The organism is Deltaproteobacteria bacterium (assembly GCA_012522415.1).
In the GTDB taxonomy this organism is placed as follows: Bacteria; Desulfobacterota; Syntrophia; order Syntrophales; family JAAYKM01; genus JAAYKM01.
Genome location: JAAYKM010000025.1, coordinates 1 through 51,034, shown reverse-complemented (window position 1 = coordinate 51,034; position 51,034 = coordinate 1). Strand labels below are relative to the sequence as shown.

General features: G+C 54.9%; 38 protein-coding genes and 1 pseudogene. 27 read left to right on the top strand and 12 right to left on the bottom strand.

The features are described 5' to 3' along the window. The 7 genes from GX147_01960 to GX147_01930 form a co-directional block, all read left to right on the top strand. Window positions 1-2,753 (top strand): ATP-dependent helicase (locus tag GX147_01960; protein ID NLN59473.1); only part of this gene is annotated, 2,753 nt, incomplete at its 5' end. Then, window positions 2,753-3,190: a very short patch repair endonuclease gene (locus tag GX147_01955; protein ID NLN59472.1), complete on the top strand. Its 438-nt coding sequence runs from the start codon at window positions 2,753-2,755 to the stop codon at window positions 3,188-3,190. The genes GX147_01960 and GX147_01955, both read left to right, overlap by 1 nt. A 26-nt stretch (window positions 3,191-3,216) precedes the next feature. Next, complete coding sequence (locus GX147_01950; GenBank protein NLN59471.1) at window positions 3,217-3,426, top strand: DUF2188 domain-containing protein; 210 nt, start codon at window positions 3,217-3,219, stop codon at window positions 3,424-3,426. Between the two features lie 33 nt (window positions 3,427-3,459). Then, window positions 3,460-5,166 (top strand): DUF262 domain-containing protein, encoded by a 1,707-nt coding sequence (locus GX147_01945; protein ID NLN59470.1) that lies wholly within the window; start codon window positions 3,460-3,462, stop codon window positions 5,164-5,166. After that, window positions 5,166-5,870 carry a hypothetical protein gene (locus tag GX147_01940; GenBank protein ID NLN59469.1) on the top strand — a complete coding sequence of 235 codons (705 nt, stop codon included), beginning with the start codon at window positions 5,166-5,168 and terminating at the stop codon, window positions 5,868-5,870. Before GX147_01945 ends, GX147_01940 begins: the two co-directional genes overlap by 1 nt. Then, the gene (locus tag GX147_01935) at window positions 5,858-6,880 is read left to right on the top strand and encodes an ADP-ribosylglycohydrolase family protein (protein ID NLN59468.1); all 1,023 of its coding nucleotides are present in this window, start codon (window positions 5,858-5,860) and stop codon (window positions 6,878-6,880) included. Before GX147_01940 ends, GX147_01935 begins: the two co-directional genes overlap by 13 nt. 27 nt (window positions 6,881-6,907) lie before the next feature. Continuing rightward, a complete protein-coding gene (locus GX147_01930; protein NLN59467.1) occupies window positions 6,908-7,912 on the top strand; it encodes a DUF932 domain-containing protein in 1,005 nt (334 codons plus the stop codon). Between the two features lie 331 nt (window positions 7,913-8,243). Here GX147_01930 and GX147_01925 read toward each other — a convergent pair. Further along, window positions 8,244-8,441, bottom strand: a pseudogene (locus GX147_01925) (nucleotidyl transferase AbiEii/AbiGii toxin family protein). A gap of 403 nt (window positions 8,442-8,844) precedes the next feature. Between GX147_01925 and GX147_01920 the strand changes: the two are divergent. The 13 genes from GX147_01920 (at window position 8,845) to recD (ending at window position 35,870) form a co-directional block, all read left to right on the top strand. Further along, window positions 8,845-9,060 (top strand): helix-turn-helix domain-containing protein, encoded by a 216-nt coding sequence (locus tag GX147_01920; protein ID NLN59466.1) that lies wholly within the window; start codon window positions 8,845-8,847, stop codon window positions 9,058-9,060. Further along, the gene (locus GX147_01915; protein ID NLN59465.1) at window positions 9,057-12,518 is read left to right on the top strand and encodes a DUF3883 domain-containing protein; all 3,462 of its coding nucleotides are present in this window, start codon (window positions 9,057-9,059) and stop codon (window positions 12,516-12,518) included. The genes GX147_01920 and GX147_01915 overlap by 4 nt, the downstream gene beginning before the upstream one ends. Further along, window positions 12,515-13,564 carry a Fic family protein gene (locus tag GX147_01910; protein ID NLN59464.1) on the top strand — a complete coding sequence of 350 codons (1,050 nt, stop codon included), beginning with the start codon at window positions 12,515-12,517 and terminating at the stop codon, window positions 13,562-13,564. The genes GX147_01915 and GX147_01910 overlap by 4 nt, the downstream gene beginning before the upstream one ends. 80 nt (window positions 13,565-13,644) lie before the next feature. After that, window positions 13,645-14,784, top strand: coding sequence for an AAA family ATPase (locus tag GX147_01905; GenBank protein ID NLN59463.1), 1,140 nt, complete (start codon window positions 13,645-13,647; stop codon window positions 14,782-14,784). A gap of 1 nt (window position 14,785) precedes the next feature. After that, window positions 14,786-15,394, top strand: a complete 609-nt coding sequence (locus GX147_01900; protein NLN59462.1) for a hypothetical protein — start codon at window positions 14,786-14,788, stop codon at window positions 15,392-15,394. After that, window positions 15,391-18,423 carry a DUF1156 domain-containing protein gene (locus GX147_01895; GenBank protein ID NLN59461.1) on the top strand — a complete coding sequence of 1,011 codons (3,033 nt, stop codon included), beginning with the start codon at window positions 15,391-15,393 and terminating at the stop codon, window positions 18,421-18,423. The genes GX147_01900 and GX147_01895 overlap by 4 nt, the downstream gene beginning before the upstream one ends. Before the next feature lie 15 nt (window positions 18,424-18,438). Beyond that, the gene (locus GX147_01890; protein ID NLN59460.1) at window positions 18,439-21,201 is read left to right on the top strand and encodes an ATP-binding protein; all 2,763 of its coding nucleotides are present in this window, start codon (window positions 18,439-18,441) and stop codon (window positions 21,199-21,201) included. 32 nt (window positions 21,202-21,233) lie between these two features. Further along, window positions 21,234-21,881, top strand: coding sequence for a hypothetical protein (locus GX147_01885; protein NLN59459.1), 648 nt, complete (start codon window positions 21,234-21,236; stop codon window positions 21,879-21,881). Beyond that, on the top strand, window positions 21,874-22,854 hold the full coding sequence (locus GX147_01880) for an ADP-ribosylglycohydrolase family protein (protein NLN59458.1): 981 nt from the start codon (window positions 21,874-21,876) through the stop codon (window positions 22,852-22,854). Before GX147_01885 ends, GX147_01880 begins: the two co-directional genes overlap by 8 nt. 1 nt (window position 22,855) lies before the next feature. After that, window positions 22,856-23,620, top strand: coding sequence for a class I SAM-dependent methyltransferase (locus tag GX147_01875; GenBank protein NLN59457.1), 765 nt, complete (start codon window positions 22,856-22,858; stop codon window positions 23,618-23,620). Window positions 23,621-23,869: 249 nt separating this feature from the next. Beyond that, window positions 23,870-24,952 carry an IS630 family transposase gene (locus GX147_01870; protein NLN59456.1) on the top strand — a complete coding sequence of 361 codons (1,083 nt, stop codon included), beginning with the start codon at window positions 23,870-23,872 and terminating at the stop codon, window positions 24,950-24,952. A gap of 4 nt (window positions 24,953-24,956) precedes the next feature. Beyond that, a complete protein-coding gene (locus GX147_01865; GenBank protein ID NLN59455.1) occupies window positions 24,957-33,764 on the top strand; it encodes a cyclic beta 1-2 glucan synthetase in 8,808 nt (2,935 codons plus the stop codon). Between the two features lie 231 nt (window positions 33,765-33,995). After that, on the top strand, window positions 33,996-35,870 hold the full coding sequence (gene recD, locus GX147_01860; GenBank protein NLN59454.1) for an exodeoxyribonuclease V subunit alpha: 1,875 nt from the start codon (window positions 33,996-33,998) through the stop codon (window positions 35,868-35,870). A 160-nt stretch (window positions 35,871-36,030) separates the two neighbouring features. Here recD and GX147_01855 read toward each other — a convergent pair whose 3' ends face one another. Further along, a complete protein-coding gene (locus tag GX147_01855; protein NLN59453.1) occupies window positions 36,031-36,435 on the bottom strand; it encodes an NUDIX hydrolase in 405 nt (134 codons plus the stop codon). A 240-nt stretch (window positions 36,436-36,675) separates the two neighbouring features. Here GX147_01855 and GX147_01850 point away from each other — a divergent pair, with 240 nt between their 5' ends. From GX147_01850 to GX147_01820, 7 genes are all read left to right on the top strand, one after another. Further along, window positions 36,676-37,086, top strand: a complete 411-nt coding sequence (locus GX147_01850; GenBank protein NLN59452.1) for a PTS sugar transporter subunit IIA — start codon at window positions 36,676-36,678, stop codon at window positions 37,084-37,086. An 8-nt stretch (window positions 37,087-37,094) separates the two neighbouring features. Further along, window positions 37,095-37,592, top strand: a complete 498-nt coding sequence (locus GX147_01845; GenBank protein ID NLN59451.1) for a PTS sugar transporter subunit IIB — start codon at window positions 37,095-37,097, stop codon at window positions 37,590-37,592. 372 nt (window positions 37,593-37,964) lie between these two features. Further along, window positions 37,965-38,996 carry a hypothetical protein gene (locus tag GX147_01840; GenBank protein ID NLN59450.1) on the top strand — a complete coding sequence of 344 codons (1,032 nt, stop codon included), beginning with the start codon at window positions 37,965-37,967 and terminating at the stop codon, window positions 38,994-38,996. Window positions 38,997-39,040: 44 nt separating this feature from the next. After that, window positions 39,041-39,763: a PTS sugar transporter subunit IIC gene (locus tag GX147_01835; GenBank protein NLN59449.1), complete on the top strand. Its 723-nt coding sequence runs from the start codon at window positions 39,041-39,043 to the stop codon at window positions 39,761-39,763. Beyond that, window positions 39,760-40,221 (top strand): ribosomal protein S18-alanine N-acetyltransferase, encoded by a 462-nt coding sequence (gene rimI / locus GX147_01830; protein ID NLN59448.1) that lies wholly within the window; start codon window positions 39,760-39,762, stop codon window positions 40,219-40,221. Before GX147_01835 ends, rimI begins: the two co-directional genes overlap by 4 nt. A gap of 3 nt (window positions 40,222-40,224) precedes the next feature. Continuing rightward, entirely contained in the window at window positions 40,225-41,076 is an 852-nt protein-coding gene (locus GX147_01825; protein ID NLN59447.1) for a dihydroorotate dehydrogenase electron transfer subunit, read from the top strand. A gap of 17 nt (window positions 41,077-41,093) precedes the next feature. Next, window positions 41,094-42,014: a dihydroorotate dehydrogenase gene (locus GX147_01820; GenBank protein ID NLN59446.1), complete on the top strand. Its 921-nt coding sequence runs from the start codon at window positions 41,094-41,096 to the stop codon at window positions 42,012-42,014. A gap of 12 nt (window positions 42,015-42,026) precedes the next feature. Here the strand turns inward: GX147_01820 and GX147_01815 are convergent, their stop codons facing one another. The 10 genes from GX147_01815 to rseP form a co-directional block, all read right to left on the bottom strand. After that, complete coding sequence (locus GX147_01815; GenBank protein NLN59445.1) at window positions 42,027-42,770, bottom strand: glycine zipper family protein; 744 nt, start codon at window positions 42,768-42,770, stop codon at window positions 42,027-42,029. Window positions 42,771-42,866: 96 nt separating this feature from the next. Beyond that, window positions 42,867-44,282: an amidophosphoribosyltransferase gene (locus GX147_01810; GenBank protein NLN59444.1), complete on the bottom strand. Its 1,416-nt coding sequence runs from the start codon at window positions 44,280-44,282 to the stop codon at window positions 42,867-42,869. A 21-nt stretch (window positions 44,283-44,303) separates the two neighbouring features. Next, a complete protein-coding gene (locus tag GX147_01805) occupies window positions 44,304-45,500 on the bottom strand; it encodes a pyridoxal phosphate-dependent aminotransferase (protein NLN59443.1) in 1,197 nt (398 codons plus the stop codon). A gap of 5 nt (window positions 45,501-45,505) precedes the next feature. After that, a complete protein-coding gene (gene coaD / locus GX147_01800) occupies window positions 45,506-45,997 on the bottom strand; it encodes a pantetheine-phosphate adenylyltransferase (protein NLN59442.1) in 492 nt (163 codons plus the stop codon). A gap of 13 nt (window positions 45,998-46,010) precedes the next feature. Then, window positions 46,011-46,562, bottom strand: coding sequence for a 16S rRNA (guanine(966)-N(2))-methyltransferase RsmD (gene rsmD, locus GX147_01795; protein NLN59441.1), 552 nt, complete (start codon window positions 46,560-46,562; stop codon window positions 46,011-46,013). Next, on the bottom strand, window positions 46,559-47,575 hold the full coding sequence (locus GX147_01790; protein ID NLN59440.1) for an aspartate-semialdehyde dehydrogenase: 1,017 nt from the start codon (window positions 47,573-47,575) through the stop codon (window positions 46,559-46,561). Before GX147_01790 ends, rsmD begins: the two co-directional genes overlap by 4 nt. 84 nt (window positions 47,576-47,659) lie before the next feature. Continuing rightward, window positions 47,660-48,442, bottom strand: coding sequence for a CDP-diacylglycerol--serine O-phosphatidyltransferase (gene pssA, locus GX147_01785; GenBank protein NLN59439.1), 783 nt, complete (start codon window positions 48,440-48,442; stop codon window positions 47,660-47,662). Beyond that, complete coding sequence (locus tag GX147_01780; protein ID NLN59438.1) at window positions 48,439-49,098, bottom strand: phosphatidylserine decarboxylase family protein; 660 nt, start codon at window positions 49,096-49,098, stop codon at window positions 48,439-48,441. Before GX147_01780 ends, pssA begins: the two co-directional genes overlap by 4 nt. Before the next feature lie 102 nt (window positions 49,099-49,200). Beyond that, complete coding sequence (tsaB, locus tag GX147_01775) at window positions 49,201-49,890, bottom strand: tRNA (adenosine(37)-N6)-threonylcarbamoyltransferase complex dimerization subunit type 1 TsaB (protein ID NLN59437.1); 690 nt, start codon at window positions 49,888-49,890, stop codon at window positions 49,201-49,203. 10 nt (window positions 49,891-49,900) lie between these two features. Continuing rightward, window positions 49,901-50,959 (bottom strand): RIP metalloprotease RseP, encoded by a 1,059-nt coding sequence (gene rseP / locus GX147_01770; protein NLN59436.1) that lies wholly within the window; start codon window positions 50,957-50,959, stop codon window positions 49,901-49,903. Between the last annotated feature and the right edge of the window lie 75 nt (window positions 50,960-51,034).

The window sequence follows — 51,034 nt, the reverse complement described above, 5'->3', positions numbered from 1 at the left end:
TCACCGAAAAGGCGGCCGAGTCCATCAAACGCCGGGTTTCTCAAGCCCTGACCACCGCAGGACTCGATCCCACCGTGATGGGGGCGATGTATATCGGGACCATCCACTCCTACTGCCAGCACGTGCTGGGTGATATGGACGCCACATATCGACAGTACGACGTTCTTGATGAGAACCGGCTGAAGCTGTATCTGATTTCAAGATTTGGTAATTTAGGTCTTAGGCCTTTCCGCAGACGAGCCAAAGGCGCGACTGCGACAAAAGAAGGCAGCTACTTCGATACGATCAAGCAGACGTCGGACGCGTGGAAGACCGCAAATGATGAGCTGTTGAACTTCAATACGGTCGCCGCTGAAGATCAAGCCATCGGTGACTTGCTCACCCGCATTCGGGACGGTCTCAGGACGGATCAATACATCGATTTCTCTTTGATGATCCGGGATGTGGTCGAGGCGATCCGTTCCAATGCAGCCGGCGTGGAAAACGGTATTGGGGATTTGCGCCACCTCATGGTGGATGAGTATCAGGACGTCAACCCCTGCCAGGAGGAGCTGATCCGACTGCTGCATCAGCGCTCGCAGACGCTTTTCGTGGTTGGAGACGACGACCAGTCGATCTATGCATGGCGGGGGGCCGATGTCAGCAACATCTTAGGTTTTCAACGACGTTATGCCGGCTGCAGCGTGCATACCCTGTCGCAAAATTTCCGAAGCACGGAGCCCATCGTCCAGGCTTCGGACGCCTTCGCAGCCGCCATGCTGGGGCCGAGCCGGATTCCGAAAAATCCGGCGGCCTTTGCGAATCGTACGCCCCAGGATTTCAGGGTGCTGTGGTTTCCGGACCGCGACGCCGAGGCGGGATGGGTTGCGGATAGAATCCAGGGGCTGTTGGGCACCGCCTATGATGACAACGGCGTCGTCCGTGGTTTGACGCCTGCTGATTTCGCGATTCTGATGCGCTCGACACGTCAGGCGGAACAGGATGACACGCCGAGACATGCGGCGTTTACGGCCGCCCTGGAGGCCCTCGGCATTCCTTTCAGTTTGGAAGCCGGCGGGGGGCCCTTCGACCGCCCTCAGACATCTGTTCTTCGCAGCACCTTTGAACTCCTCCGCAATACTCCGCTTGACCGGAATACGGTGCAGCAGCACTTCAACAGCCAAGTACTGCCTGCGTATCCTGATGCGGACTTCAACGCACTTGTGCGCGTTCTCACTGACTGGAGCCGGCGGATTCACCGCCCTCAGGGCTCGACAAGAATCCGGCTTTACCCGCAGCAGCTTGTTTACGATCTGCTGGAAGCTTTCAACATCGCCCGCACGAACTTCAGCGACGACGTCATGCGGGACATCGGGCTTTTCAGCCGCATGATCCTGGACGTCGAAACGGTCTATATGAGCGTGGATTCGAGGCAACGCTTTTCAGATGTCCTCAACTTCCTTCAGAACGCCGCCGAAACGGGATACGACATGTCAACCGACGACGTGCTTCAAAGACCGGACGCCGTCACGATTTCGACCGTTCACAAGATGAAGGGACTCGAGTTCCCTTGCGTTTTCGTTGTAGACGTCGAAGCACACAGGTTCCCGAAAAAGAGAAGCAGATACTCGGGTTGGCTGCCGCCCGGCGTCATGGCCACGGCGATCAACCGCGGCGCATATCAAAGCACCCCGGATGAAGAAATCAGGCTTTTTTACACTGCTGCGACACGCGCTGAGCGTTATCTCCACGTGAGTGGAGCGGAGAATCTGCCACAGGCGAAACGAGCAGCCCGCCAATCTCCATATGCATTACAGCTTGTCACTCATCCAGCGGTGGTTCAGAACGGTGCCGGTCTGCCGGCGGGACTTGTTCCGGCTGCGCCGCGCCGGCGGGTGGAAGACGCCGACTACCCGACCAGTTTCACCGAGATCAGGTATTACCTGCAATGTCCGAGGAGCTACCAGTTCAGGGAACGCTACGGACTCAATCCCATCGTCCCTGAAATGTTCGGTTACGGACGGACCGTTCATACGTCCATCCAGAAGCTGCACGAGCTTCACCCGGATTCGCCTCCGGCGGAGAACCAGGTGGAGCAGGTTGTGCTGAACACATTCCATTTGAAGCACGTGCCCCAGAGCGGCGATCCGGGTAACCGGCCGGGCGCTTACGAAAACTCAAAAAACCGGGCTGTGGAAAGCTCTAAGGCTTACGTGGCGTCTTTCGGCGAGGATTTCGAGCGGGAGAGACAAGTTGAGGCGGTTTTCGAGATTCCGGCCTCCAACTGCGTCATCACCGGCTCGATTGATCTCCTGCTCCACGAAGATGACGACGGAAACATCCTCCAGGCCGAGATCATTGACTTCAAAACGATGGAGGGCGGAGAGACGCCGGGTGAGAACGACGACCTCGACTGGACCGAGCTTGCCTTACAGGTTCAACTGTATGCAAGAGCCGCAGACCAGGTTCTCGGGCAGAATGCGAGAACAGGCAATGTTCATCTTTTGAAGGACAACCAGAGAGTTGAAGTGCCGATTACCCAGGAGGCGGTGGATTCAGCACTCGCAAACATCGAATGGGCGGTCTCGGGCATTCTCGCGTCGGACTTTCCGATGCGACCGTATCCCGACAAGTGTTCCAAGTGCGACTTCCAGAAAATCTGCCCCGGAACGCCGCAGGGCTTTCAGGTCCTCACGACCGCTCCCCCCGAACTCCACCTGCCGGGGCGCAGGGAGATGGCCAGGGCTTTCAGTTTGTATCAGGGACAGGACTGATGCCGGACAACCTGACACCCGAACAGCGCAGCTTCTGTATGTCCCGCATCAAGGGCAAGGATACCGGCCTTGAAATGCGGGTACGCTCCGCTCTTCACAGAAGAGGATTGAGGTTCCGCAAGCACGTCAAAGATCTGCCCGGCAAGCCGGACGTTGTTTTCAGAAAGGCCCGGGTCGCCGTGTTCGTGGACGGCGATTTTTGGCACGGATACCGATTCCCTTCCTGGGAGGACAAGGTCTCTGATTTTTGGAAAAAGAAGATAAACAGGAACCGGGAAAGGGACGCCGCAAACCATCGGAAACTCAGGCAGATGGAATGGACGGTGATCCGCCTGTGGCAGCATGAAGTCGAAGCGGATTTCGATGCATGCATTGATCGGATACTCGCAGCGGTCCGCGGGCACGAAGAGAAAACCAACTCAAATCAGGAGGCATGAAGATGTCGAAGCGCAAGACTTACCATGTGACACCCAATACCGACGGCGGCTGGAAGGTCAAGGAAGAGAATGCGTCCAGGGCACTGAGCAAACACGACACGAAAGCAGATGCAATCAACCGCGCCAAGGAAGCTGCAAAGAACCAGGAGCTCGGGCAGGTCGTCATCCACAAGAAGGATATGACGATTCAAACGGAGCACACCTACGGCAAGGACCCATATCCACCCAAGGGATAAGAATAAGCAAAGCGACGGAGGCGGCGCTGAATAATGAAGACTCCGAAACATTCTCTGCGGAAGATCGTCAGCTTCTTAAACAATCATGACGAGGACGGCGGTTTCTGGCTGCCCAATATCCAGCGGCCGTTCGTCTGGAGCGAAGACCAGATCTGCCGTCTCTTCGATTCGATTCTGAGGGAATACCCCATCAGCACTCTGCTGATATGGAAGACCAGGGCTGAGGTCCGCCACAGAAAGTTCATCGACAACTACCGCAGCAAGCTCCGGTTGAGCGATTTTTACGTCCCCGAAAACGGCAAGAAGAAATGTCTGGTTCTGGACGGTCAGCAGAGACTTCAAAGCCTGTTCATCGGTCTGTGCGGGAGCTATGAAGGGCGGGAGCTTTTCCTCGACATTTTGAGCGGAGAAGTGTCCGCCCCGGACGACGTCAAGTTCAGGTTTGCGTTTCTCGATGCAGGCAAAACGGGCTTTCCGTGGATCAGATTCAAAGACTTGGTCTTCAATACCGCAGATCCGCTTACCGCCGCGGAGGACCTGATCGTCAAAGCGGGCCGCGAACTCTCCCCTGATGAACGCCGCAAAATAAGCCGCCACGTCGGCATCGTATTCAAGACTTTTCATTCCGACGATGGGATTTCATACCAGGAACTCGACAGCACCGAAAACGCCGAACTCTACACCGAAGACGACGTTGTGGAAGTCTTTATACGGGCGAATTCCGGCGGCACTCGGTTGGGTAAATCCGATCTGCTTTTTTCCTTGCTGAGCTCAAGCTGGGATCGCGCCGACGAACAAATGGAGGACCTCCTGTCGGACCTCAACCGCCACGGATTCGCTTTCACACGTGATTTCGTTTTGAAATCATGCCTTACGCTGTTGAACCAAGGCGCACGCTATGAGGTCTCGAAGTTCCGCAAACCGGGTGTGCGGGAGGAAATCGAAACCAGGTGGCAGGACATCACGAAAGCGCTGAAAGACGTTCTGGACTTCGTCCGCGGGAAAACCTTCATCCGATGTGACAAAGCCTTGCCGTCCTATCTCGTCCTGATTCCGTTGGTCTATTCCCGCTATCATTTTCCAGATAACTGGAAGGCTGCGCAGGGGATAGACAACTACCTACTGCGCGCCTTGATCAGCGGTGCTTTCAGCGGGACTCCGGACCAACTCATCGACGACTGCGTCGGAAAGATCAAGGAGCGGAACGGCTTCGACTTGAACCATCTTTTCGACGCCGTCCGTTCAAAAGGACGAAGTCTCGAGCTTACCGAAGATCGTTTCTGGCAGATGGGTTACGGTTCCGATTCGATCCATCTGCTTTTCAATCTGTGGTACCGGGAGTTCAATTACACGCCTGCTTACGATAACAACCTCCCGCAGGTCGACCACATCTTTCCGCAGAGCGCCTTGAGAAAGATCAAGACCGCCAGCCCCGAAACCGGTCGGCTCAGCATCGTGAAATACAAACAGGATGCGCGCGACCAGTTGGCCAATTGCATGTTGCTGACCCAGGCTGAGAACGGTGCCGGCGGTAAATCGGACACCTTGCCCGAAGCCTGGTTCTCCGGCAAGCCGGAAAGCTACCTCGACATGCACTTGGTACCGAAGGATAAGGACCTCTGGAAGATCGACCGCTTCGAAGACTTCATTGAAGAGCGCAAGAAGTTGATTAGAGATAAATTCTCGTACCTGCTTGCGCAGAAGACTCAGGATAATCAGGTTGCACAAACAGGGCAATGATGGACCCACGGCATCTGTTTATCGATGAACGTCAAACGGGCATGTGCGTTTATTGCGGCACCCATCCGGATACGCGCGACCACGTTCCCTCGAGGGTCCTGTTGGATGAACCCTATCCACCGGAGTTGCCGGTCGTCGGTGCCTGCCAAGGGTGCAACGCCTCGTTCTCGCTGGACGAGCAATATCTGGCTTGCTTTTTAGACTGTGTTATCTGCGGTGGAACAGAAACTTCCGGTATGCATCGTTCTAATGTAAAGCGGATTCTGGGAGAAAATCCGACGCTGAGATACAGGATAGAAAGTGCTCGAAAAGGAGATGCAGCGGACAACTTGTTTTGGGAGCCGGAAGCTGATCGGGTTCGAAACGTGATCCTGAAACTCGCAAGAGGGCACGCTGCATATGAGTTATACCCGAAACTGGAGAAACCGAGCATAGTCGGTTTTGCGCCCCTACAGATATTGAGCGATGACCAAAGATCGGCGTTCGAGAAGGTCGCCGGCGACAAGGTCGACTTGTGGCCGGAAATCGGGAGCCGGGCGTTCCTGAGAGCGTTCGGGAAATCTCCGGACCGACTCCCGCTCTCAGGTGGTTGGGTTGTGGTTCAACCTGATCGTTATCGATATGCGGTGGTCGAAACGGGTGGCGTGTTTGTTCGGATGGTGCTGAGCGAATACCTGGCCTGTGAGGTCGTATGGGAATATTGAACGGAGGCGACGGCTCAACGCGCCGGGACTTCCTCGACATCGATATACTCTCCCGCGCCCAGGGCTCCCTACTTGGCCAGCTCGCAGGAGACTCCCTTGGCAGCCTGGTCGAGTTTCGGGCTCCAGATGACATCCGGCGGGAATACCCGAACGGCGTCCAGAAACTTGCTGACGGAGGCACTTGGAACACGATTGCTGGCCAACCGACCGACGATTCCGAGATGGCGCTTTCGCTGGCCCGCATGCTGGCGGACCAGGGAAGGTACGATCCCGATGAAGCCAGAAAAGCGTACATCTTTTGGCTGGACTCCGGTCCCTTCGATTGCGGTATGACCGTCGCCGGAGGTCTGCGGGGTCGTCCCAATCCGGACAGCCAGGCCAACGGCGCGATGATGAGGATCAGCCCGCTGGGCATCTTCGGAGCCAACCATGACGCTGAGTTGGTTGCCGAGTGGGCACGGCAGGACGCGGCGATCACCCATCCCCATCCGATTTGTCAGCAAGCCAATGCATTATTCACGATGGCGATTGCCCATGCCATCCGCCAGGGGTGCGATGGTCGAGATCTGTACGAGCAGATCGTGACCTGGGCGGAAGACATGAAGGTGGATGGGAGCCTTCTGGAAGCGGTCCGAGGTGCCGCCGAATCACCGCCAGCGGATTATGTCCACCAGCAGGGGTGGGTGCTGACGGCATTCCGCAACGCCCTGTGGCAGCTTTTGCATACCACGAATCTGGAGGAAGCCGTTATGGACACCGTCATGCGCGGCGGAGACACCGACACCAACGCCGCCATCTGTGGCGCGATCCTGGGCGCTGTGCACGGCCGGGACGCCGTCCCCGGCCAATGGGTCGACTCCCTGCTCAATTGCCGCCCCGCAGCGGGACAGCCTAATGTGCGCCATCCCCGGCCCGAGTGTTTCTGGCCTGTGGATGCGTTGGAGCTTGCGGAGCGGTTACTCGTGTTCGATCAGCGGGATATGCCGACGAACCAGGAGAAAGAATATTGATACTGATTGGGAGGGAGGGATGAAGCTATGCCCCGATTAACACAAATTGACGAAGTTCTGTTTCCAGTCGAAGAGCACCCGGTTTTTGTGAGTGTTCCTACGGAATCTGGAGAGCGGCGGCTCTCGGTGCCTGATAAGAAAGCGATTGTGAACAAAAAGACCAATCGGGTGTTGGGGGTGGTCAGCAGGGGCTACAGGTTGGTGACAAATCGCGAGGCGTTGGACTGGGCATATCAGTGCTGCCAAACCGCCTTCCCCGAAACCAAACCCGGCGAGTGGGAGGTGAAAGCAACTGACGCCCCGGGGACCGGTGGGCATTGCTTCGTTGACCTCGTTCACAACTCAGCGGCCTTGGACTTCCAATTCGTTCCAGCCAAGGACCGGCCGGACGCATTCGGGCCGTTCATCCGTGTAACGAACAGCTATAACGGTTTGAGGGCGCTCGCCTTCGACATTGGTTTTCTTCGAAAGGTCTGCAAGAATGGATTGATCCTCCCCAAATCGATCATCCGCTTTAAATTCACTCATCTGCAGAGGGATATCGGAAAAGAGATCAATTTTGAGGTCGCACATGAGCGCCTCTCCAAACTCAGAGCCAGCTTCAGTGAATATCTGGGCGTCCTTCGAGATTGCAAGGTCACCCATCAGGAATTTGAACCGCTGTTCCGTGGGGTTCTTCTGATCCGAAAGCCAAAGGATATGAAACCAGATGGTCCAATAGCCAGCGATTGGGGTGTTCTGTCTCAACACATGGGTGCTCTCTGCAGTCGATACAGAGATGATCTTGGTGAAAACGCCTATGCGGTATTCAACGCAATCACCGAGTTCGCTTCGCACCCGCCCGAGAACCGATGCGTCCACAGGGATCGCCATAGTTTTCAGAGGTTGGCCGGCGATTGGATGAGCCGGTTCAGCCAGGAGTGCCGCCAGCCCGGGTTTGCCATTTCCGACTACCTGGCAAATTTGGCCAAGGGCAACGGTAACGGCAAGGTGGCGACCGATGGGGCAGGTGGCACAAGGGCATGGCAATAGTGGAGCGCTACCCAGGCTTAGTGCATACCAGGCCCTTGTGTCGACCGATTGCCAGGGAAATGTATCTTGACGCCGCTTCCGCCTCATCGGGAACGGCCTGATCTTTGATAACCAGTTGATATTGAAGGTTTTCGGTTAACTGCGGGAGAAAGAGAACGGTTATGAAGAGGGTTGCACACGGGGAGCCAGAATTCAATTCGCTGAACTTCAGCGGTTCTTGCTTAACGCGAGACCCCGCAGGGTGATCCCTTCGGGGCCTCGTCGTTTCTGGCGCGCCCACGCCGACTTACGCGCACCCGCACATTTACCCTGGTTCTCCACAAGGCATTGTATCGATGTCTACGGAGAGCCGAGGAACATCGAAGATGAAAAGATTCAAGGCCGTTCCGCCCTTGAGGACCAACTTCCCTTTGAGGAAAGGGTGGCTTTGTATGGCATCGAGCAGCCCAAGCAGGTGGGCAACCTTTTTGAGCACATCCAGCCTGAAACCCGTCGCTTCATCTTCAGTGGTGTCGACTCCCGACGGGATGACGGCATACAGCCCGCGACGCACCCGAACAACCCGCCCGGCCTTCTGGTGGTACGCCAGTCCTGTGCGCGCCAAGGGTCGAACAACCCGCCAGAGACGTTCCTTTGCCGCCTACGACCATATTCAGACGTTCGTCAAGCAGAAGTGACATCAGCGGCTATCTCACGGGCTCTACGATGCCCAGACTTACACCCCTTTGAGGCCCTCGTGGCCCAGACAACCATGGCTCCGTCAAACCCGGAGAAACCCTTTGAAGGTTCGTCGGATTTCGTATAATATGTACCAGTTTGGTCTGATCGGACCGGGTGGAAACCAATGGGGCTGTCCAGGACGGATTCGATTCTCTAAACCGAAGGATTGAGGCCGTTCAGGAATGGAACGGGGCCCTGTGCGACTGGAGTGAATGATGGAAGACCGATGGCTCTCCGTGGATGAGATCGCGGCCTATCTCGGCATCAAGCGGGATACGGTCTATAAATGGATTTCCGAAAAGCAGATGCCCTCGTACCGGATGGGGCGCCTGTGGAAATTCCGCAAGGAAGAAGTGAACGAATGGGTGAAAACAGGCGGAGCGGATGATAGTCGTATTGACGATAGCGGGAAGGCTGAGAAGCGATGACAACTTCAAGAGATTCAATACATGAAGGGTGTACTTTAACCGGCTCGCTCTTTAACGAACCGATGCGTGTGGAAACGGTGCGCACCGGCAATGACGGAACCTGGACGGTCGGTCTTGTCGGTACACACACCGAACGTTTCCGAAAAGTTACGCTGACAAAACAGGACATTAAAGGGCTGACCATCCATGACTCCGGTTTTACTTTCGCCGGCGACGGCCATCTCCTTCGTTTGGGTCTTCAGGCATATTCACTCGGCATCGCCTGGGAATTCGACCCCTATTTCGGCCTTTCGATTTCAAGGGTCGATCCGCTGCCCCATCAACTCGAGGCCATCTACGACTATCTTCTGAAACTGGCGCGTGTCCGTTTCCTGCTCGCCGACGACGCCGGCGCCGGAAAAACCATCATGGCCGGCCTCCTCATCCGTGAACTCCAACTGCGCGGACTTGCCGAACGGATTCTGATCGTCTGTCCTGCCAACCTGTCGTTCCAGTGGCAGCGGGAGCTGAAAGAAAAGTTCGATGAGAAATTCCTTGTCCTGAAAGGCGGGGACATTCGTGACCAGTTCGGAGTCAACCAATGGCTGGAACAGAAAAAGGTCATCACGTCGCTTGACCTTGCCAAACGGACAGAAATTCTGCCGGGATTGAGACAGGTCCACTGGGATCTCATTATCGTGGACGAAGCCCATCGCATGTCCTGGACTCCCCCTGCCCGCAAGACGGCGCGCTACGCCCTCGGGGAACTCCTGCGGGATACATCGGACAATATTCTTCTGCTGACGGCAACGCCGCACAAGGGTGACCCGGTCAATTTTTCGCTGTTCCTGCAATTGCTTGATGCGGATGCCTATGCCGATGTCCGCTCCATCCACGAGGCCATGGAACGTCGTCGTGCTCCGTTTTATCTTCGCCGCACGAAGGAGGCGATGGTCTATTTTCCTGAACGGCGGGCGGATGGAACCTGGGTGGCAGAGAAGATTTTCACCAAGCGCATTCCGCACACGGTCGATTTTCAGATCGATGGTCCGGAGTTTGACCTTTACAGGGAGATTACCCGTTTCGTCAAACGCCAGAGTGCAAAAGCCGCCGCCCAGGGTGACGATCCCCGCGCCCGCGCGGTAGGTTTTTTGATGTCCCTCTATCAGCGCAGGCTGGCCTCCAGCACTTACGCCATGCGACGTAGCCTGGAAAACCGGGCGCGCCGATTGGAAGAAAGTATCAAGAAAGCTCAAGCACTGGCCCGACTGGCTCCACCCGACCTTCCCGATCCGGAGGAGATCGAGGAAATGGAGGAAAATGAGCGCGAGCGGCTGGAAGAGATGCTTGAAGCCATCACGCTCGCAGGCAACGCCGAGCAAATCCGCGAGGAGATCGCGGAACTTCGCGGGCTTGCCGAACAGGCCCGGGCCGTTGAAGATTCGGAAGCGGAAGCAAAACTGTCCAAGCTCAAAGACCTGCTTCACCAGGAAGGCTTCTTTGATCATCCTGAACAGCGGTTGCTGATCTTTACTGAGTTCAAGGACACCCTTGACTATCTCAGCCAAAATCTGAAGACCTGGGGCTTCAAGGTAGGCTGCATCCATGGCGGTATGAGACCGGGCTCCCGCAATGAGCCGGGTACGCGTCTTTTCTCGGAGCAGCAATTTCGTGAAGGTGAAATCCAGGTGCTCGTGGCCACCGAGGCGGCAGGAGAAGGCATCAACCTGCAGGTATGCAATATTCTTTTCAACTACGACATCCCCTGGAACCCGAATCGCCTTGAGCAGCGCATGGGACGCATCCATCGTTACGGTCAGCGGAAGGACTGTCTCATCTTCAATTTCGTGGCTACCAACACCATTGAGGGACGGGTTCTTCAGCGACTACTGGAGAAGCTCCAGGAAATTCGTGATGCCCTGGACGACGACGCAGTCTTCAACGTTCTCGGGGAAGTACTCCCGACCGCACATGTGGAGCGCGTACTGCGGGACTACTACTCAGGCAAACTTGGCGATGCCGACCTTGAAGAGCGTCTCCTTGAAAACGTTGACGAAGGGCGTTTCCGGGCAATATGCCAAAACGCGCTCGAAGGCCTGGCTGCGAAGAAGCTGAACCTGGAAATGCTGATCGAGCGTCGGGCCCGCGCCCAGGAACGCCGCGTCGTGCCGGAAACCATCGCTCGTTTTATTCGCGAGGCATCCGAATACGTTCCGCTCAAGTTGAAAATCATAGAGGGCATGGATCACACCTTCGAGCCGGCCCGGACGCCGCCGGCGCTTCAACGGCACGAACGTGAGCCGGACTGGAAACTTCCCGCCCTGGCGTCGAAGTATCCACGTTGCTCCACCGACCGTGAAGCCGCTGAAACCCACAACCTTGAATGGGTCACCCCCGGTCATCCGCTTTTCGAGGCCCTCCGCAGGCATGCCTGTAGCAAAGCGGCCGAAGTGTTCGGAAAGGGAGCATGCTTTTATTCCCTGCAACACGAGAAACCTTCACGCGTCGACTTCTATCGTGCCCGTGTAGTGGACGGCCTCGGCCATATCGTTCACGAGCGTCTTTTTGCGCTGGAACTTATCGGCGACAGTGAGCCAAGGCTTCGCGAACCTAACATGCTGGGGAACTTTTCTCCCGCGGCGCCTCCAGAGCAGCTACCCGCTATTGCTGCGGCGCCCGAGCCGTCCGAGTGGTTGCATAAGAGCGCGCTCCAGCCCTTTCTCGAGGAAACACGTGAAGAGCGTCTGGCAGAGGTGCAACGCATTGTCGAGCATGTCGAGCTCTCCTTGACCGAGTTGCTGCAGCGTGCGGATGAAGAGATCGGAAAAGCCAATGAAGACAAGGAAAAAGGCATTGCCGGCGCAGATGGCCGTTTGGCTCAGGCCGAAAACCGCCACGCTGAACTCCTGGCCCGACGGGAACGGCGCCGGCAGGAACTGGAACGTCAGCGGTCGTTGTCCCTGCAGGCTGTGGAACGGATAGCGAGCGTCCTTGTCCTGCCTCATCCCGAGCGAGAGGCGCCGGATGTGCGCCACATGCGACCGAACCTGGAGACCGAGGCCATTGCCATGCAGGTGGTAATGGAACATGAGCAAGCCCAGGGCCGCCAGGTTTACGACGTTCATGAAAAGAACCTGGGTTACGACATTACCAGTCTGGATTTGAATTCCGGGGAGCTGCGCCTGATTGAAGTCAAGGGTCTGGCCGCAGCCACAGGCACAATTCTGCTCACGCCAAATGAAAGGCGCGTAGCCGAGGACCGCCGGGACTGCTATTGGCTTTACGTGGTCACGAACTGCCTGCCTGATCCGCAGACAGGCGCCACCCATCCGATCATGCAGGAGCCGATCAAAGACCCGGCCAGGTTCCCCTGGCGGGAAGTGACCAAGGTCGCCCACTACTGGCTCAAAGTGAACGCCATGACGAAACCGATGACTGTCAGGGAGGATAGTAAGCCATATGGAAGGGAAACGCCATGATCACTCTTCGGCTTTTTTCCCACGAGTTCGAGTCGGTTCCTGCCGCCACTTCCTGGTACCTCGCCGATCTCGGCGAGGCGCGTGGAAAACAGGAATTGTTCACCCGCCAGTCGCCGCAACGTCTCAAGGTTCTTCGGGAGCACGCGCTCATTGAAAGCGCTGTTTCGTCAAACCGGATCGAGGGCGTGGAAGTCGATCAATCCAGAATCGCCACCATCGTTTTCGGCCGACCTCTGCTGCGGGACCGTGACGAGGAGGAAGTGCGGGGGTACCGGCAGGCCCTGACATGGATTCATGGGCAGGGCGAAAGAATTCCGATATCGGAAGAAACCATTTTAAAACTTCACCGCATGACACGCGGGGAGATCCGGGATGCCGGAAAATACAAGGAAAAAGACGGCGACATCATAGAAAAGTTTCCGGATGGCAGGTCTCGAGTCCGCTTCAAAACGGTTCCGGCTAAGGACACGCCCATCTGCCTGCGGGATCTTGTCGAATTGTACAATGATGCCGTCAAGGATCGAAAAGTCCCACCTCTTGTACTTTTAGCCGCCTTCAACCTGGATTTTCTGTGCATCCATCCGTTTCGAGACGCCAACGGTCGGGTATCCCGGCTTCTGATGCTCCTGCAATGTTACCATCTCGGGATCGAGGTCGGACGATATGTCAGCCTGGAGCGCCTTATTGAACAGGACAAGGAACGATACTACGAAACCCTTCAGCAAAGCTCCCAGGGCTGGCATGAGGGCAAGCACAACCCGTGGCCATATATCAATTATCTCTTGTCGATTTTGAAAACGGCCTACAGAGAATTTGAGGATCGTTTGGGCCGGACCAAAGCTCCACGAGGCGCTAAAACGGAATTGATCGAAAAGGCCGTGAGGGATTTTTCTGCTGAGTTTTCGGTTAATGATTTGGAGAGAGCCTGTCCGGGTGTAAGCCGGGATATGATCCGCAGAGTCCTTCGGAATCTCCAGGCCAAGGGTGACGTCGAATGTATCGGGCGAGGCCCCGGTGCTCTATGGCGTAAAAGGGAAAAGAGGTAATACCCTTAAAAAGGGGCAATAAAGAGGGTAATGTTAGGCATTTATGAAATGTATATGAAAGGAAAGCCATGAGTAAGAACCTGATATTTTGTCGCGTAGGTCTCAAGAACTGGAAAAATTTCGCCAATGCGGAGGTGGCTATCCAGGATCGCACTTTTTTGGTGGGACCGAATGCTTCCGGGAAATCGAATTTTTTGGACGCGTTCCGGTTTCTAAGAGATCTCGCTTCACCCGGCGGAGGATTTCAAGAATCCATCGAACGCCGCGGGGGCGTCACGGCTCTTCGTTGCCTAGCTGCCCGGCGCGACTCATATGTCGGGTTGTCTGTTGAACTCAGAGACCCAAGTAATACTTCAAAATGGGAATACGAGATCACATTCAACCAAACTAAACAGCGACGTCCGATCCTTCGAAAAGAACGAGTGGCCTTCAACGGAGAGGTTCTTCTGGACCGCCCCAATGATGAAGACCGTTACGACGAAGCCAGATTATCACAGACCTACCTTGAGCAGGTAAACGTGAATCGACCCTTCCGCGATCTGACAACATTTTTTTCATCCATCCGTTACCTCCATATCGTCCCTCAGCTTGTGAGAGAGCCCGATCGCTCCGTCGGCCGTTCTGATGATCCGTTTGGAGGAGATTTCCTAGAGCAGATTGCAAAGACACCTGAAAAGACCCGCAATGCGCGAATGCGCCGAATAAAAAACGCTCTTCACGTTGCCGTCCCTCAGCTTCAGGAAATCGAACTCGAACGCGATACCCGTGGGACGCCCCACTTGCGGGGAAAATTTCAGCACTGGCGGCCACGAGGCGCATGGCAGACCGAGGAACAACTCTCGGACGGCACCTTGCGTCTTATGGGTCTTTTATGGGCGGTAATGGAGGGAAGCGGTCCGCTGCTTCTCGAAGAACCCGAACTTTCCCTTCATCCCGAAATCATACGGTTGTTGCCACAAATGTTCGCCCGCATTCAGCGGCGCACAGCCAGACAAATCCTCATCAGCACCCATTCACCCGATCTGCTCCGTGATGATGGGATCGGTTTAGATGAGGTGCTGCTTTTCATCCCGGAAAAGGAAGGTACTGTTGTATCCACGGCCGCGGCGCATCAGGACATCCCATCGCTCCTCCAAGGTGGGCTCTCCCTTGCCGATGTCGTAATTCCCAAGACACGGCCGGAGGAATCACAACAATTGGCGCTGTTCGGGGATATCTGACATGGACGGAGTCTTGATCATTGACGCGGCGGTGGAGGGAATTATTGATAAAGCAGTGGCGCAGAAGCTGATCATCGGGGCGGGCGGCTTTCCGGGAACGATTTACGGGGAAAACGGCAAGGCCTTTCTTCATCAAAAAATTCAAGGATTCAACAATGCGGCTAAAGTGTGGCCCTGGCTGGTGGTGGTCGATCTTGACAATGATAAGGAATGCGCGCCTCTGTTCTGTAAGCGGTGGGTGCCCGATCCCTCTCCATATCTCTGTTTTCGTGTGGCCGTGCGGGAGGTGGAATCATGGCTGATGGCGGACTCGGAAACACTGGCCTCTTTTCTTGGTATAAGCCGCGCTATCATCCCCAAAGATCCCGAGGGGCTTGTCGACCCTAAAAGGGAAATGGTCAATCTTGCGCGCCGTTCCCGAAAAGAGGCGATCCGAAAGGACATGGCGCCGCGGCAAGGCAGCGGGAGGCCGGTAGGGCCTGCCTACGCTTCAAGAATGATCGAATATGTCCAGAACTATTGGCGGCCGGAGATCGCCGCCAGACGGGCAGATAGCCTTGGGCGGGCAATTGCCTGCCTTCGGCGGGTCATAAAAGAGGTTGTCGCATGATCCCCAAAGAATGTAAACGCCTGGCTGAAGTGGATTTCCCCATTGCCGTGGTTTCGAAGCACTCGGCACGGGAAAAGTCCATCCGCCATGGTCATCCTTCGACGCTTCACCTCTGGTGGGCGCGCCGGCCGCTTGCGGCTTGCCGGGCGATGCTCATGGCGCTTTTGCTGCCCGATCCCTGCGACCCGCTTTGCCCCGGGGGGTTCAAAGCGAGTGCGAAGGAATCCCTGCTCCACATGCCGGGCTGGAACACCCCTCGCTTGAACGAACAGGTGAAGTCCGACGAGGGTCTGCGCAAAGCGCTTCTCGCGTTCATCGGAGATTTTGCCGATTGGACAAACTCGGCGAACAATCATTTTCTGACCACGGCCCGCGCGCTGGTCAAGGCGGCCCACCCCGAGGATACACCGCTGGTGGTGGACCCGTTCGCCGGGGGCGGGTCGATTCCCCTGGAGGCTTTGCGGCTTGGGTGCGAAGCCTTTGCCAGCGACCTCAATCCAGTGGCCTGTCTCATTCTCAAGGTCATGCTGGAGGATATCCCGCGCCATGGCCCGGAGCTTGCCGAGGAACTGCGACGGGTCGGAGGAGAAATCAAGAAACAGGCCGAGAAGGAATTGGCCGAGTTCTACCCCCGCGATCCTGATGATGCTGATCCGATCGCTTATCTTTGGGCGAGAACGGTCAAATGCGAGTCCCCAAACTGCGGAGCTGAGATTCCGCTCATGCGGTCGTTCTGGCTTTGCAAGAAAGCGAGCCGGAAACGAGCACTTAAGTTGAAGGTTGTGCGGCCGGAAGCCGGGCCTCCACACGTTGAGTTCGATATCTTCGATCCGAAAACAGATAAGGATGTACGTGGAGGAACGGTTACCCGAGCCAAGGCCACATGCCCTTGCTGCAATATGGTGTTGCCGCCGGAAAGAGTCCGCGCCCAGCTTTCCGAACAGCGGGGCGGGGCTGACGTGGTATTTGACACCAACGGTAAGCGTATCGGTGGCGCTCGGATGCTTGCCGTTGTCACGCTGTATCCGGGTATTCAGGGGCGGAACTATCGGCTTCCCACAGCGCGTGATTACGAGGCCGTCGGGAAGGCAGAGAAACGACTCACGTCGATTCTGGACGAATGGGAAAATGGGGGGAAAAAAGGGCTTTGCCCCGTGCCGGATGAGCCGACCCCTGCCGGTGGCGGCTCTGGTGCGGGTCGTGCATTCAGCGTTCAGCGCTATGGCATGCTCCAGTGGGGCAACCTCTTCACTGCAAGACAGAAGATGGCGCTGAGGACCGTTGCGCGTGCAGCATACGACCGACCCCAAACAAGAGACGATGCAATCCGCTCGACGATGGCTATGGTCGTCGGCCGATGCGCAGACTACGGAAGCTCAGGTGTCATCTGGGCTGAGGCCGGAGAATTTGTGGCTCATACCTTCGGACGCCAGGCACTGCCTATTGTTTGGGACTTTGCGGAAGCTGTGCCGTGGTCTGACTCATCTGGTAATCTTGATGGTGCAATCGATTGGACCGCGCGCGTTATTGAGGCATGGCCGGGCTCGAATGCTGGCCAACTGCAATCCGCAGATGCAACACAGCATCCCTTACCTGACGAGGCAGCGCAGGTATGGTTCACCGATCCACCTTACTATGATGCAGTCCCCTATGCCGACCTCTCAGATTATTTCCTTGTCTGGTTGAAGCGCGCGCTATCGGGCCACCCACTCCTCCGTGATCCCTTCGATCCGGCCAATCCGCTCGCTTCCAAAATACGTGAAGCCGTCCAAGACGAGACGAAGCGGGTGAACGGCCAGCCCAAAGACCGCGCATGGTTCGAGGAAACGATGGCCAAGGCATTTTCCGAAGGTCGCCGAGTGCTACATGGGGATGGTGTGGGCTCCGTGGTCTTCGCCCACAAGACAACCGAGGGCTGGGAGGCGCTACTCACCGGCATGATACGTGGCGGGTGGACAATCACAGGTTCATGGCCCATTGCCACAGAGCGCCCTGGCAGACTTCGATCCCAGAACTCCGCCGCTCTCGCGACCAGTGTTCACCTTGTTTGCCGCCCGCGTCCCGACGACGCACCAGTGGGCGATTGGGGCGACGTGCTCCGTGAGCTTCCCAAACGCGTAGGCGACTGGATGGAACGGCTCCAGGGGGAGAACATTCGCGGAGCGGATCTCGTCTTCGCCTGCATAGGTCCTGCATTGGAGATATTCAGCCGGTACCGGAAGGTTGAGACTGCCGACGGCAGTGAAGTCAAGCTCGCCGAATACCTGGAAAAGGTCTGGGAGGTTGTAGGGCGAACGGCCCTCGAACAAATTCTCGGCACAGCAGAAGCTCGGGCTCGAAACGGTATGGCCGGTGTTCTGGAAGAGGATGCGCGCTTGACGGCGCTTTTCCTCTGGACGCTGCAATCGACAAATGGGAATGGGGAAGTAAAAAAGGTAAAAGGCAAAAGTGCGGATGAAGAAGACGAGGCTGGTGATATAGGTGACGATGAAGAAGAAACCACGAAGGGTAAGACTAAAGGCTACAGCCTGGTCTTCGACGTGGTCCGTCGTTTTGCGCAGCCTTTGGGCATCGATCTTCCCAAGTGGGAAGGCCGTGTCATCGAGACGAAAAAAGGCGTGGTCCGGCTCATGGCGGTTTCAGAACGGGCAAAGCAGCTTTTTGGCTCAGCAGGCATGGAATCTGTCGTGGAAGATCTGTTTGCCCCCAACCACAGCACTCAGATGATACTTCCCGGACTGGAGGAGATGGCAGCCCAAAGGCAGCAAAAACCAAAAGGCCGGGGCAGGAAAATAATCATTGACGACCCAGGGCGGATCGATGCTTCGGCCACAACCCTCGACCGGGTTCATGCCGCAATGCTGCTCCAGGCCGGTGGGCAGGCCAATGCTTTGCGGATGCTCATTAAATCCGAGCAGGATCGCGGTCCGGACTTCCTGCGCCTCGCCAACGCCCTGTCCGCGCTCTACCCGTCGGGGAGTGAGGAGAAACGATTACTGGACGCCATGCTCCTGGCGGCACCGAGATGAGAAGGAGGTTTTCTGATGGAACCTTGGTATAAAATCGCAACACCGCGCAAGGAAGTCCGACAGGGCCGCTCGTTCAACCCGGATGAATTCGCCATCCACCTCGAGCAGGTCATCGCCGGGACGGCTCCGGAAGATTACCGGGAACCGGATAAATTCTTTGCGCGCACCTGCTTCACAAGGGCGTTGCGTGAACACGCCGGCATGGTGCTGCGTCGGCTCTCCGGCGAGACGGTGAACACCGCACCGGTCATGACCTTGATCACCCAATTCGGCGGCGGTAAAACCCACACACTCGCGGCGCTTTATCACCTGGCAACCCATGGGGAGCAAGCGGCGGAATACCCAGGCGTCGGAGAACTGCTTGCGGGAGCCGGCATCAAAACCGTGCCGGCGACGCGTGTCGCCGCGTTTGTAGGCAATGCCTGGGACCCCCGGGAGGGACGGGAAACGCCCTGGATCGATGTGGCATCGCAGCTTGCCGGGAATGAAGGTGTCAAGGAACTTGGTGACGCGGCCAAAACGACACCGCCGGGGACTGAGGCACTTGCCCGTGTTTTTAAGGCGGCGGGCGGACCGGTGCTTCTTCTTTTCGACGAGGTTCTGAACTTTCTAAACCGCCATCGCGGAATGGCGGATCAGTTCCATGCCTTCATTCAGAACCTGACTGTGGCCACCACCGGCGTCACACAGGGCGCGGCGGTGATCAGCCTGCCGCGCAGCCAAGTCGAGATGACCGACTGGGATATGCAGTGGCAGGAAAAGATCACGAAGGTCGTTCGCCGGGTGGCGAAAGACCTCATCGCGAATGATGAAGCCGAGATCAGCGAAGTGGTGCGCCGGAGGCTTTTTGAGGACATCGGCAGCGAACGGGTTCGTAAAGCTATTTGCAAAAGATATGCAGACTGGTGCTTCGAGCGTCGCGCCCAGCTTCCGCCGGAATGGACGGCAGTGGACAGCGCCACCACAGAAACCAAGGCCCGGGAATACCTGCGCGGTCGTTTTGAAGTCTGCTATCCGTTCCATCCGGCGACCCTTTCTGTCTTTCAGCGCAAGTGGCTGGCCCTTTCGCAGTATCAGCAGACCCGCGGGACCCTCGCCATGCTTGCACAATGGATATCCTGGGCATATCGCACAGGGTTCACTGAAGCCCGGCGAGAGCCGCTGATTACCCTTGGGTCAGCGCCTTTGGAAGTCCCGGAGTTTCGGAGCGTTGTGCTCGGACAGCTTGGCGAATCCCGGCTTGTGGCTGCTATCGATTCTGACATTTCCGGAGCACAGTCTCACGCCAGATCGCTGGATGTGGATACAAAGGGCGCATTACGGAACATTCACCGACGCGTAGCAACAACTATACTGTTTGAGTCCTCAGGCGGACAGATTGACAAGGTGGCACACCTGCCGGAGCTGAGGTTCGCCCTTGGGGAGCCGGAAGTCGATACGACATCTGTGGACACGGCCGCCTTTTCTCTCGAAGACAAGTCATACTTTATCCGGCGTGTCGGTTCGGACGGTTTTAAAATCAGCCACCAGGCGACCATGAAGAAGGTGGTGAGCGACCGCCGGGCTTCACTGGACGAAGAAACAGAAATCAGGCCGACGATGAGGGGTCTGGTTCAGAAAGAGTTTGAGCGAGGGATCAGCCTTCCCATTGCGTTCTTTCCGGTAGATGGGACTTCCGTACAGGACACGCCGAAGCTCACACTCGTTGTGGTCGAGCCGGAGTCCGAATGGACGGGCAACGGCCCGCTGCGATTGCAGATATCGGAATGGACCAGGCAGCGAGGAAAGTCACCGAGGCTCTACCCGGGATCGCTTGTGTGGTGCATAAGAAAGCCCGGGCGCGATTTCAGGGAAAAGGTGGAGTTGTGGCTCGCCTGGAAGCGCGTGGCCAGGGAGGTCGCAGAAGGAACGCTCGGCGGGGACTTTGACCGCGATGATCGGGCCGAACTTCGCGGCAAGTTATCTGATGCTGAAGAGGCCGCCAAGGACGAGGTCTGGGGCGGATATCGATTTGTCGTCATCGCTGACCAGCGGGAGCCTGATGGTCTTAAGACCATCGACCTGGGGGCCGGGCATTCAAGCGGCAGTGAAACGCTTTGCGGGCGTATCATCACGGCGCTGAAATCTCAGGCGCTGCTTAATGAATCCGTAGGGGCCGGCTACATTGAACGGAACTGGCCCCCGGCACTGAGGGAATCGGGCGCTTGGCCGCTTTCAAGCCTCAGGCAAAGCTTTCTGAATGGATCATTGACACGTCTTCTTGATCCGGACACACTCCTCAGAAGCAAAATCGTCGAGTTCGTTTCAAGGGGTGATTTTGGCTTAGCCTCGGGCCTGAGACCTGACGGCAGCTATGAACGCGTGCTCTTCAGCGAGTTTACCGATCCAGCGGACGTCACCTTTGAATCCGGTGTCTTCCTTCTTCTGAAGGCCAAGGCGATTGAATTGAAGGCCCCACCAGAACCTGTTCCACCTAGCAGTCCAGAACTGGTGTCGACACCGGCGCCGGTGCCGCCGCCCGGGCCCGGACCTGGATCGGAGCCGGAACCTGCACCAAACCTTGGCACAAAGGTATTTCGGATTCATGGAGATGTCCCGCCCGAAATCTGGAACCGCCTTGGGACCAGGATTCTGCCCAAGCTGCGGAGTGGCACGGACCTGAAAATCGGTATTGATTTTTCAGTAACCATCGACCGGCAGCTCGAAAGAACCTTCGAAGCCGATCTCAAGCAGATACTCGAAGACCTCGGCTTATCAGGGCTGGTTCAGTTCGAATAGCGGTGCAAACTCGATGGATGGGGAGAAGACTGATGCCCAACGCAAAGAAAAGCTCGGAGAAAATATCCTGGTCGGGCCGTGTCGTGGCCGTCCAGCCCCGCATCAGGCTTTTGCGGTCTTTCGATGAGCGGTCCCACAGCTACCTGGGGTATGTGCTTTGCATCGACGGGACCTGCGGCGGCGAGGCCGGGAAATTCTTGATTGCGGTCGGTAAGGCTGCGTACGAAAAGCACCGGTTCCATACAGGCATGGAACTGAGCGGCTGCTCCGTGCCGGTCGAAGACCCGCGCAAGGAGACGGCGGCGCTCTACAAGACCAGCGGGATCAAGGTCGTCAGGAATGCCGAGGGTGAAACTCCTGCCGGTCCACCATTTCATGGCGTGCCGCCTGACCTGGAAACCTACCGCAGCCGGGGACATCGCCGTCTGGACGCCAGGACCTACGACGCCAAATGTACGAGCTGTATCTGGGGCTGCCGGATGCCGGTGGAAATGATCATCGATCACTGGAATCCGTCAAAGAAACAGTACCGGTTTGAAACCTTTTGCTACGGCCCGAAAAGCTGCCCCTTTTACCGCCCCGGGCCTGCGCGCAAGGTTCCGGGTCGAAAGGGCATGTCCTACACTGAGGAGGATTGGGTCGATGATGACGCCACCACCCACCGGGGGCCGGATGACTAGTTCGTTGCGCCAAGCAGAGATGTTGGATCGTACCCAAGGCTGTCTCCTCGGACAGCTCGCCGGTGATGCGTTGGGAAGCCTGGTCGAATTTCAGACCCCAGAACAGATTCGACGGGAATATCCCCAGGGCGTCCGCAAACTTGCCGACGGGGGCACCTGGAACACGATTGCCGGGCAACCGACCGACGATTCCGAGATGGCGCTTGCGCTGGCCCGCATGCTGGCGGATCAGGGAAGGTACGATCCCGAGGAAGCCAGAAAAAACTACATCTTTTGGCTGGACTCCGGTCCCGTCGATTGCGGTGTGACCGTCGCCGGCGGCCTGCGGGGTCGTCCCAATCCGGACAGCCAGGCCAACGGCGCGATGATGCGTATCAGCCCGCTGGGCATCTTCGGAGCCAACCATGATTTGGCGTATGTAGCCGAGTGGGCGCGGCAGGACGCGGCGATCACCCATCCCCATCCGGTCTGCCGGGAAGCCAACGCATTGTTCACGATGGCCATTGCCCATGCCATCCGCCAGGGGTGCGATGGCCGAGATCTGTACGGGCAGATCGTGACCTGGACGGAAGACATGAAGGTGGATGGAACCCTCCGGGAAGCGGTCCGAGGGGCCGCCGAATCTCCTCCCGCCGACTATGTCCACCAGCAGGGGTGGGTGCTGACGGCATTCCGCAACGCCCTGTGGCAGCTCCTGCATGCTCCGAATCTGGAGGAAGCCGTGGTGGACACCGTCATGCGCGGCGGAGACACGGACACCAACGCCGCCATCTGTGGCGCCCTGCTGGGTGCCGTGCACGGCCGGAAGGCCGTTCCCGGCCAATGGGTCGACTCCCTGCTCAATTGTCGCCCGGAAGCTGGACGACCAAATGTGCTCCGTCCCCGGCCCGAGTGTTTCTGGCCCGTGGACGCGTTGGAACTTGCAAAGCGATTGCTCGTGTTCGATCAGCAGGATACGGGTAATGGGGCATGAGATGAACGAGCCCTCGCGGCGCTTCTGGCCGATCTTTTTCGAGCTCTACGAGTCGCTCCCCAGGCAGGGACCAGGCAACCGCGCCTGCGTCGCAAGGGCCCTTGCCTTCTGTCGCGATCTGCCGCCCGCTCCGGTGGTGCTCGATCTGGGCTGCGGCGTCGGTGGACAGACCATCCAGCTCGCCGAGCTTACATCAGGGTCCATCGTGGCCCTGGACAGTCATGCTGCGAGCATCGAGCGACTGCGCGCGACGGTTGCTGTGCGAGGGTTCGCCGAGCGGATTCAGCCTACGGTGGGTGACATGGCCAACCCCGGGCTGCGGCCCGCGAGCTTGGACCTCGTCTGGTCCGAGGGAGCGCTCTACAATATCGGTATTGAGAACGCCCTGCGTGTCTGCCGCATGCTGCTGCGGCCCGGCGGCTACCTCGCCTTCACCGACGCCGTCTGGCGTAAGGAGAACCCGCCCCCAGAGGTCAAAGCGGGCTTTGACCTGGACTACCCGGCTATGGGCCGGGTTCCGGATGTCCTGGCGGCAATCGAAAATAGCGGCTTTTCCCTCATCAGCCACTTCACCCTGCCGGACGAGGCCTGGTGGGATGATTTCTATACACCGATGGAGACTCGCATCGAGGCGCTGCGCGGCAAATACAAGCACGACGACGAAGCGCTGGCCGTGCTTGACCAGCTTGCGCAAGAACCTGAAATGCACCGAACGTATTCGGACTACTACGCCTACGAGTTTTTTGTGGCGCGTTGGCCGGAATAAACGAGACCCGAAAAAACAGGAGAGAGATCATTCGATCAAGGTTCCGCCTCATCTGGAACACCCTGCCCTCTTCGCCCATCTGTGCATTGCCGACAATGCCCTTGTTCGATTTGAGAAGGAACGACAGAAAACCTGACAAGCAACGACGGGCGCCTTTCCCATGAATCCTGCTTGACGCAAACCTGTGAATTGCCGTCCCAATGTGTCATAAATAAGTTGACTTATAACGGGAGGCACGGTATACAATCGTTGATGAAAAGGGCAACCCCGATTATATTGTCCCCTGCCGAGCGCACCCTGCTGAACTCGTGGACGGAGGAGAAGAATTACCCGTTGCGTCTTGTTCAACGCGCACGGATTATTTGTATGGCTGCAGACGGAATCCAGAATCGGGAAATAGCCCAAGAGTTGGGCGTATCGAGACCTACCGTCCAACTTTGGAGGGAACGCTTTCTTGCCTTGCGCCTGGCGGGACTGGAAAAGGATGCACCCCGTCCAGGCCGTATCCCCAGCATTCCTCTTGAAAAAGTCCAGGCGGTTGTTGATGCCACCCTGCATGCAACGCCCCCCAATGCAAGCCGCTGGAGCGCGCGCAGCATGGCCGAAGCCCAGGGGATAAGTCAGGCCACGGTACGGCGTATCTGGAAGCGGCACGACTTGAAACCCGGCTTGATCCATGCCTGCGAGGAAAACCGGGACAAACGGTTCCCGGAAGAACCGTACGACGTCGTTGGGCTCTATCTCAACCCCCCGGATAAATCGCTTGTTTTCTGCGTTGACGAGAAGACGCACATCCACGCCCTCGACAGAACAGGGTCCGCTTTACCCATGGAAACGGGGCCTTGCGGCACCCTCAGACAGGACGGAAAACGTAATGGTACAACAGGCCTTTTTTCGTCCCTCAGCAGCCTCGAAAGAACGGTCATCGGGGACTGTCTCCTCCGCCACCGGCACAAGGAATTCATACGTTTCCTCAAAAAAATAGACGACGAGATTCCTGCGGCCCTCGATCTTCAGATGATTGTCGATAATGAGGGTACTCACAGACATTCCGGAGTCACGGCCTGGCTTAAACGACATCCACGGTTCCGTCTGTTTGTCATCCCGCCGTCCGGCGTCTGGCTGAACATGGTTGAGCAATGTTTTCGTGAACTAACCCGGAAACGCATCCATGGAGGGATCTTTCACAACGTGCCGGACTTGATTGGGTGTATAAAAAAGTATGTCAGGAATCACGGGCAGAGCCCGCGGGTGTTTGTCTGGACGGCCCCGTCGGCACAGATGCCGCCTGAAGTGACCATAGATGAGGAGATCCCCGATACATCAGGTTAGACATATGATATTGAAGTTCAAAAAGAAAACCGTCGCGACGAAAAAATCGTCCCGCAAACGGCGGGAAGTATCCCCTCCCCGGACGTCGTGGTGGACCCGTATGTGGAAGAGGCGGGACGAGGCGGTCTTCGCGGAACCACCGGGACAGGAGGAATTGACGCGGCGCTCCGAATTGTTCGGTGTCAGCCAGTTGGAGAATCATGCCCGGTTCCTGGCATCCAAGCATGAACACGAATCCGGCCGGGGCGGAGAACTGCTGTTGCAGAAACTGGTGAAAAAGGAGACGGGTATCCGCCTCTGTCATCAGATCATCGCCGAGAGCGTTCGCCAGGGACATCGTATCGGGCCCGCGGCGGAATGGCTGCTGGATAACTTCTACCTGATCCAGGAACAGATCGAATTGGCACAGGCACATCTGTCCTCAGGTTACAGCCGGGGACTGCCCCGCCTGAGCGCTGGCCCACGACGTGGATGCCCCCGCGTCTACGATATCGTTATGGAACTGGTTCGGCACACAGACGGCCAGGTGGGACACGAAAACCTGAGTCGCTTCATCAACGCCTACCAGGAAAGACACCCCCTGACACTGGGTGAACTGTGGGCGGTACCGATCATCTTGCGCCTGTCCCTGATCGAAAAACTGCACCTCGTAGCCCAGCGGATCGTGTGGCGGCAAAGCCAGCGTGATGCGGCGCTGCATTGGGCCAATCGCTTTCTGAAAGTGGTTGAAACGAATCCCCGAATGTTTGTCACGGCATTGGGCGACTTCGTGCGTGCGTCCCCTCCCCTGACCCAGCCCTTTATTTCCGAGCTGGTAACGAACATCGATGGCGTAAACCCCGCCCTCGGACTGGCGCTCAACTGGCTGGAACAGGAACTCTTTGAGGGCGGACAGAGCATCGAGCGTGTCCAGCAGAGCGAAAACCAGGCGCAGGCGGCCGATCTGGTTACCACCAGCAACTGCATCACGAGCATGCGCACGATAGGCGCCATCAACTGGGAGGGTTTCGTCGAGGCGGCCAGCGCGATCGAGGCAATCCTTCTGCGTGATCCAGCGGGTGTCTATCCTCAAATGGACTTCCGTTCACGGAACCGTTATAGGACGAGGGTTGAAAAACTCGCGCGCGACAGTCGCAAGTCCGAGCCCGACGTGGCCGAAACGGCGGTGATTCTGGCGGCGGAGCGCCGCCAGGCCAACGCGGACCGTCGCGAAAGCCATGTAGGCTACTTTCTATTGGATGCCGGCCTCTATGAATTGGAAACCCGCATCGGTCGCCAACTTTCGCCGTACCGTCGGTTCATCCGCTGGTTGGGAGAGCATAGCCTGGTTTTTTACCTGACTTCGGCGGTCATGATGACACTGGCAATGACGGCCGTTCCGGTGGCCGGTCTTCGCGGGGCCGGACCCGGCTGGATCGTCACTCTCTGGGTGATCGCTGCGCTCCTGGTTACTTCCCGGCCTGCCCTCGGTTTGATCAACTGGATCACCACGCTTTTCGTTCCGTCCCGTTTCCTGCCGGGCCTCGATTTTTCCAAGGGTATTCCCTCCGAACATCGAACCATCGTGGTGGTACCGACCATGCTAGCTCCGCCGGCAGAGACTGCCCGATTGCTGGAAGATCTCGAGATCCGCTATCTGGGCAACAAATCCCCGAACCTGTTGTTCGGCCTGCTGACGGATTTCCCCGACTCCGACAGCGAAAACCTTCCCATGGACCCCGAATGGGTCGAAGCGGCCGTCCATGGCATCAGGAAACTGAATGCACGCCATGCGCAAAAAGGAGAGGAGATATTCTTCCTCCTGAATCGTCCACGCCGATGGAACCCGGGAGAAGGGAAATGGATGGGCCACGAGCGCAAACGCGGGAAGCTCGAGGATTTCAACCGTCTGGTGGTCGAGGGGCGCACAGAAGCTTTTTCCACCGTCGAGGGTGATCCCGAAGTGCTTCGTTCCGTGCGCTACGCCATTACACTGGACACGGATACCGAACTGCCTCCGGGCTCGGCCCGTCGGTTGGCGGGTACGATGGCGCATCTGCTGAATCGTCCCCACCTCGATCCGGTCCGCCGCCTGGTGACCCGCGGTTACGCGATCCTCCAGCCCCGTATTTCTGTCAGCCTGACTTCAGCGCACCGATCGATCTTTGCCCGGATCCGCTCCGGTGAAACGGGCATCAATCCCTACACGCAGGAAATCGCCAGCGTCTACCCGGATCTTTTTGGATTGGGTCAGTTTGTCGGTAAAGGCATTTATGACATACGCACCTTCCACGCGGCCACGGGTGGACGTTTCCCCGATAACCTCATCCTGAGTCATGACCTGATCGAGGGATGCCACGCCCGTTGCGGGTTTATCAGCAACGTGGAGTTGATCGAAAGCGAACCCTCGAGGGTTACTGTGGATGGCCACCGACGTCATCGCTGGGTTCGGGGGGACTGGCAGATCGCGGGGTGGCTGTTTTCTCGAATTCCGGGACCTCACGGTCGCCGGGCGCGCAATCCCCTGAACGGACTGGCCAGGTGGATGATTTTCGATAACCTGCGGCGCAGCCTGGTTCCGGCCGCCCTTCTTCTGGCACTCCTTTCGACAGGTCATGCCTGGACAACGGGCGCGACACAACGTATTGCCATCCTCCTGGGAATCTACTTCTTTCCGCAGGGTCTGCAAACGCTGCGGGGGTTTCTGTTAAAGGGAAAAGAGGTCCCCCTTTTCGTTCACCTGCGGGCCCTTGCGACGCGAGAAGGGCGTCAATGGGGCGTTGAACTTCTGGAGCTGGCCCTCGTTCCCTATCAGGCCTGGGTGAACCTGGACGCCATTGCCCGGGTGTTCTGGCGCCTGCGGGTACGGCGGCGACTCCTTGAATGGAAGACGGTCAGTCACAGTGAACGAACGGCGCGGACTTCCTTCGGGGGTATCGTCCGTGAAATGTGGGCGGCCCCGGTCCTTGCGGTGGCTGGTGCAACGCCCATGTTGACAGGGGTCATGCCAGCCAACGCCCTGCTCCTCGCGCTGACGGGATTGTGGTTCATGTCCCCTGCCATAGCATGGTTCGTCAGCCGCGCCCCTGCAAAGCCCCATCCACCGTTGAATGCCGCTCAGATCACATTCATTCGCCGACTGGCCCGACATACCTGGGCTTACTTCGATCACTTTGTGGAAGAGGGCACCCACTGGCTCCCACCCGACAATTTCCAGGAAAGCCCGTTGCCGGCGCTCGCGCAGCGGACTTCGCCAACCAACATCGGAATGGGCATGGCCAGCGACCTGGCCGCCTGTGATTTCGGCTATCTCTCGCCGGGACGCTTCCTGTTTCGCATGACCCGCACCCTGGACACGCTTGAACGGATGGAACGGTATCGAGGGCATTTCTACAACTGGTACGACACCAGCAATCTGAAACCGCTGCATCCGCTTTACATTTCCTCGGTGGACAGCGGAAATTTCGCGGCAATGCTGATTGTGGTCAACCAGGGTTTGCAGGAAATGGCACACAGCCCTCTCCTGCCTGCACGGTGGCAGGAGGGACTTGAGGACACGGCCGGCATCCTGATGCAGACAATCGAATCGGCCCGGCGGCGTCCGGAATGCCTGATTCCTTCAGATAAGTTGAAGGCGGCGTCCGCCCGGATCACGAAACGAACCAAGTCGCTCCGCGCCGTCTCATCATCGATGCACGGTATTCTGCGGGAACTGGAGACCTTCGCGGGTCAGGCCAAAAATTTGGCCGACGCCCTGGAGGCGGATGAATCGCTTGCCTTCTGGTGCGAAGCGCTCCAGAGGCAGTGCGCCGACTTTGCCGGGGAGATCCGCTACTTCAACCCATGGACCGGCACGACGCCTCCCCACTTCCTGGCGAAGGAGCACGCCGGTCTCGATGCCTCGCTTTGGGAGGAATTGCTGCGGGAAACCGGATATGGCGCTACCATGGACTCTCTGGCCACCCTGGTTCAGCGCTGGGAACCGCGCCTGTTACAAGAATCGGACGAGGATTTATCCCGCCGCTGGATCGAGTGGCTGACCCTCGTCAGTGCACGGGCCTCACAGCGTATTTCAGACCTCAATGCCGCCGCGGCACGGTGCACCGAGTTCAGCGAGCATGATCTGGATTTCCTTTACGATGCCGACCGTCATCAGCTCTCCATCGGTTACAACCTCGAAGCCCACACCCTGGATCCAGGCTTCTATGACCTGATGGCATCGGAAAGCCGTCTCGGAAGCTATGTCGGCGTGGCCCGAGGGCAATTGTCCCTGGAGCATTGGTTTCATCTCGGAAGGCGCCTTGCCCCTGGGGAGGACCCTCCCGTACTGGCTTCCTGGAGCGGCTCCATGTTTGAGTACCTGATGCCGATGCTCGTAATGCCGGTTTACGAGGACACCCTCCTGGATGCGACCTGCAAAGGTGCGGTAAAGCGTCAGATTCGCTACGGCCGACAGACAGGCACCCCCTGGGGCATTTCCGAATCGGGGTACAACCAGTTGGACTCCAGCCAAGTTTACCAGTACCGGGCTTTCGGTGTCCCCATGCTCGGCATGAAACGCGGCCTGGCCGATGACTTGGTCATCGCGCCTTATGCCAGCGCCATGGCCTTGATGGTCCAACCGGTAGAGGCAGTGCGTAACCTCCAGCGTCTAGTCGGTGACGGGATGCACGGTCGTTTCGGTCTGTACGAGGCCGTGGACTACACACCCGCCCGCGTACGCGCCGATGAGCCCTTCTCCGTCGTGTACTCCTGGATGGCGCATCACAACGGGATGAGCCTGTTGGCGTTCGACCACTTTCTCCACGACCAACCGATGCAGCGCCGCTTCATGGCCGATCCGCAGCTGAAATCCGCCACCCTGCTCCTGCAGGAACGCATCCCTCTTGCGCGTCCACGAATGCATCCAATGACTGCTGTAGCGGAGACCGTTGATTTCCACGCTCCTGAAGTCCTTGAATCGATCTCTCGCTCATTTGACACCCCGGAGACTCCCGTTCCGGAAGTGCATCTCCTGTCTAACGGTCGCTACCATGTCATGATTACCAACGGGGGAAGTGGAGTCAGCCGATGGCAGGGGCTTGACCTGACCCGTTGGCGCGAGGACTCCGCCCAGAACATCCACGGTTTCTACTTCTATCTGCAAGAAGTAAGCACCGGGAAGGTCTGGTCGCCCACAGCCCGGCCCCTGGACCACGATTTTGATCGCTATGAATCCGTGTTTTCCCAAGGGGGCGCGCAGTTCCAATCCGTGGCCCACCAGTTCCAGAGCCATCTCCAGGTAGCGGTCTGCCCTGAAGATGACGTGGAACTGCGACAGCTCACCCTGACCAATCTCTCCCGCCGTCCGCGGACGATCGAAATCACCAGTTACAGTGAACCCGTGCTGCTTGCCGGACGTGCCGAAGCGGCGCACCCCGCGTTCCACAAGCTCTTTGTCACCGCGATGCCCCTTCCCGGCAAGGGCGCCCTCCTGTTCACCCGTCGTCCCTCGTCAGCGGATGAACAGCCCCCGTGGATGTTTCATTTTCTTGGCGTGGAAGGAGGTCTCGTCCTGCGAGGGCCTTCCTACGAAACCGACCGCGCGGCGTTCATCGGTAGAAACCGTTCGACACGCAATCCGACCGCCCTGGATCAACCCGGTCCCCTCCCCAACAAGGCAGGGTTTGTCCTCGATCCTGTTGCGGCTGTTCGTTATCGTGTCCGTATCGAGCCAGGACACTCAGTTCGGGTCAACGCCTTCCTCGGAGTTGCCCCCACACGGAATGCAGCCGAAATCTATGTGGACCGCTGTCTCGACCCAAACATGAGCGAGCGCGTGTTCTCACTGTCCTGGACACGCAGCCAGGTGCTCCTGCATCAGTTACGCATCAGCGAGGCGGACGCTCAACGGTACGGTCAATTGGCCGGCTCGCTGTTCTTCGCCGGTCCTCACCGTCGTGGTCGCGCCGGTACCATCGCAGCCAACAGGAAGAACCAGGCGGCCCTCTGGAGCTACGGTATTTCCGGCGACCGTCCCATCGTCCTGCTCTCCATTACGGATATCGCCAACCTGGATCTCGTCCGCAGCCTGGTGCAGGCCCATGGCTATTGGCGACAGAAGGGGCTTGAAACGGACCTGGTTATCCTGTCCGAGGCCTTTTCAGGGTACCGTCAGGATCTGCTTGACGCCATCATCGGTCTGGTGCAGGCCGGTACGGAAGGCAAGCTCCTTGACCAGCCGGGCGGCATTTTTCTGCGCAACATCGACCAGGTGGCTGAAGATGACCGGACTCTTTTCCAGGCTGTTGCCCGACTGGTGTTCAGCGACAGGTACGGTGCCCTGGAAGACCAAATAGAACGCCGCGTCGTCCCCGAGGTGGATATTCCAGCACTGGAGCCCAAGCGCCAAAACGAGAAGGCGGGCCTTACGCCTCCCCTCCCCATGAGGGAATTGACATTTTTCAATGGCCTCGGAGGCTTCACCCGTGACGGCCGCGAATACGTCATTCAGTTGAATGCCGGTGAGAGCACTCCCGCCCCCTGGGTCAACGTCCTTGCCAACCCCTTCTTCGGCAGCGTCGTCAGCGAGTCCGGCAGCGCCTCGACCTGGAGCGAAAATGCCCACCAGTTCCGGCTGACGCCGTGGCATAACGACCCTGTCGAGAATCCGGGTGGTGAAACGTTTTACATCCGGGATGAGGAAACGGGCCATTTCTGGTCCCCCATGCCTGCCCCCGTATTTGCCAAGGCCCCCTGCATCTGCCGTCACGGACATGGCTACACCGTCTTCGAGCAGGCTTATTCGGGACTCTTCTCTGAAACGACCGTCTATGTCGCCACCGATGCCCCCTTGAAGTTCACGACCATCACGATACGCAACAACACCGGGCGTCTCCGGCACGTGTCCATCACCGGATATTGTGAATGGGTGCTGGGAGAACAACGGGACCTCAACGCAATGCATGTGGTCACTTACCTCGATACGCAAAGTGGGGCCATTTTCGCCCGGAATGCTTTCAATGTCGATTTTACCGACCGCCTCGCATTTTTTCATTGCAGCAGCCAGGAACGCGCCCTGACGGCGGATCGAACGGAGTTCATCGGCCGGAACGGGTCCCTTGCCGAACCCGCCGCGCTTCGACGCCAACGCCTTTCAAACCGTGTCGGTGCCGGAATGGATCCCTGCGCCGCTATACAGACCTGGTTTGAAATAGCACCCGGTGAGCAGATCGAGGTCGTATTCTGTCTGGGGTCATCAGGAACTGAGGACGAGGCCCGTGCCTGGCTCCGCCATCAGGGCGGTACGAACGGCGCCCGCCAGGCTCTGGAGAAGGTGTGGGCTTCTTGGCAACACCAACTCGGCGGCATCCACGTCGAAACACCGGATGCTTCCGTGAATGTCCTCGTCAACCACTGGCTGCTATACCAGACCCTTTCCTCGCGCTTCTGGGGTCGCTCCGGGTTTTACCAGTCCGGCGGCGCCTACGGTTTCCGGGATCAGTTGCAGGATTCCCTGGCTTTCCTCTACGAGTGCCCGTGGCTGACCCGCGATCACCTGTTGCTCAGCGCCTCCCGTCAGTTTCAGGAAGGGGACGTACAGCACTGGTGGCATCCGCCTACAGGCCGAGGCGTGCGTACCCGCATTTCTGACGATCTGCTGTGGCTCCCTCTGGTCCTGTGTCGTTACGTCGCAGTCACCGGCGACACAGTCATACTAGACGAAACCCGTCCCTTTCTCGACGCCCGGCCTCCAGGGGAAAACGAGGAATCTGTTTACGACGAACCCCGTGTGACCGAAGAGACCGCTTCGCTTTATGAACATGCGGCGCGCGCCATCCGACTTGCCCTGCGTTTCGGCAGCCACGGACTACCACTGATAGGGTCCGGTGACTGGAATGACGGAATGAACCGTATCGGTCGAGAAGGACGCGGTGAAAGTGTCTGGCTGGGCTTCTTTCTGCTTAAGATCCTCCGTGAATTCTCACCTCTGGCTGCCCGGTATGGGGACAAGGCCTTTGCCGCTACCTGTGAGGAGGAAGCAAAAAAGCTTGTGACACAGCTGGACCTGCATGCCTGGGATGGCCAATGGTATCTGCGCGCCTTTTTCGATGACGGAACCCCCCTTGGCTCCGCCCGGAATCCCGAGTGCCAGATCGACTCCATTCCACAGAGCTGGGCCGTGCTGGGTGGCGCCACCGACCCCCAACGCGCCCGCACTGCGATGAAATCGGTCCTGAAACGTCTGGTTGACCATGAACACCGCCTCATCCGTCTCTTCGATCCGCCTTTCGATGAGGCGCCCTGGGACCCGGGCTACATCAAGGGGTATCTCCCAGGGGTACGGGAAAACGGCGGCCAGTACACCCATGCCGCGGTGTGGACCGCCATGGCCTTTGCCGCCCTCAGGAAGGGCAAGACGGCCTGGGAAATCTTTCAATATCTCAATCCTGTCCGCCATGGCGATACGCCGGAACATATCGGCACCTACAAAGTGGAACCCTATGTCCTCGCCGCCGATCTCTACACAGTCCCGGGACATGAAGGCGAAGGCGGCTGGAGCTGGTACACCGGTTCCGCAGCCTGGCTCTATCAATTGCTGATCCAGGACCTCCTCGGCCTTCACCTGGAAATCGATGCCCTCTCCTTCAGCCCGCTTCTACCCGCTGAATGGCCCGGGTTCAAGCTCACCTATCGCTACCGTGATACCTTTTACCACATCGCGTTTCAAAAAACGGGCGATGAAACTTGGAACACCCGACGGGTTTTGCTGGACGGGGTCGAGCAGCCTGACGGGAAGATCCGCCTGCTGGACGACGGCCTCAAACACCATGCTTTCGTCGAACTCGGCTGAAGTCTTTCGACGGCCTCGCATCCATGATTCCGCCCCGGCTTCACAGCAAAGGTTCAGGGCCAAAAGGGTATGTTCCGAAGTGAGGAGAATGCAATCATCCGCTACAAAACTTCATTGACGGGAGCATCCCTCAAAATAAAACAGGTTCCGCCGTTTTTTTGTGTTATCATCGGCGACACTCGTAAAATCCAATCCCATTCCCTTTCAACGATAATTTAACGGGGAATAAATATGGCCGTCTTACAATCGCAGGCAACGGACCCAGCCTACAGTTCCATATCTCGTCATTTCGCTGACTTTGTTATGCGTTTGCACGGCGTTCATTCACCGGATTTACATCTTGCGGCCTTCCTCGTCACGGAGGCAATCATAAACGGCCATACCTGCCTGAACCTTCATGCCGTGGAGAATCAGGTGTTTCTTCCTGACGGCCGGACGCCGGTGTCTTCTCCCGACGCGGTAGCATGGGGGACCACCCTGAAACGTTCTCCCGTTGTGGGGAAACCCGGAGAGTTCAAGCCCCTGATTCTGGATGAGGCAAACAGGCTGTACACCTATCGATACTGGAACTATGAAAGAATCGTGGCGGAGCGCCTGGTCGAATTGGCCACGAGGAGACAGGCCTTGCTTGCGGATATATCGATGGAGGCATGCCGTGATCTTATCAACCGCATTTTTCCGGAACCGTTTGATCAGGAAGGCTACCCGCAAAGGCAGGTCATAGCCGCCCTGATCACCCTGATCCATGATTTCTGCCTCATTTCAGGGAGCCCCGGAACGGGGAAAACCACGGCTGTGGCGCGGATTCTCGCTTTCATTCTGGAAATATGCGGGACAACCGGCTCCAAGGCGGTTCTTGCGGCACCGACGGCAAAGGCCGCCATACGACTGCAGGATGCCATCGTTCGTGCCAAGGCCATCCTTCCCTGCTCGAACAACATCAAAAATCAAATTCCAGAGGACGCTTCAACGATTCATCGCCTCCTGGGAAGCAACGCCGCGGGCACCCGTTTTGCTTTTTCCGCCGGCAACCCCTTGCCGTACGACATTGTCATCGTGGATGAAGCCTCCATGATCGACCTGCCGATGATGTCTCACCTCCTTGAGGCCATTTCACCCTCTGCCCGGTTGATTCTCCTGGGCGATCCTCATCAGCTTTCTTCCGTAGAGGCGGGGGCCGTTCTCGACGATATCTGTCAGACGGAGGATCCGGACCGCTTTAGTGAAAATTTTATCGATGTCGTCCAAAAATATGCAGGGGGGCGGGCTCTGCCGGCTGTGTCGCACCATGCGTCTCCTCTTCCCGACTGCATGGTCGAGTTGAAAACGAATTACCGAATGGATGATGCCGGCGCACTCGGGCAGCTCAAAAGAAGCGTTATTTCAGGGAAAGCCGAATCTTTTTTTGATCTTCTCGCGTCTGAAACGGATGCCATCCAATGGCTCCAGTTGCGGGAACCCGATGAATTGAGGCAAGTGGTCAACCAAAGAATCGGGAAGTATCTGGATCAATATGTGAAGATGGTCAACGAAGGGGCCGATGCATCAGATATATTTTCTTTTTTTGAAACTTTCCGGGTCTTGTGTGCTGTTCACGGCGGTCTTTTTGGTACCACGCACTTAAATCATCTCATGGAGATGTATGTGAAGAATGTATCCGGACAGTATCGAACGGGGAGAAAAAATTATCCCGGGAAAGCCGTCATGATCACGCGTAACGACTATGGCCGCCAGTTATTCAATGGAGATCTGGGAATCATGCTCTCCCATCAGGGTGATGAGAATCAATTTTCCGTATTCTTTCTTGAAAGCGGCGGCAGGATACGTCGGGTATCGCCTTTCACCTTGCCGGAGCATGAAACGGCCTTTGCCATGACGGTCCACAAAAGTCAGGGATCGGAGTACGACGACGTGTTTCTTTTTCTGCCCGACTCCGATTTGCCCGTTTTGAGTCGAGAACTGCTCTACACAGGTATCACCAGAACGAAACGGTTTCTCACCATCTGTGCGCGAAAGGAGGTTCTGTCAGCCACCCTTTCCCGTAAGCTCAACCGCTATTCCGGTTTGGCCGAAAAAATGTGGAAACAGACCGCCGAACAGGGATAACGACGATGCGCATTCGAATCGGGGAAAAACTTCCCGTCATCAATGACCCACGGGGGTTGAATGAAAGCGGAACAGGGGGAAAATCATGCTGTCCCCCGGACGAACAGGAGATGACAGCCCCCTTCATCACCGGCATATCAACCCGGTCAGACACTTCCTCTCATGGTGTTGACTGTCTAAAGTAATCAAGAAGAATCTCACGATGGTCGAATACAATCGTCGCGGGCAAATCACGCTCTTTGAAAACCCCTGCTTCTTGCGCGTCATCCCCGGCCACGGGAACACCGTTTGCCCTCGCAATAAAGACTGTCGTAATCGTATGGTGTCGAGGATCCCTTAGGGGATCTGAATAGGTGTGCATTTGTCGTTTCAGTTTGACTCGAAGACCTGTTTCCTCCAGCGCCTCCCGCATGGCCGCCTCTTCCAGTGACTCGCCGTAATCCACGAAACCGCCCGGGATGGCCCACCCGTACGGCGGGTTTTTTCTGTTGATCAAGACGATGCCCTTTTCGGGAATTTCAATGATGATGTCCACGGTCGGAAGGGGGTTTTTATAGCGGATCATCTCTCCGCCACAGTGGGGACATTTTTGTTTCATGGCTCATCCTTTCCTTGCAATACCGCATACATTATAATGCCACCCATCTTAATGCAATTCCCGCCGGAACAAAACAATATTCCTGTGGGTAACGGAACATGGTCCCCTGCCCCTCGTTCGGTACACGCCTCGGAAACGATTCGCCTTGACATTTCGAGGTCAATCCATTAGCGTAACCTCTGGCATTATCAGCAATAGGGGGATCGGATGATTGGTGTACTGATAACGACACATGGAAATCTCGGACGCGAACTCATCAATGCCGCAGAGATAATCAAAGGAACGCTTAAAAATGTCCTCCACGTTTCAGTTGATCAAACCAAAAGCGTCGAGCAGATCAACAAGGAATTGAACCAGGCGATCAAAAAACTGGATCAGGGTCAGGGGGTGTTGATTCTAACAGATCTTTTCGGCGGAACGCCCTCCAATATTTCCCTGTCCTTTTTGAAAGAGGGCAAAATCGAAGTGGTCACCGGGGTCAATTTGCCCATGATGCTTAAGTTATCCGATGTCAAGGAAGGTATGGCCTTGAAAGAATATGCGTCTTTTATCTGCGAGTACGGCAAGAAAAACATCTATTCGGCGAGTGACGTATTGAACAAAAAGTTATCGGGTTAAATGGCAAGATGTCTTTTGACATAGCTCTGGTGCGGGTCGATAATCGCTTGGTGCATGGTCAAATCCTCGAGGCGTGGATTCCATATACAGAAGCGACGTGCATCATTATTGCTGATGACACCCTGGCCGGAGATTTCTTCAGGGAAACAGTCATCCGTATGGCTTTGCCGAGAAGTATAGATCTTTTCATCCATACAATATCAGATTTCGTCGAAATCCATCCCTTCCAACGGGAAAAAGGCGAAAAAGCCATCGTGCTGTTCTGCAATATCCATGATGCCCTCCGATCTTTTAACTTGGGGTTTCGTTTCGAGTCTCTGAACATCGGCAATGTGCACAGTGAAAACTGCGCCATCTGCTGCTCGCCATCCGTATTTCTTAGTAATGAAGATATCGGACAACTCTCCACCTTGATCAAAGAACTGGGCGTCCGGATCGATATCCGTCGTGTCCCGAAAGAAAGGTCAGGCGATATACGGGAAATCCTCAGAAAATTTTCTTCCTGACTTTTTATACCATCACATGTTTTATGATAGAGCGTAGGCCTGTTTAAAAATTACGGGGATTGCCGGTCTTGGCCGGAAAGGGTTAGGGACGGCCATTGGATCGGAGAAATCAGGGCGAAAGTTGCCGTATGATTCACACAAGAAAGCAGAATATGGGTGTTTCCCCTTGTTCAACCCCGGGTGGGCCAGTCAGGCAGGGTATGCGACCATGATGGGGATCTCCATGAACAGGAGACGACGAAATACGTGTTAGAAACTTTAGCGCCGTTGGCTATTTATTTCCCACGGGCCGTTAAAATGAATACGATTGAGGGATCCGGTAATAGATTGAAAGGTGATGCTTTACGATTTGTTTGAAACAGGGAGGCGCACATGCTGAAAATCGGAAAAATTTTTTTGTCTGTCTTTTTTCTGTTCGGCTTGTCGATTTTTATCAATGACCTGTCAGCGAAAGATCTTCCCGATCTTGTCGTCGACAAATTCGAAGTCGTTCAGATTGCTCCGGGTGAGGCCAGTACCGATGGGGTCACCTACCCCACAAGGCATTTGTCTTTTGTCTGGACCGTGAGTAATCGGGGGACGGCCGTTTCAAACCAGACGACGCTCAATGTTTCCTGCTCCATGGAGAAGGGTGGAATAACGGGTTCCTGTCCAGCCGGTTTAACCAATAATTACTATATCGGGGGCCTGTGGCCGCGTCCGGGAGACATAACCGGCACCCAGGTGGTCTGGAACTCTCCTTCGATCGAAGCACCGGAAAAAGGAGTGAAATACCGTTTTTCCGCACAGGTGAACCCCAACCGCAGTTTCGAGGAGGTCACCTACAGTAACAACAGTCTCAGTTCACAATATACGGAAGGCATATCCCTTCGGTATGTGCCATCCGAAAAGTTCAGACAGATGGCGACCTTGGAAAAGAAGGTCAAGCGGGGACCCATATCGGGTTTTGCCCCTCCGGGCCCACAAAATACGCAGGTACAGGCAAGTGCCCTTCCCGGCCCACAAAATACGCAGGTGCAGGCAAGCACTCCTCCCAAGGTTGTGCCAGAAATCTCCGTTCAGAGCATCATGACACAACCCCCACGGCTTAAGGAAAACGCACCCTTTAATTTTACGATCCGGTTTATCAACAAGGGTAGGATCACCCAAGAACCGGGTATGCAATATTCCCTCGAATGCAGAGTGATAAGCGGTGGACCGGCCTGCCCCTTCCCCGTTGGAACGAAAACCATCGACAGGGGCATTCCTCCGAGAAGAACACGCATCGTCACATACAGCGGGATAACGGGCCCGGCCGGAACCTATGAGATAAAAGTGAAAATTTTACCCGAAAAACCCGGATCGACGCCCTTTACAACGCTGCAGAGAATATGGCCGAAAGAATACCGTGACAGTACTAAGTGAAAATTTGATGACTCCTTACCTGCTTGGCACGCTGCTTTGATGAAATGGATGCAATAGCGATAGATACGATCGTTTTCAACAGGCTCGTCTGGGCGACGCTCGCGGCAACGATCCTCTGTCTGGACCGGATCGTTTTCCAGACGATGCTGTCCAGGCCGATCGTTATTGCGCCGATCATCGGGCTGATTCTGGGCAATGTCCTTACAGGTCTTTTTGTCGGAGCCGTAATCGAGCTCTTTTGGTGCAACAAGGCCCCGCTTGGGACCTATTTGCCGCCCAACGATTCCATCGTTGCCGCCGTTTCCACCCTGACAGTCATCCCAATGGTTCAAAACATGCCCCGGATTCATCAGGAAATGATTGCCCTGTGTATTCTCTTTTATCTCCCCCTTGGTTTCCTGGGTCAGAAACTCGAAGCGCAGATCGCACGATTCAACGAAGGTTTGTCGGAAAAAGCCCTTAAACAAATCGAATCAACGGACGGTTCTTTCGAGCCCCCTACACCAACCTTGCCCATTATGGTTTACTTCCTTTATACTTTCTCCATGATAACGCTGCCCCTCATATTCGGGCTGATATACATCCCCCCGTTTTATGATGCCCTTCCCCAGGCTGCGGAGAGGGCTCTTTTTTATTCCTATTACGCCCTTCCCCTGATCGGTGTGGCCGCCGTTCTAACCACGACACAGCATCGGAAAACCCTTCTTTATTTTTCAACCGTATTTCTGATTTCCGTACTGACACTGGAGATTCTGAGAAAAACATGATTCCGTGCGGTCTGCAATTTAAAACGATGACTATTCGTGATCTGCCATCAATCCTGGCCATCGAAGAGACGGCTTTTCAGAGTCAGTGGACAGGGGATATGTTTAGGCAGGAATTGGTCCTGCCTTTTTCACGTCATCTGGTCGCTCGTCTCCCCCATCAGGGGATTGCTGGTTATATCATCTTTTGGATATTGCATGATGAGGTGCAACTTCAACGAATTGCCGTAAAGAATGATCTTCGTGGTCACGGAATTGGCGTCCTCCTCATCAGAGAAATGATGAGGATCTGCGCCCTGGGAAAGGTGAAAGACGGTTCACTGGAAGTGCGGCCTTCCAATGAACCGGCCTTGAACTTATATAAAAAATTCAACTTTGTCATGGCCGGCATCAGAAAGGGATACTACACGGACACCCGGGAAGACGCTTTGATCATGACTTTTCAGATCGACGGACATTAAGACATGACCATGACAATCCATTTGGATTCAGGAAAAATCATCGAAAACGAACAGATTGCTGAGGATTACCTTGTTATGTCGGTTCTCTTATCGACACGGCTTGACTCAGCCCTTCCGGGACAATTTATGATGATACGAAAACAGGGGGTTCAAGACCCGCTGCTGAGAAGACCCCTCGGTCTGTATGGCGTTTTTCAGACGGAAGCGGGAACGGTCCTTGAATTTCTGTATCGTGTAGTGGGCAAAGGCACCACGGCCCTGTCACGCCTGGTTGCAGGCGACACGGTGGATATTCTCGGTCCTCTCGGGAAGCATTTTGATATCATGCCGGAGCGCTCGCATATCATTCTTTTGGCGGGGGGAATTGGGGCGGCGCCGTTATCCTATTTTCTGGAATACCTGGTGAAGAACCTGGATCCCAGTAGGGAAAGACCGATCGAAAAACCGGAAACACGAAAAATGACATTTTATTACGGTGCGGAAACGTCCTCAACACTGGTCGGTCTTGAGAAAATCAAACATCTCTGTTCGGATGTGCGGATAGCCACCGATGATGGCAGCGCGGGCTTCAAAGGGACCATAACCGATCTGCTCCGACGCGATCTTCCAAGGTTCGATGAGAATAAAACATGTATTTATTCCTGTGGACCGACACCCATGATCAGGACGCTTGCACAGTTGCTGCAACCGACATCGATCCCCTGCCGTGTTTCCATGGAAGAACGGATGGCATGCGGCATCGGTGCCTGCTTGGGATGTTCGATCAAGGTCCGTGACCCGTCTTCCGAGTGGGCATATCATCAGGTTTGTTCAGACGGACCTGTTTTTGACCTCAGGGGCCTGTTGTGGAAATGAATGACAGGATGTGTATCATGCAATCTGATTTCGATTTATCTGTCGATATCGGGGGAGTAAAAATAAAAAACCCCATCATAACGGCTTCGGGAACCTTCGGCTACGGCGAAGAATATGCCCCTTTTCTTGACCTGAACGCGCTGGGAGCCATCGTTGTCAAGGGGCTGTCTCTTGAACCACGGATGGGGAACCCTCCCCCCCGTATTATCGAAACCGCCAGCGGCATGCTCAATGCCATCGGTTTGCAAAACGTGGGGGTACACGCCTTTATCGAAGACAAGCTTCCCTTCCTACGGACGTTTGACGTCCCTGTTATTGCAAACATTCTTGGAGATAATGCCGAGGATTATCAGCGGATTGCCGAGTTATTGAACGATGCGACCGGGCTGCATGGACTTGAGGTCAATATCTCCTGTCCTAATGTCAGCAAGGGGGGAATTGCCTTTGGGTCACATCCGGAGATGGCGATGGACGTGGTGAAACGCGTCAAGTCGGTTACCGCCCTTCCGGTTATCGTCAAGCTGACGCCGAATGTCACTGATGTCGCCTTGATTGCTGAAGCCGTCGAGGCGGCCGGTGCAAATGCGGTCTCACTGATCAATACCATCACCGGCATGTCCATTGATATTGAAAAACGTGTCCCTCATCTCAAAAACATTATCGGGGGACTTTCCGGACCGGCCATTAAACCGGTTGCCCTGCGCATGGTCTGGCAGGTTGCCAACCGTGTCTCCATTCCGGTGATCGGAATCGGCGGTATCATGGATGCAAATGACGCCCTGGAATTTCTCATAGCGGGAGCAACGGCCGTACAGATAGGGACAGCGAATTTCATCAATCCACAGGCGAGTATTCATATTTTAAAGGGGATCATCGCCTTCATGGACAGACAGCAAATCCGGAGTGTTCACGATCTGATCGGCACACTCCAATGCTGAGCCAAAATGAATTCAGGGTTCCAGCTTCATATTCAGGTGATAGATCTCACCGGATAGGGCATTTCGAACCTGTATTCGCAACTCCTTGGCTTCCTTGGATTCTCCCGGAAAAAATATGAAGCCATAGGCAATTTCCATGGGTCTGACCGGCCTGTTTTCCAGAGAACCTTTTGACAGATCAGCGTGTATTCGCTCCCGGACTTCCCCATCTGTTAAGCCCTTCGCACCGCCAAGGACCGCACCGGCCGCCGCCCCTGCCGCCGCACCCTTCATGGCGGCATCTCCCACATTTGAACCGGAAACTATCCCGACGGCCGCCCCGACGATACCTCCTGTAAGGCCACCCAAGGCACCATATTTCGCTCCCTGAGGAAGGACTTCTCCCATCTCCGTTTTTTTGCTCAATCTCTCGAAGGCGATACGCTGCTCCAGTACTGGCCAGGCATTATTTTCGGCATCCAGGAGAAACGTCTGGGAAGAAATGATTTCTAAGGGGGCACTTCCCTTGTTGTCGAAGACCACCCGCACCGGGAGAATACCGGCCCCTCGGATGTCAAATCCAAAGGCTTCCCCCGCTTTCCTGCTATCGTTGTAGGCTTCGGCCCCCACCAAGGCATCCCCGACCTGAACGGCATTAGGGTAGGCGGATGGCATTTTCAGGGGTTGAATTTTGGTTTCAGACCTTGTGCAAGCGACGGGGCCGAGCGCCAGGAACATCACAAAAAGAAACAAATGGATGCGCACCAAGGTTTTCATGATTTTCCCTCCGGTAATTTTAATTAAATTTTATTTGGCTGTAGAATTATACCCAGGCAAAAGTCTATTAACCATAGGCGAACTTCGAAGCGAAAGCTATGTTTTTCTTTCGTCCCCACGCCAGCAGTAGAGGCACAATTGATCGCCCGGTATACCGATGGCTTCGATCATCTCCTGTATATTCAGGTACATAAGTGAAGTAACATTGATATCTTTGCGGATCCATTCAACCATTTCCTGATATTCCAGAGAATTCGGATCCAGGTAGGGGGAGATATCATCGATATCCTTTCCTTCGATATTCCTGATGGCTCGTCTGGCCGCCAGTTCGTCGATGGCGCGCGTCGATGATCCGTACTTGCAAGGGAACAGGAGGGGGGGACAGGCCGGACGGATGTGAATTTCTTTCGCTCCGTTATCCCAAAGTTTTTTTACCGTGACGCTTTTCAACTGCGTTCCCCGGACAATCGAGTCGTCACAAAGAACCATGCGGTTTCCGGCAATAACATCCCGTATCGCACTGAGTTTCATCGTCGCCACGAGATTCCGGATATCCTGTGAGGGCGGCGTATAACTTCTTCCGTAACCGGGTGTGTATTTGACCAGGGGACGTCGGAAGGGCAGTCCCGATTCCATTGCATACCCGAGAGCATGCCCGACACCCGAGTCAGGCACACCGGCCACAAAATCAGCCTGGACATGGTCTTTCTTTGCAATGGCAACTCCGCATCTTTCCCGGGCGCTTTCAACGCTGACCCCGTCGTAAATCGATGACGGATATCCCGTATAGATCCAGAGGAAGGCGCATGTTTTCTTGACCGGTAAAGGAGGAGACAGGGTTTCAACTTGTCCCGAAGGGGAAAGAAAGACAATTTCCCCGGCATCGATAAAGGATTCGATTTCAAATCCAAGGTTAGGAAGTGAACTGGCCTCGGTGGCAACCGCCAGATTTTTCTTATTCGCGGTCCCCCGGCCAATGGACAGCGGAAATCGGCCGAATTTATCCCGGGCCGCATAGATGCCTTCTTCCGTCATGATCAGGATACAAAGGGAACCCTGGATCTGGTCCTGCAGTTTTCGGATACCGTCGACAATACTTTCACCCTTGTTAATGACTTTGGCCGCCAATTCGACGGAATTTGCCTTGCCACCCGTTCTTTCGCTGAATGAAATGCCCTCCTTCAGCAACTCATCCGTCATGATTTCCTTGTTCTCAATCAAACCGGTGGCGGCAATGGCAAAAGTTCCAAACTTTGACCTGAACACAAGGGGCTGTGGGGAATCGTCGTCGATAACACCCAGCCCCATATGACCATTCATGACCTTATAGTCATCGACAAATCTCGATTTAAACTGTGCCTGGCTGATGCTGTGTATCGTTTTATAAAATCCTTCCGGTCCGTAAACCGCCATCCCGGCGCTTTCCGTACCAAGATGCGAATGGTAATCCGTCCCATAAAAAAGGGCCTTCGAACAATTCTCATTAGAAATCACGCCAAATAGTCCGCCCATGCCAAAGATCCTTCCTGATTATTACTTTTTTAATTTCAAAAGGGCGCCTGATATTCTCTCGATCCCCTCTCGGATATCAGCCATCGATGTCGCGTAGGACAGGCGAATGTGCCCGTCATGACCAAATTCGCCACCCGGCACCACCGCTACATTGGCCTCCTCGAGCAGATAGTTTGAAATATCGGTTGACCCCCTGATTTCCTTTCCGTTGTGGGTTGTTCCGTAATAGTACGAAACATCAGGGAAAACATAAAATGCCCCTACGGGATTCATACAGGAAACATAGGGAATGCTGTTCAACGCGCCAACGATATAGTTTTTTCTTTCAGCGAAAGCCGCGACCATCTGGGCCACGCTATCCTGCGGTCCACGAAGGGCTTCGACGGAAGCTTTCTGAGCAACCGACGTCGGGTTAGAGGTATTCTGACTCTGAAGTTTCGCAACCGCTGCAGAGATTTCTTCCGGCCCCGCCATGTAACCGATCCGCCATCCCGTCATGGCGTAGGTTTTTGACACACCATTGACGAGAATTGTTTTTTCTTTCAACTCAGGCATAACACCTGCAATATTGGTAAATTGAAAATGGTTGTATATGATCTTCTCATAAATATCGTCCGAAATGATAAATATTCCCGTTTCTCGAATAATACCGGCCAATTTTCTGAAATCATCCGCCGTATAGGCGATGCCGGACGGATTTGAGGGGCTGTTGAATATAATGGCCTTTGTTTTACTGTTTATGGCCTTCTTTAATTGTTCGGGCTGCAGTTTGAATCCGTTTTTGACGTCTGTCTTCAAGATGACGGGCCTTCCTCCGGCAAGGACAACAATGTCCGGATAGGAAACCCAGTATGGCGAAAGGATGAGCACCTCATCCCCTTCCTCAAAAAGCACCTGCGCCAGATTATAAAGAGTATGTTTTGCCCCGCATGAAACGACTATTTCCGGCCTGTGATATTTGAGACCATTGTCCTTCTCAAATTTCTCAATAATCGCGTCCTTCAGCTCGTCTATGCCTCCGACGGGTGTGTACTTTGTAAAACCGTCATTGATCGCCTTGATTGCAGCGGCTTTAATGTTGTCCGGTGTATCGAAGTCCGGCTCGCCGGCACCGAAAGTGATGATATTTCTCCCCTCGGCTTTCAGAGCGCTGGCCTTGGCGGTAATTGCGAGTGTCGGAGAGGATTTAATCAGGGAAATTCTCGCTGACAGGATCATATTTTTTATTCCTCTACGGAAGCATATTTTTTTAACAGATTCTGATAGACGAGATCCGGAACCAGTCCCTTAATATTTCCTCCCAAACTTGCGGCTTCATTGATAATTTTTGAACTGGTATAAAACCACTTGTAGCCCGTCATGAGGAAGACCGTTTCAATATCCCGATTCATACGGCGGTTGATGAGGGCCATCTGAAATTCATATTCGAAGTCGGATAATGCCCGCAGACCCCTGAGAATAACGCTTGCCCCGTTGTCACGGAGATAATTCACCAAAAGACCGGCAGAAACATCCACACGGACCCTTTCCATATCCTTGATGACATCTTTGATCATTGTGATTCTCTCTTCGATCGTAAATCGCGACACCTTATTAGGATTGTGGGCAATGAGAACAATGAGTTGATCAAACATACGCAAACCTCTTCTAATGAGGTCGACGTGACCGTTGGTGATGGGGTCGAATGAACCCGGATAAACAGCAATTTTTTTCATTGAATTTAACCGCCTATGATTTTATTTTTATGAACGTCAGCATGGAATCACCGTATTTACGCTGCTGTTCTATGATAAATTTCTCATGCGTTACACGAACCGGTTCTCTTTTCGAGTGCTGGACGACCATAACAGAATTCTCACCAATCAGCCCGGCCTCACCGATTCGTGTTATCGTGTCTTCAATCAAGCCCCTCTGATAGGGCGGATCAAGAAATACATTATCGAATTCGATATCCAACTCAGCAACTTGCGGAATACCTTTTTTCACATCTGAGGAAATAACGTTCACTTTATGCTCATAGCTCAGTTCTTTTGCCAAATCCCATATTGATCTGACCAAAGTCATTTTTTTTTCCAGAAAGACAACTTGCGCCGCTCCTCGGCTTAGGGCTTCCATACCCACCCCACCGGTTCCGGCAAAAGTATCCAGAAATGTTTTTCCGGATACAGGCTGGAGGATATTGAAGAGGGCTTCCCTGATCATATCCGTTGTAGGTCTCACATGCACCCCTTTCGGCGTTTTGAAGAGAAATCCCCTTTGGCTTCCCCCTATAATTCTCATAAATATTCTTTTATCAGCACTTCCGCAATCTGGACGGCATTCAAAGCGGCTCCTTTGCGCAAGTTATCGGCAACGACCCACAAATTGATACCATTTGGAATGGATTCGTCCTCACGGATACGCCCGACCAATACATCATCACAGCCGGCCGCATCGATCGCAAGCGGGTATTCCCGCTTAGCCGGATCATCAACGACCCTCACCCCCGGCGTGCTGGCTAAAAGTTCCCTGACTTCCTGAGGAGTGATTTTTCTCTCCGTTTCGATGTTGATCGATTCGGAATGACCAAAGAAAACGGGGACACGGACGGTGGTCGCCGTGATCCCTATCGAATCATCGTTAAAAATCTTCTTTGTCTCGTTGACCATTTTTATTTCTTCTTTTGTATAGCCGTTTTCAACAAAAGCGTCGATCTGGGGCAGACAATTGAAAGCGATGCGGTAAGGGTAAACCTCGACAACAGGCTCTTCCCCGGCGATCAGGGCCTTCGTCTGGGAAGACAATTCCTCAATGGCCTTCACCCCCGTACCGGATACGGCCTGATATGTGGAAACAACGACTCTTTTTATTTTAGCGGCATCATGGATCGGCTTCAAAGCGACGACCATCTGTATGGTCGAACAGTTGGGATTGGCGATAATACCCTTCTTCTTATATTGAGCAATCGCTTCCTGATTCACCTCCGGAACCACGAGGGGAACATCTGGAACCATGCGAAACGCGCTCGTGTTATCGACCACCACGCACCCGGCCCTGACCGCGATGGAGGCAAATTTTTCGCTGATACTGCCTCCTGCCGAAAAAAGACCCAGCTGCACCCCTGCAAAGGAATCTTCCTTCAAAACTTCCACAGGAATGGATTTGCCTCTGAATTCCATTTCCTTTCCGCTGGATCGTTCAGATGCCAACAACTTCAAATTTGCCACTGGAAAATCACGCTGTTCCAGAATTTTTATCATTTGATTCCCCACAGCACCTGTGGCGCCAACAACTGCGACATCATATATTTTCATACAGAAACATCCTCCATACTGACTTTAACGCATTTTCATAACCTGTTTTAACCGGCCCATAATAACCTGACGTTCTTGTTTCAATTATTTATTCTGTTTGAGATTGTACGAGTGCTTGAGCCTTGCCTGGGAAAAATATTTGTTTACCAATTTGAACAAAAACCAAGAAGGACCAGAGAGGGCGTAACCCAGGGCAAACGTAAAAATCATGATTTCCGTTTCGGCAATGAAAATGTACAGGATACACACTATCAAAAGAAAGGACATGAAAGGCTTTTTTGCAAAAAAATTCAGATCTTTGAAACTATAATACTGGATGTTGCTTACCATCAGAATGGCAATGGCAAATACACCGAAAAGAATGAAGACATTGTGGTATGCGCCTGTACCTCCGAGCTTGTAATAAAGAAGAATCGTTGTGGCCACAACGGCCGCGGCCGCGGGTATGGGCAATCCGTTAAACGTCTTGCTGTCAACGATACCAATCTGGATATTGAAACGGGCAAGCCTCAAGGCACCACAAATGACAAAAAGGGAAGCGGCGAGCCAACCCCATTTGCCGAATGGGGTTAAACCCCACACATAAACCAGAACTGCGGGGGCGACACCGAATGTAACCAGATCAGACAAGGAGTCATACTCCGCACCAAATTTAGTGGTCGTGTTCGTCATTCGAGCAATGCGGCCATCCAGCCCATCGAGCACAAAGGCGATAAGGACCGGTATCGCCGCCAGGAAGAAGTCCCCCTCCATGGCTAAGATAATCGAATAAAACCCGCACAACAGGTTGGCTGTCGTGAACAGATTCGGTAATATGTAAACGCCTTTTCGTATTTTTTGTCTTTTACTGGTTGTGCCGTCATTCATTTAAGGCATCCTATGGGTGTCACGCCACCCACCACTTTTTCGCCCACGTTGACCGAAATCAGACAGTCCGGAGGCAGGTATAATTCAACACAGGAACCAAATCGAATCATACCGAATCTTTCGCCTTTTCTAACATACATTCCTTCTGTTATCCAACAGACAATTCTCCTTGCAATAAGACCGGCAATCTGGACCACCAGCAACTCATTCCCGTCATTTCCTCTGATTTTGATGATATTCCTTTCGTTGTCCGTAGAAGCTTTATCACGATTCGCCGAAACGAATTTACCTTTTTGATAGCGTATTAGTTCGACATGACCCTCATAAGGAATGCGGTTGACGTGAACATTGAATATACTCATAAAGATACTGACTTTCTTGCAGGGACCGTTAAGAAAATCCCTGCCTCCTAGTTCTTCAATTTTTATGACTTTGCCGTCCGCCGGAGAAATAACCAATTTTTCATATTCAGGGGTTATCCTTTGGGGATTACGAAAAAACCAGACGGTGAACAGTGTAAGGAAAAGCAAAAATGTACCGGCAACCAAAGCCCCAAAGAAAAAGGCGCTGAGGCTGAAGAAGAGAAATACGAGGATGAAAGGGACGCCCTCTCGAGCAATGATACCACTGTGAGCTTCTTGAAATGCGTTCTTCATCCCCGATCCCGCTTCCCGATTTATACAATACGGCGTAGCAAAAAACAGCATTGCTCTTATCCGAATTGCTCCGACTTGTCAAATATGAATAAGCAAGAGATCCTAATGGGAGGGGTTTTTCATTTCCGCTTCGGAGACCCGAAGATAAAAGGGGATTAAGCTGACCATGTCGTCGATTTCTTGTCTTTCATACTTTCTTATGCCGATGCACCCGATGACGGACGGTCGACAAAAGCTAATATATTCCGGTGCGAAAAGGGCCCATTCCCGCAGATGTTCTTTCAGGGTCTCTCTCCAACGAGATGCCCCATCACCTATAAACACGACAGGTTCACGGATATGCCCGATCAAGGCGGGAATGCTTGTAACATGATCCTCAAGAATCGGTGCGCAGCCTTCCGTGTCATGGTGCCGGTACAGGGCCGTATAAATCTCGTCCATGGGACCGTTCATAACCGGGCAGATCAGCAGGTTTTCCACACAGATATTGTGGGCCAGGGCCTCCAGCGTGGAAACACCGATCAACGGTTTTTTAAGACTGAGAGCAAATCCCTTCAGGGTACTTAATCCAATCCGAAGTCCCGTAAAAGATCCCGGTCCCGCCGTCGCAACGAAGAGATCGAAGTCATTCAGGGTGAGTTTCAGTGTGTTCAGGGCTTTATCAATTTCGGGCAACAGCACCAAAGAATGGTTCTGCCCCGTATTCAGGTAAGTTTCATACATAATCCCGTTATCCAACAAGACGGCAATTCCTGCAGACTTTCCTGACGTGTCGATGGCAAGTGTTTTCATCAGTATCTTTCTAGACTCTGGTGAGATCGAAATAAAAAACGAAGATCATCAAGATGATGATAACGGCAAAACCAACCGTTTGGGCAAATTCACGCCATTTGGGTTTGACCGGGCTTCCCTTGACGACTTCAATAAGGAAAAACAGGATATGCCCTCCGTCCAGCACCGGGATGGGCAGCAGGTTAAGAACGCCCAGATTGACGCTCAGCAGAGCCATAAACAAGAGAAACGGAATAACGCCTTCCCGTGCTTCTTTCCCCGCTATCTGGGCAATTAAAATGGGCCCCCCCAGATTCTTTGGAGAAATGACGCCTTCCATCATCTTGTAAATGCTCAACAGCGTCATATGGGTGATGGCCCAAGTTTGTTTTGTACCTTGCAAAATCGCCGAAAAGGGATTCAACCGTTCCGTAATCGTGTATCCTGTCGGCATAACGCCGATCTTGTAGGCATTCACCTCTTCGCCGAAAATATTTTTGGCCTTCTGAAGTGTGGGGCTAACCGAAACCACATAATTGAGAGAACCGCGATTAAATTCGATTCTGAGAGGTCTTCCCTTGCTCTCGGCTACACTTTCAGCCAGTTCATCCCATCTCCTTATGCTTCGGTCATCGATTTTTGCGATGATGTCTCCTTTGCTGATTCCTCCGAAAAAGGCCGGAGAGTCAGGCTGTACCCCTCCGATTTGAGCGGTCATGGCGGGCACTCCGTACATGTAAATACCGGCAAAAATCACAACGGCCATAAGAAAATTGGCCAGAGGACCCGCAAAGACGATCACTATGCGTTTCCAGACGGATTTCGCGGAAAAGGATCCCTTTTCGTCCTCTTCGGACATCTCTTCATCTTCCGATTGGCCTAAAAGTTTCACGTAGCCCCCCAACGGAAAGACGGAGATAAGGTACTCCGTTTCACCCCATTTTTTGCCGAAGATTTTCGGCCCGAAACCCAGGGAAAACTTGAGGACTTTTACTCCGGCCCATTTGGCTGCAAGAAAATGCCCGATCTCGTGAACGAAAATCAGGACGCCCAATAAAATGACCAGGGATATGATGGTTGTACCTAACAATGGCCAATCCTCTCTTCAATGATTTTTGCAACCTGCCCCTTGGCCCAGCCATCAGCTGCCAGAATATCTTCAAGG

Coding starts and splice junctions, on each gene's coding strand:
- GX147_01955 (NLN59472.1), top strand. CDS start 2,753: ATGCCGGACAACCTGACACCCGAACAGCGCAGCTTCTGTATGTCCCGC.
- GX147_01945 (NLN59470.1), top strand. CDS start 3,460: ATGAAGACTCCGAAACATTCTCTGCGGAAGATCGTCAGCTTCTTAAAC.
- GX147_01940 (NLN59469.1), top strand. CDS start 5,166: ATGGACCCACGGCATCTGTTTATCGATGAACGTCAAACGGGCATGTGC.
- GX147_01935 (NLN59468.1), top strand. CDS start 5,858: ATGGGAATATTGAACGGAGGCGACGGCTCAACGCGCCGGGACTTCCTC.
- GX147_01930 (NLN59467.1), top strand. CDS start 6,908: ATGCCCCGATTAACACAAATTGACGAAGTTCTGTTTCCAGTCGAAGAG.
- GX147_01920 (NLN59466.1), top strand. CDS start 8,845: ATGATGGAAGACCGATGGCTCTCCGTGGATGAGATCGCGGCCTATCTC.
- GX147_01915 (NLN59465.1), top strand. CDS start 9,057: ATGACAACTTCAAGAGATTCAATACATGAAGGGTGTACTTTAACCGGC.
- GX147_01910 (NLN59464.1), top strand. CDS start 12,515: ATGATCACTCTTCGGCTTTTTTCCCACGAGTTCGAGTCGGTTCCTGCC.
- GX147_01900 (NLN59462.1), top strand. CDS start 14,786: ATGGACGGAGTCTTGATCATTGACGCGGCGGTGGAGGGAATTATTGAT.
- GX147_01895 (NLN59461.1), top strand. CDS start 15,391: ATGATCCCCAAAGAATGTAAACGCCTGGCTGAAGTGGATTTCCCCATT.
- GX147_01890 (NLN59460.1), top strand. CDS start 18,439: ATGGAACCTTGGTATAAAATCGCAACACCGCGCAAGGAAGTCCGACAG.
- GX147_01885 (NLN59459.1), top strand. CDS start 21,234: ATGCCCAACGCAAAGAAAAGCTCGGAGAAAATATCCTGGTCGGGCCGT.
- GX147_01880 (NLN59458.1), top strand. CDS start 21,874: ATGACTAGTTCGTTGCGCCAAGCAGAGATGTTGGATCGTACCCAAGGC.
- GX147_01875 (NLN59457.1), top strand. CDS start 22,856: ATGAACGAGCCCTCGCGGCGCTTCTGGCCGATCTTTTTCGAGCTCTAC.
- GX147_01865 (NLN59455.1), top strand. CDS start 24,957: ATGATATTGAAGTTCAAAAAGAAAACCGTCGCGACGAAAAAATCGTCC.
- recD (NLN59454.1), top strand. CDS start 33,996: ATGGCCGTCTTACAATCGCAGGCAACGGACCCAGCCTACAGTTCCATA.
- GX147_01855 (NLN59453.1), bottom strand. CDS start 36,435: ATGATCCGCTATAAAAACCCCCTTCCGACCGTGGACATCATCATTGAA.
- GX147_01850 (NLN59452.1), top strand. CDS start 36,676: ATGATTGGTGTACTGATAACGACACATGGAAATCTCGGACGCGAACTC.
- GX147_01845 (NLN59451.1), top strand. CDS start 37,095: ATGTCTTTTGACATAGCTCTGGTGCGGGTCGATAATCGCTTGGTGCAT.
- GX147_01840 (NLN59450.1), top strand. CDS start 37,965: ATGCTGAAAATCGGAAAAATTTTTTTGTCTGTCTTTTTTCTGTTCGGC.
- GX147_01835 (NLN59449.1), top strand. CDS start 39,041: ATGGATGCAATAGCGATAGATACGATCGTTTTCAACAGGCTCGTCTGG.
- rimI (NLN59448.1), top strand. CDS start 39,760: ATGATTCCGTGCGGTCTGCAATTTAAAACGATGACTATTCGTGATCTG.
- GX147_01825 (NLN59447.1), top strand. CDS start 40,225: ATGACCATGACAATCCATTTGGATTCAGGAAAAATCATCGAAAACGAA.
- GX147_01820 (NLN59446.1), top strand. CDS start 41,094: ATGCAATCTGATTTCGATTTATCTGTCGATATCGGGGGAGTAAAAATA.
- GX147_01815 (NLN59445.1), bottom strand. CDS start 42,770: ATGAAAACCTTGGTGCGCATCCATTTGTTTCTTTTTGTGATGTTCCTG.
- GX147_01810 (NLN59444.1), bottom strand. CDS start 44,282: ATGGGCGGACTATTTGGCGTGATTTCTAATGAGAATTGTTCGAAGGCC.
- GX147_01805 (NLN59443.1), bottom strand. CDS start 45,500: ATGATCCTGTCAGCGAGAATTTCCCTGATTAAATCCTCTCCGACACTC.
- coaD (NLN59442.1), bottom strand. CDS start 45,997: ATGAAAAAAATTGCTGTTTATCCGGGTTCATTCGACCCCATCACCAAC.
- rsmD (NLN59441.1), bottom strand. CDS start 46,562: ATGAGAATTATAGGGGGAAGCCAAAGGGGATTTCTCTTCAAAACGCCG.
- GX147_01790 (NLN59440.1), bottom strand. CDS start 47,575: ATGAAAATATATGATGTCGCAGTTGTTGGCGCCACAGGTGCTGTGGGG.
- pssA (NLN59439.1), bottom strand. CDS start 48,442: ATGAATGACGGCACAACCAGTAAAAGACAAAAAATACGAAAAGGCGTT.
- GX147_01780 (NLN59438.1), bottom strand. CDS start 49,098: ATGAAGAACGCATTTCAAGAAGCTCACAGTGGTATCATTGCTCGAGAG.
- tsaB (NLN59437.1), bottom strand. CDS start 49,890: ATGAAAACACTTGCCATCGACACGTCAGGAAAGTCTGCAGGAATTGCC.